The sequence below is a fragment of the Streptomyces sp. P17 genome, assembly GCF_032436805.1.
Classification (GTDB): domain Bacteria; phylum Actinomycetota; class Actinomycetes; order Streptomycetales; family Streptomycetaceae; genus Streptomyces.
The window spans coordinates 1-54,529 of record NZ_JAVRBF010000014.1 but is presented as its reverse complement, the minus strand read 5'-3'; the positions used below and the strand labels follow the sequence as shown (position 1 = coordinate 54,529).

The 54,529-nt window shown below is 70.6% G+C and carries 63 protein-coding genes; 25 read left to right on the top strand and 38 right to left on the bottom strand.

From position 1 onward, the window contains the following. Positions 1-109: 109 nt before the first annotated feature. Positions 110-760, bottom strand: coding sequence for a TetR/AcrR family transcriptional regulator (locus tag RMT89_RS11650; protein WP_007491788.1), 651 nt, complete (start codon positions 758-760; stop codon positions 110-112). A gap of 576 nt (positions 761-1,336) precedes the next feature. Between RMT89_RS11650 and RMT89_RS11645 the strand changes: the two genes are divergently transcribed. Next, complete coding sequence (locus RMT89_RS11645) at positions 1,337-1,603, top strand: hypothetical protein (RefSeq protein ID WP_007491787.1); 267 nt, start codon at positions 1,337-1,339, stop codon at positions 1,601-1,603. Positions 1,604-1,654: 51 nt separating this feature from the next. Here the strand turns inward: RMT89_RS11645 and RMT89_RS11640 are convergent, their stop codons facing one another. From RMT89_RS11640 to RMT89_RS11605, 8 genes are all read right to left on the bottom strand, one after another. After that, positions 1,655-2,260: a hypothetical protein gene (locus RMT89_RS11640; RefSeq protein WP_315883706.1), complete on the bottom strand. Its 606-nt coding sequence runs from the start codon at positions 2,258-2,260 to the stop codon at positions 1,655-1,657. Positions 2,261-2,385: 125 nt separating this feature from the next. Then, positions 2,386-2,661, bottom strand: a complete 276-nt coding sequence (locus RMT89_RS11635) for a hypothetical protein (protein ID WP_007491785.1) — start codon at positions 2,659-2,661, stop codon at positions 2,386-2,388. A 48-nt stretch (positions 2,662-2,709) separates the two neighbouring features. Next, complete coding sequence (locus RMT89_RS11630) at positions 2,710-2,841, bottom strand: hypothetical protein (RefSeq protein ID WP_007491784.1); 132 nt, start codon at positions 2,839-2,841, stop codon at positions 2,710-2,712. A gap of 54 nt (positions 2,842-2,895) precedes the next feature. Then, complete coding sequence (locus tag RMT89_RS11625) at positions 2,896-3,765, bottom strand: F510_1955 family glycosylhydrolase (RefSeq protein ID WP_007491783.1); 870 nt, start codon at positions 3,763-3,765, stop codon at positions 2,896-2,898. A gap of 32 nt (positions 3,766-3,797) precedes the next feature. Then, the gene (locus RMT89_RS11620) at positions 3,798-4,823 is read right to left on the bottom strand and encodes a C40 family peptidase (RefSeq protein ID WP_043728143.1); all 1,026 of its coding nucleotides are present in this window, start codon (positions 4,821-4,823) and stop codon (positions 3,798-3,800) included. A 180-nt stretch (positions 4,824-5,003) separates the two neighbouring features. Next, complete coding sequence (locus tag RMT89_RS11615) at positions 5,004-5,915, bottom strand: M56 family metallopeptidase (RefSeq protein WP_007491781.1); 912 nt, start codon at positions 5,913-5,915, stop codon at positions 5,004-5,006. Continuing rightward, positions 5,912-6,286 carry a BlaI/MecI/CopY family transcriptional regulator gene (locus RMT89_RS11610; RefSeq protein ID WP_043728141.1) on the bottom strand — a complete coding sequence of 125 codons (375 nt, stop codon included), beginning with the start codon at positions 6,284-6,286 and terminating at the stop codon, positions 5,912-5,914. The genes RMT89_RS11615 and RMT89_RS11610 overlap by 4 nt, the downstream gene beginning before the upstream one ends. Positions 6,287-6,369: 83 nt before the next feature. Beyond that, on the bottom strand, positions 6,370-6,591 hold the full coding sequence (locus tag RMT89_RS11605) for a heavy-metal-associated domain-containing protein (protein ID WP_007491779.1): 222 nt from the start codon (positions 6,589-6,591) through the stop codon (positions 6,370-6,372). Positions 6,592-6,719: 128 nt separating this feature from the next. On the opposite strand from RMT89_RS11605, the gene RMT89_RS11600 reads away from it, so the two are divergent. The 3 genes from RMT89_RS11600 (at position 6,720) to RMT89_RS45920 (ending at position 8,154) form a co-directional block, all read left to right on the top strand. Next, positions 6,720-7,136 carry a DUF6153 family protein gene (locus RMT89_RS11600; RefSeq protein WP_244313286.1) on the top strand — a complete coding sequence of 139 codons (417 nt, stop codon included), beginning with the start codon at positions 6,720-6,722 and terminating at the stop codon, positions 7,134-7,136. Positions 7,137-7,217: 81 nt separating this feature from the next. Continuing rightward, positions 7,218-7,838, top strand: coding sequence for a DUF305 domain-containing protein (locus RMT89_RS11595; RefSeq protein WP_007491776.1), 621 nt, complete (start codon positions 7,218-7,220; stop codon positions 7,836-7,838). A 67-nt stretch (positions 7,839-7,905) separates the two neighbouring features. Then, positions 7,906-8,154 (top strand): transposase family protein, encoded by a 249-nt coding sequence (locus RMT89_RS45920; protein WP_139063522.1) that lies wholly within the window; start codon positions 7,906-7,908, stop codon positions 8,152-8,154. A 103-nt stretch (positions 8,155-8,257) separates the two neighbouring features. Here RMT89_RS45920 and RMT89_RS11585 read toward each other — a convergent pair whose 3' ends face one another. Genes RMT89_RS11585 through RMT89_RS11570 form a run of 4 tightly spaced genes read right to left on the bottom strand, consistent with a single transcriptional unit; the run spans position 8,258 to position 10,536 of the window. After that, positions 8,258-8,530, bottom strand: coding sequence for a hypothetical protein (locus RMT89_RS11585; RefSeq protein WP_007491772.1), 273 nt, complete (start codon positions 8,528-8,530; stop codon positions 8,258-8,260). 59 nt (positions 8,531-8,589) lie between these two features. Continuing rightward, positions 8,590-8,847 carry a glutaredoxin family protein gene (locus RMT89_RS11580; RefSeq protein WP_007491770.1) on the bottom strand — a complete coding sequence of 86 codons (258 nt, stop codon included), beginning with the start codon at positions 8,845-8,847 and terminating at the stop codon, positions 8,590-8,592. Beyond that, the gene (locus RMT89_RS11575) at positions 8,844-9,530 is read right to left on the bottom strand and encodes a peroxiredoxin (RefSeq protein WP_007491768.1); all 687 of its coding nucleotides are present in this window, start codon (positions 9,528-9,530) and stop codon (positions 8,844-8,846) included. The genes RMT89_RS11580 and RMT89_RS11575 overlap by 4 nt, the downstream gene beginning before the upstream one ends. Continuing rightward, a complete protein-coding gene (locus tag RMT89_RS11570) occupies positions 9,520-10,536 on the bottom strand; it encodes a cytochrome c biogenesis CcdA family protein (protein ID WP_007491766.1) in 1,017 nt (338 codons plus the stop codon). Before RMT89_RS11570 ends, RMT89_RS11575 begins: the two co-directional genes overlap by 11 nt. A 416-nt stretch (positions 10,537-10,952) precedes the next feature. Here RMT89_RS11570 and RMT89_RS11565 point away from each other — a divergent pair, with 416 nt between their 5' ends. From RMT89_RS11565 to RMT89_RS11555, 3 genes are all read left to right on the top strand, one after another. Further along, positions 10,953-11,351 (top strand): hypothetical protein, encoded by a 399-nt coding sequence (locus RMT89_RS11565; RefSeq protein ID WP_315883705.1) that lies wholly within the window; start codon positions 10,953-10,955, stop codon positions 11,349-11,351. Positions 11,352-11,457: 106 nt separating this feature from the next. Beyond that, complete coding sequence (locus RMT89_RS11560) at positions 11,458-12,588, top strand: sulfite exporter TauE/SafE family protein (RefSeq protein ID WP_007491761.1); 1,131 nt, start codon at positions 11,458-11,460, stop codon at positions 12,586-12,588. 13 nt (positions 12,589-12,601) lie between these two features. Then, positions 12,602-12,865 carry a heavy-metal-associated domain-containing protein gene (locus RMT89_RS11555; RefSeq protein WP_007491758.1) on the top strand — a complete coding sequence of 88 codons (264 nt, stop codon included), beginning with the start codon at positions 12,602-12,604 and terminating at the stop codon, positions 12,863-12,865. Between the two features lie 112 nt (positions 12,866-12,977). On the opposite strand, the gene RMT89_RS11550 is transcribed toward RMT89_RS11555, so the two are convergent. From RMT89_RS11550 to RMT89_RS11530, 5 genes are all read right to left on the bottom strand, one after another. Then, positions 12,978-13,238: a hypothetical protein gene (locus RMT89_RS11550; RefSeq protein WP_007491756.1), complete on the bottom strand. Its 261-nt coding sequence runs from the start codon at positions 13,236-13,238 to the stop codon at positions 12,978-12,980. Between the two features lie 143 nt (positions 13,239-13,381). Continuing rightward, the gene (locus tag RMT89_RS11545; RefSeq protein ID WP_078508442.1) at positions 13,382-13,660 is read right to left on the bottom strand and encodes an isoprenylcysteine carboxylmethyltransferase family protein; all 279 of its coding nucleotides are present in this window, start codon (positions 13,658-13,660) and stop codon (positions 13,382-13,384) included. 107 nt (positions 13,661-13,767) lie between these two features. After that, positions 13,768-14,139, bottom strand: coding sequence for a DUF2933 domain-containing protein (locus RMT89_RS11540; RefSeq protein ID WP_007491752.1), 372 nt, complete (start codon positions 14,137-14,139; stop codon positions 13,768-13,770). Positions 14,140-14,404: 265 nt separating this feature from the next. After that, positions 14,405-15,337 carry a prolipoprotein diacylglyceryl transferase gene (lgt, locus tag RMT89_RS11535; protein ID WP_007491748.1) on the bottom strand — a complete coding sequence of 311 codons (933 nt, stop codon included), beginning with the start codon at positions 15,335-15,337 and terminating at the stop codon, positions 14,405-14,407. Between the two features lie 4 nt (positions 15,338-15,341). Continuing rightward, a complete protein-coding gene (locus RMT89_RS11530; protein WP_007491745.1) occupies positions 15,342-15,731 on the bottom strand; it encodes a hypothetical protein in 390 nt (129 codons plus the stop codon). Positions 15,732-16,040: 309 nt separating this feature from the next. Between RMT89_RS11530 and RMT89_RS11525 the strand changes: the two genes are divergently transcribed. From RMT89_RS11525 to RMT89_RS11505, 5 genes are all read left to right on the top strand, one after another. Further along, positions 16,041-16,337 (top strand): metal-sensitive transcriptional regulator, encoded by a 297-nt coding sequence (locus RMT89_RS11525; RefSeq protein ID WP_007491743.1) that lies wholly within the window; start codon positions 16,041-16,043, stop codon positions 16,335-16,337. Positions 16,338-16,375: 38 nt separating this feature from the next. Further along, positions 16,376-16,603, top strand: coding sequence for a heavy metal-associated domain-containing protein (locus RMT89_RS11520; RefSeq protein ID WP_315883704.1), 228 nt, complete (start codon positions 16,376-16,378; stop codon positions 16,601-16,603). Continuing rightward, the gene (locus RMT89_RS11515; RefSeq protein WP_007491740.1) at positions 16,600-19,110 is read left to right on the top strand and encodes a heavy metal translocating P-type ATPase; all 2,511 of its coding nucleotides are present in this window, start codon (positions 16,600-16,602) and stop codon (positions 19,108-19,110) included. The genes RMT89_RS11520 and RMT89_RS11515 overlap by 4 nt, the downstream gene beginning before the upstream one ends. Positions 19,111-19,365: 255 nt before the next feature. Continuing rightward, a complete protein-coding gene (locus RMT89_RS11510) occupies positions 19,366-20,076 on the top strand; it encodes a response regulator transcription factor (RefSeq protein ID WP_007491738.1) in 711 nt (236 codons plus the stop codon). After that, a complete protein-coding gene (locus RMT89_RS11505; protein WP_007491736.1) occupies positions 20,057-21,499 on the top strand; it encodes an ATP-binding protein in 1,443 nt (480 codons plus the stop codon). Before RMT89_RS11510 ends, RMT89_RS11505 begins: the two co-directional genes overlap by 20 nt. A gap of 172 nt (positions 21,500-21,671) precedes the next feature. Here RMT89_RS11505 and RMT89_RS11500 read toward each other — a convergent pair whose 3' ends face one another. Genes RMT89_RS11500 through RMT89_RS11485 form a run of 4 tightly spaced genes read right to left on the bottom strand, consistent with a single transcriptional unit; the run spans position 21,672 to position 24,814 of the window. Next, positions 21,672-21,938 carry a hypothetical protein gene (locus RMT89_RS11500; protein WP_007491735.1) on the bottom strand — a complete coding sequence of 89 codons (267 nt, stop codon included), beginning with the start codon at positions 21,936-21,938 and terminating at the stop codon, positions 21,672-21,674. A 16-nt stretch (positions 21,939-21,954) separates the two neighbouring features. Then, the gene (locus RMT89_RS11495) at positions 21,955-22,452 is read right to left on the bottom strand and encodes a signal peptidase II (RefSeq protein WP_007491734.1); all 498 of its coding nucleotides are present in this window, start codon (positions 22,450-22,452) and stop codon (positions 21,955-21,957) included. Positions 22,453-22,455: 3 nt separating this feature from the next. After that, positions 22,456-24,420, bottom strand: coding sequence for a cation-translocating P-type ATPase (locus tag RMT89_RS11490; RefSeq protein ID WP_007491733.1), 1,965 nt, complete (start codon positions 24,418-24,420; stop codon positions 22,456-22,458). Then, the gene (locus tag RMT89_RS11485) at positions 24,413-24,814 is read right to left on the bottom strand and encodes a helix-turn-helix transcriptional regulator (protein WP_050814997.1); all 402 of its coding nucleotides are present in this window, start codon (positions 24,812-24,814) and stop codon (positions 24,413-24,415) included. The genes RMT89_RS11490 and RMT89_RS11485 overlap by 8 nt, the downstream gene beginning before the upstream one ends. A 56-nt stretch (positions 24,815-24,870) precedes the next feature. Between RMT89_RS11485 and RMT89_RS11480 the strand changes: the two genes are divergently transcribed. Further along, a complete protein-coding gene (locus RMT89_RS11480) occupies positions 24,871-25,482 on the top strand; it encodes a trans-aconitate 2-methyltransferase (protein ID WP_007491731.1) in 612 nt (203 codons plus the stop codon). Here RMT89_RS11480 and RMT89_RS11475 read toward each other — a convergent pair. The 7 genes from RMT89_RS11475 to RMT89_RS11445 form a co-directional block, all read right to left on the bottom strand. Next, on the bottom strand, positions 25,430-26,095 hold the full coding sequence (locus RMT89_RS11475) for an SCO family protein (protein WP_244313285.1): 666 nt from the start codon (positions 26,093-26,095) through the stop codon (positions 25,430-25,432). The genes RMT89_RS11480 and RMT89_RS11475 overlap by 53 nt on opposite strands. Positions 26,096-26,480: 385 nt before the next feature. Beyond that, positions 26,481-27,581: a PDR/VanB family oxidoreductase gene (locus RMT89_RS11470; protein WP_399497988.1), complete on the bottom strand. Its 1,101-nt coding sequence runs from the start codon at positions 27,579-27,581 to the stop codon at positions 26,481-26,483. 398 nt (positions 27,582-27,979) lie between these two features. Further along, a complete protein-coding gene (locus tag RMT89_RS11465; RefSeq protein ID WP_007491725.1) occupies positions 27,980-28,900 on the bottom strand; it encodes an FAD:protein FMN transferase in 921 nt (306 codons plus the stop codon). Between the two features lie 16 nt (positions 28,901-28,916). Next, entirely contained in the window at positions 28,917-29,303 is a 387-nt protein-coding gene (locus RMT89_RS11460) for a hypothetical protein (protein WP_007491723.1), read from the bottom strand. A gap of 2 nt (positions 29,304-29,305) precedes the next feature. Further along, complete coding sequence (locus RMT89_RS11455) at positions 29,306-29,860, bottom strand: hypothetical protein (protein WP_007491721.1); 555 nt, start codon at positions 29,858-29,860, stop codon at positions 29,306-29,308. Positions 29,861-29,974: 114 nt separating this feature from the next. After that, on the bottom strand, positions 29,975-32,305 hold the full coding sequence (locus RMT89_RS11450) for a cation-translocating P-type ATPase (RefSeq protein ID WP_007491719.1): 2,331 nt from the start codon (positions 32,303-32,305) through the stop codon (positions 29,975-29,977). A gap of 343 nt (positions 32,306-32,648) precedes the next feature. Beyond that, positions 32,649-32,861, bottom strand: a complete 213-nt coding sequence (locus RMT89_RS11445) for a heavy-metal-associated domain-containing protein (RefSeq protein ID WP_007491717.1) — start codon at positions 32,859-32,861, stop codon at positions 32,649-32,651. 117 nt (positions 32,862-32,978) lie between these two features. Between RMT89_RS11445 and RMT89_RS11440 the strand changes: the two genes are divergently transcribed. From RMT89_RS11440 to RMT89_RS11420, 5 genes are all read left to right on the top strand, one after another. Beyond that, positions 32,979-33,431, top strand: a complete 453-nt coding sequence (locus tag RMT89_RS11440; RefSeq protein ID WP_043728172.1) for a heavy metal-responsive transcriptional regulator — start codon at positions 32,979-32,981, stop codon at positions 33,429-33,431. A 52-nt stretch (positions 33,432-33,483) separates the two neighbouring features. Continuing rightward, complete coding sequence (locus RMT89_RS11435) at positions 33,484-33,717, top strand: hypothetical protein (protein WP_315883703.1); 234 nt, start codon at positions 33,484-33,486, stop codon at positions 33,715-33,717. Positions 33,718-34,175: 458 nt separating this feature from the next. Further along, a complete protein-coding gene (locus tag RMT89_RS11430; protein WP_139063520.1) occupies positions 34,176-34,958 on the top strand; it encodes a hypothetical protein in 783 nt (260 codons plus the stop codon). A 36-nt stretch (positions 34,959-34,994) separates the two neighbouring features. Continuing rightward, entirely contained in the window at positions 34,995-35,678 is a 684-nt protein-coding gene (locus RMT89_RS11425) for a hypothetical protein (RefSeq protein WP_007491712.1), read from the top strand. Positions 35,679-35,716: 38 nt separating this feature from the next. Then, positions 35,717-36,274 carry a hypothetical protein gene (locus RMT89_RS11420; RefSeq protein WP_315883702.1) on the top strand — a complete coding sequence of 186 codons (558 nt, stop codon included), beginning with the start codon at positions 35,717-35,719 and terminating at the stop codon, positions 36,272-36,274. Positions 36,275-36,278: 4 nt separating this feature from the next. On the opposite strand, the gene RMT89_RS11415 is transcribed toward RMT89_RS11420, so the two are convergent. The 6 genes from RMT89_RS11415 to RMT89_RS11390 form a co-directional block, all read right to left on the bottom strand. Continuing rightward, on the bottom strand, positions 36,279-38,318 hold the full coding sequence (locus RMT89_RS11415) for a hypothetical protein (protein ID WP_315883701.1): 2,040 nt from the start codon (positions 38,316-38,318) through the stop codon (positions 36,279-36,281). 74 nt (positions 38,319-38,392) lie between these two features. Beyond that, on the bottom strand, positions 38,393-40,432 hold the full coding sequence (locus tag RMT89_RS11410; protein WP_007495379.1) for a hypothetical protein: 2,040 nt from the start codon (positions 40,430-40,432) through the stop codon (positions 38,393-38,395). Then, on the bottom strand, positions 40,429-40,983 hold the full coding sequence (locus RMT89_RS11405) for a hypothetical protein (RefSeq protein WP_139063549.1): 555 nt from the start codon (positions 40,981-40,983) through the stop codon (positions 40,429-40,431). Before RMT89_RS11405 ends, RMT89_RS11410 begins: the two co-directional genes overlap by 4 nt. 383 nt (positions 40,984-41,366) lie before the next feature. Then, positions 41,367-43,895 (bottom strand): DEAD/DEAH box helicase, encoded by a 2,529-nt coding sequence (locus RMT89_RS11400; protein WP_007495377.1) that lies wholly within the window; start codon positions 43,893-43,895, stop codon positions 41,367-41,369. A 119-nt stretch (positions 43,896-44,014) separates the two neighbouring features. After that, positions 44,015-44,479, bottom strand: coding sequence for a hypothetical protein (locus RMT89_RS11395; protein WP_007495376.1), 465 nt, complete (start codon positions 44,477-44,479; stop codon positions 44,015-44,017). A gap of 212 nt (positions 44,480-44,691) precedes the next feature. Further along, on the bottom strand, positions 44,692-45,057 hold the full coding sequence (locus RMT89_RS11390; protein ID WP_043730467.1) for a hypothetical protein: 366 nt from the start codon (positions 45,055-45,057) through the stop codon (positions 44,692-44,694). A gap of 241 nt (positions 45,058-45,298) precedes the next feature. On the opposite strand from RMT89_RS11390, the gene RMT89_RS11385 reads away from it, so the two are divergent. The 7 genes from RMT89_RS11385 to RMT89_RS11355 all read left to right on the top strand — a co-directional run bounded on the left by RMT89_RS11385 (position 45,299) and on the right by RMT89_RS11355 (position 51,668). After that, the gene (locus RMT89_RS11385) at positions 45,299-45,532 is read left to right on the top strand and encodes a hypothetical protein (protein WP_007495373.1); all 234 of its coding nucleotides are present in this window, start codon (positions 45,299-45,301) and stop codon (positions 45,530-45,532) included. A gap of 370 nt (positions 45,533-45,902) precedes the next feature. Continuing rightward, positions 45,903-46,505 (top strand): hypothetical protein, encoded by a 603-nt coding sequence (locus tag RMT89_RS11380; RefSeq protein ID WP_007495372.1) that lies wholly within the window; start codon positions 45,903-45,905, stop codon positions 46,503-46,505. A 65-nt stretch (positions 46,506-46,570) separates the two neighbouring features. Continuing rightward, the gene (locus tag RMT89_RS11375; protein ID WP_007495371.1) at positions 46,571-47,608 is read left to right on the top strand and encodes a hypothetical protein; all 1,038 of its coding nucleotides are present in this window, start codon (positions 46,571-46,573) and stop codon (positions 47,606-47,608) included. Positions 47,609-47,911: 303 nt separating this feature from the next. Continuing rightward, the gene (locus RMT89_RS11370) at positions 47,912-48,526 is read left to right on the top strand and encodes a hypothetical protein (RefSeq protein ID WP_007495370.1); all 615 of its coding nucleotides are present in this window, start codon (positions 47,912-47,914) and stop codon (positions 48,524-48,526) included. A 41-nt stretch (positions 48,527-48,567) separates the two neighbouring features. Further along, positions 48,568-49,494: a hypothetical protein gene (locus RMT89_RS11365; RefSeq protein ID WP_007495368.1), complete on the top strand. Its 927-nt coding sequence runs from the start codon at positions 48,568-48,570 to the stop codon at positions 49,492-49,494. A gap of 62 nt (positions 49,495-49,556) precedes the next feature. Continuing rightward, the gene (locus RMT89_RS11360) at positions 49,557-50,837 is read left to right on the top strand and encodes a hypothetical protein (protein WP_244313352.1); all 1,281 of its coding nucleotides are present in this window, start codon (positions 49,557-49,559) and stop codon (positions 50,835-50,837) included. A 39-nt stretch (positions 50,838-50,876) separates the two neighbouring features. Continuing rightward, positions 50,877-51,668, top strand: coding sequence for a hypothetical protein (locus RMT89_RS11355; protein ID WP_007495364.1), 792 nt, complete (start codon positions 50,877-50,879; stop codon positions 51,666-51,668). Here the strand turns inward: RMT89_RS11355 and RMT89_RS11350 are convergent. The 3 genes from RMT89_RS11350 to RMT89_RS11340 form a co-directional block, all read right to left on the bottom strand. Continuing rightward, positions 51,601-52,533 (bottom strand): alpha/beta fold hydrolase, encoded by a 933-nt coding sequence (locus tag RMT89_RS11350; RefSeq protein ID WP_007495362.1) that lies wholly within the window; start codon positions 52,531-52,533, stop codon positions 51,601-51,603. The genes RMT89_RS11355 and RMT89_RS11350 overlap by 68 nt on opposite strands. Before the next feature lie 4 nt (positions 52,534-52,537). Continuing rightward, a complete protein-coding gene (locus RMT89_RS11345; RefSeq protein WP_244313351.1) occupies positions 52,538-53,032 on the bottom strand; it encodes a GNAT family N-acetyltransferase in 495 nt (164 codons plus the stop codon). A gap of 386 nt (positions 53,033-53,418) precedes the next feature. Beyond that, positions 53,419-54,147: a 2'-5' RNA ligase family protein gene (locus RMT89_RS11340; protein ID WP_007495358.1), complete on the bottom strand. Its 729-nt coding sequence runs from the start codon at positions 54,145-54,147 to the stop codon at positions 53,419-53,421. Between the last annotated feature and the right edge of the window lie 382 nt (positions 54,148-54,529).

Genomic DNA, 54,529 nt, shown 5'->3' with positions numbered 1-54,529 from the left:
GTCGCAGCCCATTCTCTATGGAGATTAGTAGTTAGGTGCAAAAGGATTGCAATAACTTCAAGGCAGCTGTTGCCCTGCTGACGCGGAGTCGCGGGGGAAGTGGGCGAGCTCAGAGGGTTGAGCGCCCTGCGTGGTGGCCTTGGTGCTCGGGCCGGCTCGGCGGCCTCCGGTCGTCCGGCATGGAGTGACCGTCGCGCAGCCCGGACAGGGTCACCGTGACGAGACGGTCGGCCGCCGCCTCGGAGGGTAGGGCGGCAGCGGCGGTCAGGGCGTGGAGGCAGTAGGTCGCCAGCTCGTCGGGCGTGACATCGGCGCGGAAGGCGCCGGTCTGCGCGCCCTCGGCCAGCAGGTTCCGGACCATGTCGTGGAGCTGCCGCTGCGCTCGGACGACCCGCTCGTCCCGGTGGAGCAACGCCGCGAGTTCGGTGCCGTGGTGCCCGCGGGACTGGCGCGAGATGTGAGCGAACGCCCTCAGAACCGCCTCGAGTTGGTCGGCGGGCCCATCGGCCTGGTCCCGGACCTCCGCCAGCTGCCCCAGGTGCTCGGTGATCTGGCGGTCATGCCAGGCGATCAGGATCGCTTCGACGTCCGGGAAGTACTTGTACAGCGTGGCCCGGCCGATGCCGGCCTGTTCGGCGATCTGCGACATCGTCACCGACCGCACTCCGCGCTCGGCGGCCAGCTCCGCCGTGGTGCTCAAAATCGCGTCGCGCACCGCGCGGCGATGCGCCTCGATCGTCTCGTTCCACAGCTTGGGCACCGCATCAGTGTACGCGGCGGCGATGTCGATACATCGTGGATGACATCGTGGACAGAGTGTCTCGTAAAATACAGGTGTCGACCGTCCCGCACTCAAGCACCCAAGGAGGCATATATGGCTGACTCGCCCTCTAGCCCCGATGCCGCCGGCTATGGGGCAAGCCCCATGGCGCATCCGGGCAGCCCCGCTGGGTGAAGGCGTTCGGGATCGTCGCCGGAGCCGCGCTGCTGGTGGCGTTCGTACTCATGCACGCGATCGGCGGTGGGATGGGCGGCCACTGATCGCCATGGCCATGAACCCCCGCCTCCGCAAGCTCACCCTCGCCGCACACGTCACCTCCTCGGTCGGCCGGCTCGGCGCTGTCGTCGTGTTCGTCGTCCTCGCTGTCGCGGGTCTGGCCGTCCAGGATCCCCAGACCGTGCGCAGCGCGTACCTGGCGATGGAGCTGACCGGCTGGTTCGCACTGGTCCCTGTGAGCTTCGCCTCGCTGCTCACGGGACTCGTTCAAGGCTGTGGGGTCCGCATGGGGGCTGTTCCGTCACTATTGGGTTGTCATCAAACTGCTGATCAACGTGGGTGGCGACTGTTCTGCTGCTGGTGCAGATCCGGGTGGTCGGCCATGTCGCCGACGCTGCGGCCCGGGCGGCGCTTTCCAGCGGTGACGTCGTGGGGATGAGGGTCGAGTTGCTGGCCGACGCCGCCGCGGCCCTCTTTGTGCTGGTCGTGGCGGTGACCTTGTCGGTGTACAAGCCGAAGGGGGTGACCCGTTACGGCTGGTGCAGGCAGCACGGGTCACGGGCGCCGCAACGGCCGGCCGTCCGGGAGGACCCAGCGGCCGTCTGACGATACGCCGGCCCCCCGTGCACTGGCGGCCCCACGGCTGCACGACTCGTCTCAGCCCTGCATGCCCTCCATGCCCTCCATGCCCTCCATGCCCTCCATGGTGGACTTCTTGCCCGAGGGCGTGACGGCGAACCACTTGTCGTCCTTGGCCTGGCCGTTGATCTGTCCGACCTTTGTGTCGCCCATGTACCGGTACAGCGGCCAGCCGCCGAGGGTGAGCTGCTTCATGCCGTCCGAGCGGTCGACGGTGCCGAGCAGACTCTTCTCCACGCCCATCGTCTGTACGGAGTCCTGCGCCATGACCGGCATCCAGGTCTTTGTGCACCCGCCGGTGCACGTCGACATGGACGGGCTCGACCGGTCCATGTCGGAGCGGTAGAGCGTCATCCCCTTGTCGTCGGTGACCATGCTCCCCATGCCGTTCCCCATGTCCTTGGTCATCAGCATGGTGGTCGTGGCCATGTCCTCGCTGCCGGAGTCGCCGCTGTCCGCCGGTGCGGACGTCGCGGGATCCGACCCGGCCGACGCGGCGTTGCCGGGGCTATTCCTGGAGGCGTCGTCCGTCGAGGATCCGCAGGCCGTCAGCAGGAGTGTCGATGCGAGTGCTGCGGCCGTGGCGAGGACGATGCGTTGCCGGATCACGGAGTTTCCCTTCATCGGGAGTCACTGTCTACTTACTCCCTTAGTACGTCGGGTGGCTCCGGTCCGCTCAGCCCTGGTGTCACATGATGGAGTCTTGACCATCAGCGGCGCTCGCATGGGCGAGGCGCCCCCATGCCTGCTCAGCTCAGGTCGCGCGCCAGGGCCTCGATGGGATGCAGCCCCCTGCCGAACCGCATGATCGCCTCCCGGCTGGCCTGGAGCTCGCCGTAGGGCAGGTACCGCACCCTCAGGTCCGCGACCCGGCTGAAGGCGGGGCGCCGGATCTGGGCCCGGACCTCCTCCTCGCGCGCGTCCGGCGCGACCGGGTACATGCCGTGCGCGGCGTCCGGGTCGCCGCTGAGCGCCAGGTCGAGCATGCGCACGATGCCGGAGTGGATGGAGGTGGTGTGCTCCACCTCGAAGGCCGCGGCCGCCTTCCGGGTGGAGCGGAAGTTCTTCGTGCGCTACTCCCGCAGGAACCATGTGCGGTAGGTGCTTCCGGGGTCGTCCCGCCACCGGCGGATGAGGGCGCCGACGGCCTCGTGGCCGAGGCCGATCACGGCGGACGAAGCGGAGGAAGAGGGAGAGATCGTCACAACAGAGCGTTGTGGCACCGGACTTCGCGTTTCGTCGCGGAGTGGAGCAACGACTCAGGAAGCCAGGGGCGCGAGTCGGGTGAAGGTCTTGCCGCCGTCGCGTGACTCGTACACGCCGGTCTGTGTCGCGGCGAGGACGTGGTCGGAGTTGACGGCGGTCAGGGCCTGGGGCTGTCCGCCGGGCACGGTCGTGAGCTGCTTCCACGTCTTGCCGCTGTTCGCGCTGCTGCTCAGTATTCCGGACGTGTCGATGCCGAAGAGGGACTTCTCCGAAGGCCAGGACAGGAACGCCTGGACCTGCCCCGAGCCCTTGTCGAAGGTACGGCCGCCGTCGGTGCTGGTGACGACACCCTCGGCGGTGGTGGCCAGCAACGTGTCCCCCGCGGGGCTCACGGCGATGTCGAGGGCCTCCAGCGTCGCCCGGTCGTCCCAGCGCTTGAGGTCGTCGCTGACCCGGATCCGGCCGCCCTCGTATCCGTACACAGTGCCCTCGGCCGAGTCGAGGGAATGGAAGTCGGCCTCACCCGACAAGGACCGGGAGGTCCACGTCTGCCCCGCGTCCTTGGTGTCGATCAGGCCGACGTTGCCCGGGCGGTCGCTGCCCGGGGCGCCGTGTCCGCTGGCGATGAAGGTGTTCGTGCCGGTCACGGTGAAGCCCATGAAGTCGTCCTTGCGGTCGCCGACGAGCTTCGGCTTTTGTCCCTTGGCGACCGTGTGGACACCGTCGTGCGTCGCGACGTACACGCGGCCGTCGGCCGGGTCGATGCCGAGCCCGTGCACGTGGGAAAGGGCATCCGACGATCCCGACGTCTCGGACGACTCGTCCGTGTCGGACGTCCCGCCCGAGCAGGCGGCGAGGACCAGAGAAGCGAGTACGGCCCCCGCTGCGGCGAGCAGGGTGCGCCTGGCCGGGCGTGCGGTCACGGAACTTCCTCGGGTGGCGCGGATGGTGGTGCTCAGGGCCTGCTCGCGGCGAAGAACGGCATGCTGTCGAGGGGGGCGATCTCGACGTTCTTGCCGGTGCGCGGCGCGTGGATGGCCTTGCCGTTCCCGACGTACATGCCGTTGTGCTGGTTGTCGTTGTACCAGTAGATGATGTCGCCGGGCTGCAGATCGGACTTGGCGACCTTGCGGCCGGCGTCGTACTGCTGCTTGACGGTGCGTGGCAGCGAGACGCCCGCCGCGCGCCAGGCAGCGCCGGTCAGTCCCGAACAGTCGTAGGAGTCGGGCCCGGTGGAGCCCCACTCGTAGGGTTTGCCGAGCTGTGCGTACGCGAAATCGAGTGCGGCCTTGGCGCGGCCGCTTGCCGGGCCGTTGTACGTGGAGGCGGAGTCGCTGACGCCCGCGGTGGCGTCCTCGCGCTCCTGGTCGGCTTCCATCCTCGCGCGCTGGGCGGCGGTCATGCTGTTGAGGAGCTTGCGGGCCTTGGTGAGCTTGGCCTGGACCTCCTCCTTCTTCTCGGCGGCCTTGGCGCGCGTCTCCTCCAGGGCCTTCAGCTGCTGAGCGGCGGTCGCGCGTTCCTGCGCGATCTCGCGCTGCATGCTCTGCATGGCCCGCAGGGCCTCGGCCTGCCGGTCGCTCGTACGGCCGAGCATCTCGGCCCGGTCGAGGTAGTCGTCCGGGTCGCCGGACAGGAAGAGCTGCACGCTCGGGTCGATGCCGCCGCTGCGGTACTGCGCCGCCGCCAACGGGCCTATCTTCTCGCGCAGTTCGTTGATCTCCTGCTGCTTGCGAGCCAGCCGGTCCTGTGCGCTGTCCACCTCACCCTGGAGCTTCTTCTGCTCCTCGCGGACGGCGTTGTACTCCTCGGTCGGAGCCTCGGCCTCCTCGTAGAGCTGCTCCACCTGCTTGCGCACCTCGTCCACCGTGGGCTTGGGCGCCGCCTGGCTCTGCGTCGGCAGGAGGCTGACCGCGCCCGCCGCCATGCCGAGCGTGGCTATCCGGGCACGGCTGGGCGGCTTCGGCCGACGGTGCGTTCCCATCGTGGGCTGACTCCTCTGTGCGGTCTGTGTACGGAGCGACGGCCTGTGACCGTCGGACCGGCGCAGCGGCGTCGGTCAGTCAAGTGGTTTGAACTTAGTAGCTTCGTATTGGGTATCGCAAGCCAGTCCGAGTCACACAGGCCTCACCCGGAACAGCCGACAGGGATCGTCCGGGAACGGTCAGCCGAGGCCGGGCGGGCAGGCGACCAGCAGCGGCAGCAGCGGGACCGCCGCGGCCGCGGCGGCGACGGAACCCCACAGGGCGGGGTGAGGTGCCTTGCGCGGACCGAGGACCCGGTTCAGGCGGATCAGTACGCTCTGGCCGCCCGCCGCCAGCGCGCCCTTCGGGGTGCGGGCCGCGGCCATCTCGTACATCGCGGTGGCCAGCGCCTCGTGGGAGTGGCTGCGCAGGGCGCGGTCGTCCGCGATCATCTCCAGCAGCAGTGCCGTCTGCTCCCGGGCATGGCGGGCCAACGGCACCCACCGGAAGACCGAGTGGAAGGTCTCCGCGGCGGCCAGGACCAGGTGGTGGCGGCCCGCGATGTGGGCCTGCTCGTGCTCCAGTACGGAGCCGAGCTGCTCGGGCGTCAGCCGGCGCACGGCCGCGTCGCTGATCACGATCCGTGGACGGCGACCGGGCAGGCAGTAGGCGGCGGGAGTGTCGTACGGCAGGACGGTGGCGCACAGGTGGGCCGAGTGGCGGCCCACCAGATCGACCGCTTCCCGGTGCTGTGTCCTCGCGCGACGGGCTCGTACGACGTGGAAGGCGAAGCTCGCGACCAGGGCGATTCCGATGGCGGCGGGGACGCCGACGGCCAGACGGTCTGCCGTGTCGGGGTCGGGCTGTCCCGTGCCCACGTTCAGTCCGCAGGTGTGCAGCAGGCCCACCAGGCCCGCGTGCAGGTGCTCGGCGGGCACGGCCAGGCTGTACGCGGTGAGCGCGGCCGCGATCGAGAACGAGACCGCCAGGGCGTGCCACACCGCGGCCGCCAGGGCCGGGGCCCGGTGCGGCCAGGCGGCGCGCAGGAGCAGGCGTGGGGCCGCGAAGCCCACCACTGCCGTGTAGCCGGCCAGGGCGGGGGCCGCGTTCACTGCACTTCCTTCGCCTGCCGGCTCACGTTCCGCAGGGCTTTGCGCAAGGCGGCGATCTCTTCCTCGTCCATGTTCTCGACGAAGGCGACCAGCGCGGCCGGGCGGTCCTTGCTCTCTCCCAAGCCGTCCTCCATGAGTGCGGCGGCGTACGCCTCGCGGCTGCGCACCGGTGTGTACAGCCAGGCCCGGCCATGCTTGCCGCGCAGCAGCCAGCCCTTGGTGTACAGGATGTTGGTGACCGTCATCACCGTGGTGTACGCGACGGGGCGGGTCTTGTTGATGTCATCCACTATCTCGCGCACCGTCGCCGGACGGTTCCACGTCCAGAGACGATCCATGATTTCCGCTTCAAGATCCCCCAGCCGACGCATGGCCCTGACTTCCCTTCGCCACCGAATACGCAAGACCATAGTAGACGGCCGTTCGGGCAGGTTTTCGGGGCGAAGGCGGAACCTCATACTCGGCTGGTGAGTTCGTAGCCCGCCTCGTCGATCGCCTCTCGCGCCCGGGGATCGTCGAGCGGGGTGGTGCATGGCACGGTGCCGCGGCCCGTGCGGGCGTCGACCTGCATGTGGACGACGGCTTTCGGCGCCGAGACCTCCTGTTTCACGGCGTTCTCGCAGTGGCCGCATGTCATGCCGGACACGCGGTATTCGAGCGTCAGTACGTCGGGCACGGTTCCTCCTCTCAAGGGTGGTCATACCCTGGGCCGGTACCGCTTTGCCTTGTCTGCCTTGTCTGCCTTGTCTGCTTCGGCGGCGCCCGGGACGCGAGCGGCTGGTGATCCATGCCTACGATGAGGTCGTGACCCGCCTCGGACAGCTCACGCGACCGCACTCGACCGTGCGGTCCTGCGGGCTGCTCGTGTGCGCTCTGCTGCTGGGCCTGCTCGGCATGCACGGCCTCGGGCCGATGCCGGGGGTCGCCGCCGCGTCATCCGGGCGCGAGCGGATGGCGGTGGTCGCGCAGACGGACGTCATGGCGTCGATGCCGGGCGGATGCGATCACGGCGAAGGCGGATGTACGGGCCGGACGGACCACGCGGATCCGACCTGCGCCTCCGCGTCGGTCGCAGGGGCTCCGTCGCTGGTGCCGGTACTACTGCCCGACGCGGTGGCGTGTGCTGAGCCGGGGGAGATGCGTGCCTCCGCGGCCGACAGCGATCCCGACGGCGGTCGCGCCCCGCCCTCGCTCTCCGAACTCCAAATCCTGCGGATCTAGAGCGGCCCGCGCGTCACCGCATGCCCAGGCGGTGCCGTGCGTCGGTATGCCCTTCACAGATCCGCATTCAGGAGTTCATCCATGACCGCACACCGCAAGCTCGTCCGTCGTACCGCCATCGCCGTCACGGCGGGTGCAGCCGCTCTCGTACTCTCCGCCTGTGGCGGCGGCGGACACGACATGTCCTCCATGGGGTCCGACTCCAGCCCCTCCGCGACCGCGTCGGCCAAGGCCGGCGACCACAACGACCAGGACGTCTCCTTCGCCGAGGAGATGATCCAGCACCACCGTCAGGCCGTCGACATGGCCGAACTGGCCGCCGACCGCGCCTCCTCGCAGGAGGTGAAGGACCTCGCCACGAAGATCAAGGGGGCGCAGGACCCGGAGATCGAGACGATGTCCGGCTGGCTCACCTCGTGGGGCGAGGAAGTGCCGCAGGACATGTCCGGAATGGACATGTCGTCCTCCACGCCCGGCATGATGGGCATGGAGGACATGGACATGCTGGAGAAGGCCTCCGGCGCCGAGTTCGACAAGATGTTCCTCGAGATGATGGTCAAGCACCACGAGGGCGCCATCAAGATGGCCAAGACCCAGAAGGCCGACGGTAAGTACGGTCCCGCCGTGAAGCTCGCGGACGACGTGATCACGGCCCAGACCGCCGAGATCGAGCAGATGAAGAAGATGCTCGGCGAGAGCTGACGTATCGCCAAGTACGGTGGGCCGACAGGACGTGATCCCGTCGGCCCACCGTTCTTGTGCCGTCCGGATGCCTGGCGAACTGTTTGTGGCCGACGAAGTGCCCCGCCTTTCCGGGCGGTTGGTCCTACCGGGTGGCGGGCGGCTCACCATCATTGAGCCGGTCGGCGAGGGTGCCGCCGATGACGGCTTCCGCCACCCGGTCAAGAGGCCGCAAGGCGGCGAACTCGCCACCGGGCAGCAGACGTTCAACAGGGTGATCCGCGGCATCCACGGTGTCGCCGAGCGCGCCAACGCCCTGCTCAAGGTCACCTTCTAGGTCCTGCGCCGGGTCAGCCCCGACCCCGGCAGCATCACCGGGAACGCCCGAGCAGCCCTCGTCCCGCTCCAGATGGAGCACGGCCGCACCACCTGACCGAAGATCACGAACCGTCACGAGACGTTGCCGAGAAGGGCTCAGTGTGCGCCTGGTCGGGGGCCTTGGCATCGTCGCCCATGTGCTGCCTGAGGTCGTCGACCTGCTTGCGCAGCGCTGCCAGTTCCCGCTCGCGCGGATCGGCGCCGGAGGCTGCGGTGTTGGGATCGGTGGAAGGGGCGCCGGTGGTCTTGCGGCCGGACCGCGTCATGAACCACATCATGGCGCCCATACCCACCGGGCAGGCGAGGAGGGGCAGTAGTTTGACCAGTTCGCTCATTGTTCGGCTTCCTTGACTTCCTTGATGTTTCAGGGGCGCAGGGGAGGGGTGGACGGGCGTCAGGGCGCGGCTTTCAGGGCCCGGCGCAGGCGGCGTTCGGAGAGCCGTCCGTAGGAGAAGGGGCGGCCGTCGAGGAAAATGCCGGGGGCGAAGAGGACACCCGCCTCGGCGCCGAGCCGCCGGCCCTCCTCATCTGCCAGGTCGATCTCGGTGACGGCCAGCTCATGGTCGGCGCCGACCTTGGCCAGGACGGTCTTGGCGTGCTCGCACAGCGCGCAGTCGGCCTGGGTGAGGAGCGTGATGTGCCGGGCGCTCATGCCTGCCGCCCGGCCTCGAGGTCGGCGAGGATCTTGTCGACCTTGACGTACATCGTGTACTTGGGGGCGCCGCCGTAGTCCGCCCGCCACTGGATGGTGCCGTCGGGGCCGACGAGGACGAAGCTGTGGCCGTTGCGGGAGGTGCCCATCATGCCGTACTCGTTGGTCTGGTAGGCCTTGGAGACCTTCAGGTCCGGGTCGGAGAGTACCGGGGTCTTCAGGGCCTCGTCCTTGACCTTGCGGGCGACCAGGTTCGCCGGGTCGGTGGTGACCGAGACGATCTGGTCGATGCCGGCGTCCTTGACCTTGGCGGAGGACTTCTCCAGGTCGCGGATCTGGTCCCAGCACGGCTGGCAGGTCAGGCCCTCCTGGAAGTACAGGAGTACGGTCTTGCCCTTCAAGGCGGCCAGGCTGGCGTTCCCGCCGCCGCTGGAGGCCAGCGAGAACCCGGGCGCGGTCTGGCCGATCCCGGGGCTGCCGACCTCGTAGCCCGTGGCCGACGGCTGCTCGGACTTGTTGAACACCGCGTACAGGCCGGCGACGACGGCGATGAGGATCGCGGTGATGACCGCGCTGTTACGCAGGCGCCGACGGCGGTGCTGCCGCTGCCGCTCGCTCTCGCGTTCGGCCGCCAGGCGCGCGTGGCGCGCGGCCTTGGTTCCGGGTTTGGTGTCAGCGCCCATCGGCGGGGCCCTCCAAAGTCATGGTGCGGTCTGCGGGGGTGGTGACAGCCACGGGCTCGTCGGAAGCGGTCACCGCCGGCGCGGCGCAGTCCCCAGATGCGGATCCGCCGCACTCGGGCACCGCGGGCAAGGGTGCGGGATCCGGATCGGCCGACTCGGCGCGGGAGCGGCGGGCACGGCGGATCAGCAGGAACAGGGCCGCCGCGGCGACAGCGGCCACGGCCCAGCCGGGCAGCCAGCCCAAGGCACGGGTGGCCGCCGATGCGGCGTGCTGCAGGTCGGCGGCGAAGGTGACCCGCCAGCCGGAGTTGGGCATCGACGGTCCACTGAGCGCCAGGACGGCGGTCAGTACGCCCATGGCGATCAGCAGAATCCCAGCGAGCAGGTCACCCAGTGGCAGACTCCGCTGCCAGGAGCCGGCCCGCAGCCGTACCGTGCGGCCCTGCAGGACCCTGGCGGGACCGCGGTGGCCGCGCTCCCAGGCCAGGGCGATCACCACCAGGGGCGCGACCATGCCCAGCACGTAGACGAGCCCGACACCCAGGGCGGCGGGGAACGAGGCGGTGGCCCCGGACAGCACGGCGACCCCGGCGAGCACCGGCGCGCAGCAGGCGCTGGCGATGCCGGAGAACGCCCCGAGCCCGTAGGCGGCGCCGAAGCCGCCCCCCTGGGGGGAGCGTCCGGAGGGCATCGGCAGTTTCGGCTTCCATCCGGCGAGCACCGCCAGGCCGCCGGCCAGCATCAGCGTGCCGCCGGCCAGGTAGACCCACAGGTGGTACCGCTGGAGCGCGGCGGACAGCGCGGCGGCCCCGAGCCCGATCGGCACGATCACGGTGGCCACCCCGGCGCCGAACGTCAGCGTTCCCGCGACGACGCGGCCGCGGGAGCGGAATCCGGTGGCGAAGTAGGCCGGCAGCATCACCGAGATGCAGCACGGCGCGAGCAGCGCCACCACCCCGCCGAAGAAGGACGCCAGCAGCGTCGTACCGAAGAGCAGCTCGCTCATCCATCACCTTTCCGGAGGACCGCCAGGCTGCGCCCTCAGCGATCACCCATCTGTCTCAACCGTGCCTGTCCGCGCTTGTCCGCCGCACCGGCCGGGTCGCTGCCACGCTAGGCAGGCGGTGTGAAGGACCGATGAAGCCGTCATGTGCGCGCTCTGTGCCCGCCCGCCATCGCGTTCGCCCACAGGCACGATCACCGTCGTCTCGGCCTGCTGCCCGCCGCGTGCGCCGGATACCCGTCACACCGCCGACCTGACGGCGGCCGATACTCACAGGCCCGGTGCCCTCGTGACGCACATGCGGGACGCCAGGCGGTTTCGGGCCCGCCGTGTACGTACTCTGGGCACCGCTCGTCATCGGTGTGCCTGCCGCAGGGCGGCGTGATCTCCACTCGGTGGGTGCCGCTACGATGCCGTTCGTGATGTTGCGTGCGCCGTTCCCGCTCCGCCTGTGGGCGTGGTTTGTGCTGGTCGGCGCGCTCGCGTTCTGTGTGACCGGCGTCGCACGGCCGGCCATGGCGATGCCCGGCCAGACGCAGTCGATGCAGCAATCCGTCGGACCCGGGCAGTCGGCCGGGCGGACGACAGCGGCAACGGCAGCCGAAGCGACCAGCATGGACGGGAACTGCCCGTCGACGCAGACCGTCTGCACCCTGCCTTCGGTCGGCCCCTCCCACCATGCGGCTGCCGCCCCGGCCCATGCCGGTGAGGCGGAAGCGGACATGTTCCTGCGGCCGGGGGTGCCCCGTTCCGGAGTGCCGCCGCCTGCCGAGCCGCCCCCTCCTGACCTGCACCGCTTGTGCGTGTGCCGGACGTGACGGCACCCCGTCCGCGGACTCCCGTCCCGCGGACGCCCCGCCAGCCACGTCCGATTCGGCACGCCCGCGTGCGCGTGCCGTCGTATCTCTTCAGGAGTGTCGACGCATGCCGTCGTCTGTCGCGTTGCTCGTCACCGGTGTCTCCACCGGCCTGCTCGCCGGCGGTGCTTCCTGCGCCGCCGTCCAAGGGGGCCTGCTGGCCGGCGCGGTGACCCGCCGCAGCCCCGCCACCACCCCGGAACCCGCCTCACCCGTCCCCCTTCGCCGCGCACCCGACGCGGCGGTACAGCACCCCGGCGGCCGGGCGCACACCGCGCCGGCGGAGCCCAAGCCGCTGGTTCCCGTCGGGGCTTTCCTCGCCGGAAAGCTGCTCTCCCACACCCTGCTGGGCGCCCTGCTGGGCGTCTTCGGTGACGCGCTGCAGCCCAGCCCCCGCGCCCGGGCGGTCATGCTGCTGGCCGCCGCGGTCCTCATGCTGCTCTTCGCACTCGACCTGTTCGGCGTCAAGGCCGTGGCGCGGCTGGTGCCCCGGCCCCCGGCCTCCTTCGGCCGGCTGCTGCGCCGCAGCGCCAGGACCGACTCGGCCCTCACCCCGGCCCTGATCGGCTTCGCCACCGTACTGGTGCCGTGCGGGGTCACCCTTTCGGTGGAACTGATCGCGGTCACCTCCGGGTCCCCCGTCGCCGGGGCGGCGGTGATGGCCGGGTTCGTCATCGGCACCGCCCCGCTGTTCGCCGTCCTCGGCTACCTGTTCCGCCGCACCAGCCGGGCCCTGTCCGGCCGACTCGCGATCCTGACGGGCGTGGTCGTGCTCGGCGTCGCCGCCTGGACGGTCGTCTCCGCACTGCAGGCCGGCGGCTGGGCCACCTTCACCCGGCAGAATACGACCACCACGGCCGCCTCTTCCGGCATGAACATGACGGAAGGGTCGGGGAAGTCGGCAGCCGACGCGCCGGTACGCATGGACGGCGCCGGCAAGCAGATCATCACCTTGACGGTGACGGACTCCTACAGCCCCACGCAGTTCACGGCGAAGGCGGGCGTGCCCACCACGCTGGTGCTGCACGGCAAGGACTCCAGCGGCTGCGCCCAGGCCTTCACCATCCCCGCCCTCGGCGTCCAGGAGATCGTCAAGCGCAACGGTGACACCGAGGTCGACCTCGGCACCCGCAAGCCTGGCACGCTCCGCTTCACCTGCTCCGTGGGCATGAACACCGGCACCATCGACTTCAAGTAGAAAGCGCCCTTACATGAAGCTTTTCAGCCGCAAGGCCGAGACGGAGACCGAGACCGGCCAGCAGATGATCCTCCACATCGAGGGCATGCACTGCACCAGCTGTGGCCTGTCCATCGACGACGAGCTGGAGGACGTCCCCGGAGTCCGCTACGCCAGCACCAACTTCCGCGCCGGACTCACCACCGTCACTCTGGCGGAGGGCACGGAGGTGGACACCTCCGAACTCGTCGCGGCCGTCCGGCGGGCCGGTGACTACACGGCCCGGCCCGCCGGCTGACGCGGCTGTGGCCGCCCCGCAGCTCTGCGGGGCGGCCACGTCGGCAAGCGGCTCGCCCGGGCCGCATCGGCGATTCGGCGCGCCGCACAGCCGTGCCGTGCCGGATGCCAGGTCAGGCCTGGGGCGGGCGGTCTCCCGGAGACGCCGGCCTGCCGGCCGAGTCCCGTTGGGCGGCCTTGAGCTGGTCGATCTCTGCCTGCAGGTGGGTGACCTCGACTGCGTTGGTGTCGTGGCCGGTGGGGACGGTGGGCCGAGGCCGGGGCTGGGCCTGTCGCACGTTCTTACGCTGGTACCGCCCCATATACCACATCATCAGGGCCATCCCCACGGGGCAGGCCAGCAGCAACAGGATGAGCGGAAGATACTGGGGCATCGTCGGCTCCTTCGGAAGGGACGGCAGACCCGTCGGCCGGAAGGGACGGCAGACCCGACAGCCCGGGGAACCGGCCCCTGGTCCGGGACCGGGCCGTCAGGTCTGCCGCGGTGCGGGTGTCCTCCGCGTGAGGGCGGACCGTGTCACCTGCAGGCGGCACGGTGCGCGCCTACTGTCTTCCGGCGTCGCCGGGACGGCAGGAAGCGGGGTGTGCGGGCCGCATAACGCTCCCAAGCGGTGCCGAAACAGGCGGCGACCTCGGCTTCCTCACGCAGGGCGAGGCGCCGGTAGACCCAGACCAGTACCGGGAACATCACCAGTGTAGGCAGAGTGGGCCACATCAGGAGGAACCCGGTCATGATGGCCGGGAACCCGGTGTACTGCGGGTGTCGGATGCGCCGGTAGGGGCCCGAGCATGCCAGAGCAGGCCCAGGGCGTACTCCGGGAGCAGGTCGCGGACGACTGCACAGACAGGGGCTGGCGGACGCACGTCGGGATGCCCCCGTGTTCCGGGAGCGGGCCCGCGCCGTCAGGGGCGCGGACCGGGCTCGTCCGGCTTGCTGAAGTCCACCCTGGGCGCGGACGCCTGCTGTTGAGTGTTCGCGGCGCGGAGGATGCGCACCTCCTCCTGGAGGTCGGCGATCTGCTTGTCGAGATCGGTCCCCGTCGCCGTCGTGGCCGTCGTGGACTTGGCGGTCGCCCCGGACGTGCCGCACGCGGCGCCCTTGCCGCCCTTGCCGCTCTGGCTGCCCATGCCGCGCATCATGAAGATCATGCTGAGCGGGCAGAGCGCCAGGATCAGCAGCGGCAGGGCGGCCACCGCCCACGCGGGTTTGACCAGGAACAAGCCGCCGGCGACGACACCGGCACCGATGAGGACCTTCTTGTTCAGGCACATCATGGGGATCACTCCAGGGGCTTGTGCGGTGTGCCCGGCGCGGTGGGCCGGACCGGGGCTGTACGAAAGAAGTTAGGCATGTGCTGTGAAGGGACGATGAGCACACGATGGTCGGGCCATGTGCGTCGGGTCGGCCGCGGACTGCTTCCGGTGGCTCAGCCCGACGAAGGCCAGGATCAGACCGGCGGCCTGCCGATGCGGTGCGGGTCGAAGGGCAGCAGCGTGAGCCCCGTCCGGGAGCCGATACGGAGGCACGGCCGGCGGCCGGTCATGGCGCTCTCCCCGGGAGGGCCGTCCGTTTCCGGGCGGGCGCGGTGTCCGTGTCCGTGTCCGACGGCACCGGTGCGGGCGCGGCCTGCTCCTCAGCAGGAGGCGTGGCTTCGGTGCTTACCGTCGGGGCGGGTGCGGTCGGGGCGGGCCGACGGCGTACGACGAGGAAGGCGACGGCGGCGAGGAACAGCAGCAGGCTGGTCCACACGTTCAGCCGCAGGCCCAGGTGGTTGGCGGGGTCGACGCGCAGCATCTCGATCCAGCCGCGGCCCGCCGTGTAGGCGGCGACGTACAGGGCGAGGACGCGGCCCCGGTCGAGGCGGAAGCGTCGCTCGGCCCAGATCACGAGGGCGGCGGCGCCCAGGTTCCAGGCGGCCTCGTAGGCGAACGTGGGGTGGTAGGTGGCGGCGTCCGGGGTGGCGGCGGGGCGGTTGGCCGGGTCGATCTCCAGTCCCCAGGGCAGGGTGGTGGGCCTGCCGTACAGCTCCTGGTTGAACCAGCAGCCGATCCGGCCGATCGCCTGGCCGACCAGGACGGCCGGTGCGAGGGCGTCGGCGAAGGCGGTGAAGGCGATGCCACGACGCCGGGTTGCGATCCAGGCGCCGAGGGCGCCGCCGGCGATCGCGCCCCAGATGCCGAGGCCGCCCTGCCACACGTACAGCGCCTCGACCGGGTTGCGGCCTTGGCCGAAGTACAGCTGCCAGCTGGTGATCACGTGGTAGAGGCGGCCGCCGAGGATGCCGAACGGCACCGCGACCATGGCGATGTCGAGGACGGCGCCCGCGTCGCCGCCCCGGGCGTTCCAGCGGTGCCGGCCGATGGCGATCGCGGTGATGACGCCGAGGACCACCATGAGCGCGTACCCGTGGAGCATGAGCGGGCCGACCGTCAGGTACGGGCTGGGCGGACTCGGGAGGAAGGCGAGCTCCATCGGGTCAGGACCCGCCCTCGGCGCCGCCCATCATGCCGGACATCGACTCACCGGAGCCGCTGCCCATCATGCCGTTCATCGAGGTGCCGGAGCCGGAGCCCATCATGCCGTTCATCGACATGCCGGAGCCGCCGTCCATCATGGAGTGCTCGGACGTCATCTTGCGCATCTGCTTCTCCGCCGCACCGCGCTCGTTGGCGGGCATGTCCTTGAGGCAGCGCTGGATCATGGCTTCGGTGCTCTTGCCGCCGGCGCTCGGGGACGATGTCGCCGAGGGGGTCGGCTCGGGCGTCGTGTCCGAGGTCGCGGCGAACGCGGTGGCGGCTCCGTACGCGCCGAGGCCGCCGAGCAGGGCGGTGGCCGCGGCCACCGCGATGGTCCTGTGCCTGATCATGATCAGTGCTCCTCACCTGTGGCTTTTGCGGTACGAAGCCGAAATTAGGCGCGGGGTGTGAAGGGCCGATGAAGCGGCCGTGTGCGGGCGCTGTTGCCTGCCGGGGTCAGGGGCGGTCCCGAGGGCCTGTCGCGTCTCTGTCCGTACGGGCGCCGCCATCCGCCTCCCGGGCCTGTGGTGTGGGAATTCAGCCCTCGGGTGGCAGGGCAGGACTGACTCCCACTGCTCACGGTTGCCTGAAAATCACTAATGGATCGGTTTGCTACCCCTAGGGGGTAGGAGTAGCTTCGGTCGTGAAGGAGGCGCGTGATGACCGAATCCGAGACCGGGCAGCAGCGGCAGTTCATCGCTCCGGAGGCCGCCGACGATGCGCTGGTGCGCCTGGCCAAGATCGGCGGGCAGGTGCAGGGCGTGACCCGGATGATCCGGGAGGGCCGGTACTGCGTGGACGTGCTCGACCAGATCGCGTCCGTGCAGAAGGCCCTGGACGGGGTGTCCCGCACGGTGCTGCGCAACTACCTGGAGCGGTGCGTCACCGACGCCATCAAGGACGACGACCCGCTCATCCACGACGAGTTGATGAAGGTGCTGTTCCGGCACCGCTGACCCATGCGGAAAGCCCCCGAGAGACATAGGAGGTCGCCATGCTCAAAGCGCTCATACGAGCCTGCGGACAGTGCCAGGTAGCCATCGAGGGTGTCGTCGCCGCCCTGCCGGGCGTGACGGTCGCCGACGTCAGCAGCCGCGCCCGTGCCGTCGCCGTCCGGTACGACGCCCCGGCCGAACCGTCCGGGATCGAGGCGGCGATACGCGGCGCCGGCTACCGCATCGGCCCGTACAGGAACCCGTCCACGGAAGGGAGTACGTCATGAATGCGGCGGACATCGGGGTGCTGGCCGGAGCGGTCGCGCTGATCGCGTTCCTGGCCTGGTACTTCTTCGGCCCCAAGAAGTCCCGTCAGGCCGAACTCGTGGGCGGCGTCCAGGAGATCGGCATCACGGTGAAGGGCGGCTACGCCCCGGATCTGATCCAGGTCCGCCAAGGGGTGCCGGTGCGGCTGGTGTTCGACCGGCAGGAGGGTGGGGACTGCACGTCCCGTGTGGTCTTCCCGGACTTCGCGCTCGCCGCCTCGCTTCCGGCGTACGAGACGACCGCGGTGGAGTTCACCCCCGACCGGGCGGGCCGGTTCGGCTTCGCGTGCGGGATGAACATGGTGCACGGTACGCTGCTGGTCGAGCCCGGTGACGGCGAGAGCGCGGCATCCGCCGTGCCGACCGTCGAGACTGAGCAGGCCCCCGAGCAGAGCGGCCCGGAGCGTGAAGACGCCGAAGCGGCCGCGCGGCGCGAGGAGATCGCCGATCTGTCGCGACGGGTCCTCTTCGGCGCGCTGCTGTCCCTACCGGTCGTGGCGGCCGTGATGCTGCACGAGGTGTTCGGTGTGGACGTGCCGGGCCTGCTGCTCAACCGGTGGTTCCAGTTCGCGCTGATCACGCCGGTGATGTTCTACACGGGGTGGCCGATCCACCGTACCGGCTGGCTCGCCCTGCGCCACCGCGGCGCGGAGATGAACGCGCTGATCACGCTGGGCACTTCGGCGGCGTACGGCTACAGCCTGCTGGTCACCGTGGCGCCCGGGCTGCTGCCGGAGGGGGTGCGCGAGGTGTACTACGAGGCGGTGGGCGTCATTCTCACCCTCATCCTGCTGGGCCGCCTGTTCGAGGCAAAGGCCAAGGCGGGCACCGGGCAGGCCATCCGCGAGCTGCTGAACCTGCAGGCCCGGACCGCCCGCGTGGTGCGCGACGGTACGGAGGTGGAGGTGCCCGTCGAGCAGGTCGCCGCCGGGGACGTCGTGGTCGTGCGGCCAGGTGAGAAGGTCCCCGTGGACGGCGTCATCGTCGACGGCCGCTCCACGCTGGACGAGTCCATGGTCACCGGCGAGTCGATCCCGGTGACCAAGACGGTGGGCGACGAGGTCGTGGGCGCCACCATCAACCAGACCGGCGCCTTCCGGTTTACGGCGACCAAGGTCGGCGCGGACACCATGCTCGCCCAGATCGTCAAGCTGGTGCAGCAGGCACAGGCATCCCGGGCGCCCATCCAGCGCATCGCCGACCTCGTCGCGAGCTACTTCGTGCCCGCGGTGATGTTCATCGCGATCACCGCGTTCGCCGTGTGGTTCCTCGTCGGCCCGGACCCGGCGCTGACGCTGGGGCTGGTGGCCGCCGTGGCCGTACTGATCATCGCGTGCCCGTGCGCCCTGGGCCTGGCCACTCCCCTGTCCGTGATGGTGGGCACCGGCAAGGGCGCCCAGGCCGGCATCCTGATCCGCTCGGCCGAGGCGCTGGAGACCGCGCAGCGCCTCGACGTGGTCGTGCTGGACAAGACCGGCACCGTCACCCGGGGACGGCCCGAGCTGACCGACCTCGTGCCCGCGGACGGCTTCACCGAGGACGAGCTGCTGCGCCTGGTGGCCTCCGCCGAGCACTCCTCCGAACATCCCCTGGGCCAGGCGATCGTCTCCGGCGCAGCCGAACGCGGCATCATGCTCGCCGAGGTGAGTGAGTTCGACTCGGTCACCGGCCATGGCATCACCGCCACCGTCGACGGCCGCCGGGTCCTGGTGGGCAAGGCCGCGCTGCTGGCCGAGCACGGCATCGACCCGGCGTCCCTCGCGCCGGAGGCCGACCAGCTGTCCGCCCAGGGCAGGACGGCGATGTACGCAGCCGTCGACGATCGGCTGTTGGGGCTGGTCGCGGTCGCCGACACGGTCAAGGAGGACTCGGCCGCCGCCGTCGCCGCGCTGAAGCAGCTCGGCCTGAAGATCGTGATGATCACCGGGGACAACGCGCGGACCGCCGAGGCCATCGCGGCCCAGGTGGGCATCGAGAAGGTGCTGGCGGAGGTGCTGCCCGAGCACAAGGCGGACGAGATCCGCCGCCTGCAGGACGAGGGCCTACGGGCCGGCATGGTGGGCGACGGCATCAACGACGCCCCAGCCCTGGCCCAGGCCGATGTCGGCTTCGCGATCGGCACAGGCACCGACGTCGCCATCGAGGCTGCCGACATCACCCTGATCTCCGGCTCTCTGGGCGGCGTGGTCACCGCAGTGACGCTGAGCCGGGCCACCATGCGCAACATCCGCCAGAACCTGTTCCTGGCGTTCGTCTACAACACGGCGGGCATCCCGCTCGCGGCCGGCGTGCTCTACCCGGTCACCGGCTGGCTGCTCAGCCCGATCGTCGCCGCCGCGGCGATGGCGCTGTCCTCGCTGTCGGTGGTGGGCAACGCCAACCGGCTGCGCCGCTTCACCCCGCGACCGCTGCCCGGCTCCCCGGCATCGCCGGTGGACACCGCGGTCAGGGCCACCGTGGCCGCATGATGGAACCCGTACGAAGGAACGGGCGCCCGCGACTGCTTCATGCGGCCCCGGCCGGTGCCGGAAGCCAAGGTCTCTGTCGGGGGCGCCGCGTCATGACCCGCGCCGGCCGGGCGAGGGCACCCGGGCATACCAGCCGGGTGGTGTACGGCCTGCCGAGGCGGGCCTCGGCAGGCCGTGGCTCTCGTCGTATCCGGTACGGCCGGCGTCCTGGCTGCGGACGAGCCCCGTACTGTTGATGAGAAGGAAGGTAAACCGGTGAGTGCGACGGTGCTGGTCGTCGACGACGAGGTGAAGCTGCGCGGGCTGCTGCGTGACTACCTGGAGCGTGACGGCTACTCGGTGCTGGAGGCGGGCGACGGCCGCGGCGCCCTCGATCTGGCCGCCGCCTCCCACCCCGACCTGGTCGTCCTCGACCTGGGGCTGCCCGGCCTGCCCGGCGAGGAGGTGGCCCGGCTGCTGCGCAAGACCAGCGACGTGCCCATCGTGATGCTCACCGCCAAGGCGAGCGAGAACGACCGGGTGATGGGGCTGCGGCTGGGCGCCGACGACTACGTCGTCAAGCCGTTCAGCCCGCGCGAGCTGGTCGCCCGTATCGAGGCGGTGCTGCGCCGCGCGCGCGGCTCGAGCACCGAAACGGTGGCGCCGGACTCCTACGGCAAGGGGCGGCTGCGGATAGACACCGAGCGCCGCGAAGTGCGCTCGGACGGCCGGCCGGTGGAGCTGACCCGCATGGAGTTCGACCTGCTGGCCGCGCTCGCCTCCAGGCCCGGCCGGGCCTGGACCCGTATGGAGTTGGTGGGCCGCGTCCAGGGCCACACGTTCGAGGCGTACGAGCGGACCATCGACGTGCACGTGAAGAACCTGCGCCGCAAACTCGGCGACGCCCCGCCCTCCACGGTGATCGTCACCGTGACCGGGGTCGGCTACAAACTCGGAGTGGATCGTGATGTGGACCGCGATGCGTGAACTGCTGCGCGGCCGGTTCGCCCGCCGCCTGGCCCTGGCCTTCGCCGCGCTCGGCATCGGCACGGCCGTACTGACCGCCGTGCTCGTCAACACCGCCTTCACCGACCGCTTCGAGAACTACCTGAGCGAGCAGCAGCGCACCAGCCAGCAGCAGCTGGTCGCCCTGTTCGCCGCGGACTACGCCCGCGACGGCGCGTGGAATGCCCAGGCGCTCAACGAGCTCGCGCCGACCGTCACCATGACCGGTTCGGAGGCCGAACTGCTCGACCCGGCGGGCCGGAAGGTGTGGTCGTTGGCCGACGCCGACGTGACCGCCGCCACGCTGGCCATGCACCGGGAGATGATGGGCACCGGCGACCTCGGCGCGCCGCGCAGCCTGCCGATCACCGTGGACGGACAGCGGGTCGCCACCCTCCAAGTCCGCGTTCCCCAGGGTGTGGTCCCGGCCGTGGACAGGGACTTCCAGGCATCCGTCAACCGCCTCCTCGCCGCCGGAGCCCTCGGCGCGGCCCTGGTCGCCCTCGTCGTCGGCGTCTACACCGCCCGCCGGGCCACCGCACCCATCGCCGAACTCACCCGCGCCGCCGACGACCTCGCAGCCGGGCAACGCGACCGGCGCGCCGCCACCGTGCCCAGCAACGAGATCGGCCAACTGGCCACCGCCTTCAACACCATGGCCGACCGGGTAGAGAGGGAGGACGAGCTGCGGCGCGCTTTCGCCGCCGACGTCGCCCACGAACTGCGTACTCCTTTGGCCATACTGCGCAGCGAACTCGAAGCGGTCCAGGACGGCGTCCGCGATGCCACTCCGAAGGTGATCGACTCCCTGCACGACGAGACTCTCCGGCTGGGCCGCCTCATCGCCGACCTGGAGACCCTGGCCTCCGCCGACGCCGCCGCCTTCACCCTCGAACGCACATCCCTGTCACTGATCGCCCTCGTCCGCGACGCGACCGCCAGTCTGGCCGGCCGGTTCACCGAAGCCGGGCTCACCCTCCGCACCGACCTGGACGACGTCCGCGTCGACGGGGACGAGGTACGGCTGCGGCAGATCGTCACCAACCAGCTCACCAACGCCCTGAAGTTCGTCCCCGGCGGGGGCACCGTCACCGTCACCCTGCGCCAGGAGGACGGCTGGGCCGAGCTGCGCGTGGCCGACACCGGCCCCGGCATCCCCGCCGAGGACCTTCCCCGCGTCTTCGACCGCTTCTTCCGCAGCCGGGATGCCCGCGCCGACGGCTCCGGCATCGGCCTCGCCGTCGCCGCCGAACTCGCCGCCGCCCACGGCGGCACCCTCACCGCCGACAGCGAAGTCGGCCGCGGCACCACCTTCACCACCCGCCTGCCCGCCCTCGGACGCCGGCCAAAGGCGACAGGCGGAAGAGGGCCGCAACGCGCAGCCGCCCACGACGGCGGGGGCTGACGGGCCCGCGGACCGGGTCCCCGCGCCCGAAACGTACAAGTACAGCCGCATCCGGTCCCGCTCGGCGATACTTCGGCAGGCGCTCGAACAGCCGCCTCCTTCCTCGGCGCGGCCGGGGCTGGGTGATACCGAGTTGCAGAGTCCCGCCGCTTGCAGCAGCGTTATGGAGTTTCTACATACCGATGCGCCAGGAGGAGCCCATCGCCAGCTGGGCGGTAGAGGGTGCATCAGGTCGGTGAGCTCGGCGGCCGGGGCTGATGCCGGTGAGGAGGCTGCTCAGGCCGGGGGCGATGCTGCCCCACCACTGGGCCGTGCCGGGACGGCCGTGGCGGGCGCCGAAGTCCCCGGTGCGCCGGTACTGGATGAAGGCCCGCATCCCACCGGCGATGAGCAGGAACGCCGCGTACAGGGCGAGGGCGAGGACGGCCATCACGCTCACCTCCTCCTTTGGCTGGTCAGGCGGGGGCGTTGTCGGGTTCGTGGTCGGTGCGGCGCCAGGACAGGGCGGCGACGGCGATTCCTCCGCAGACGATGAAGGCGTCGGCGAGGTTGAAGGTGGGCCACCAGCCGGTGTGCAGGTAGTCGGTGACGACTCCGTCGGCCGTGCGGTCGATCAGGTTGGCAGCGGCGCCGGCGAGGATGGCGGCGAGCGCCGCGGCGGTGGCCTTCGACGTCGGGGCCGTGCGCCAGGCGAACACGCCCACACCGGCGGTGATCAGGGCGGTGAGGGCGATCACCACCCAGGAGGGCAGGGTGTCGCCCATGGAGAAGGCGACGCCGGGGTTGTAGGCCAGGCGCAGTTGGGCGAAGCCGGGACCGATCGGCGCGTCGGCGAGGCTGTCCTTGGCCCAGGTTTTCAGGGCGAGGTCGAGTCCGGCCAGGGCGGCGGCGCCGGCCGCGAGGGCCGTGCGCCGCCTGGCTGCCGAGGACCCGCGGGGGGTGTGCTCGGGCATGGTTCAGACTCCTGCCGTCGCCGGGACGGGCTGCTCTGCCGCGACGGGTACTGGTGCGGGGGGAAGGGGGCGGGTGCGTCCGGCGCGGACGCCGTTGCCGATGACGACGATCTCGAAGAGCTCGTGGACGGCGACGACGGCGGCCAGGCCCATGACGCCGAAGGCGGACAGCGGGATGAGCAGGGTGATCAGGCCGAGGGACATGCCGACGTTCTGCAGCATGATCGCGCGGGAGCGGCGGGCGTGGTCGAGGGCCTGGGGCAGGTGGCGCAGGTCCTCGCCCATCAGTGCGATGTCCGCGGTTTCGATGGCGACGTCGGTGCCCATGGCGCCCATGGCGATGCCGGTGTCGGCGCTGGCCAGGGCGGGGGCGTCGTTGATGCCGTCGCCGACCATGGCGACTGGGCGCTGCTCACGCAGGGCACGGATGAGGGTGGCCTTGTCCTCGGGGCGCAGGTCGGCGTGGACCTCGGTGATGCCGGCCTGGGCTGCCAGGGCGGTGGCGGTGCGCTGGTTGTCGCCGGTGAGCATGGCCACGGTGTAGCCGGAGCCGTGGAGGCGGGCGACGACCTCGGCGGCCTCCGGGCGCAGTTCGTCGCGTACGCCGATGGCACCGATGAGGTGTCCGTCGTACTCGACGAGGACGGCGGTGGCGCCCATGTTCTGCAGGGCGGTGACGTCCTCATCGAAGCTGCCGGGCTCGATCCAGCCAGGCCGTCCCAGGCGGGCGGGGCGGCCGTCGACGGTGCCGGTCAGTCCGGCGCCGGTGACCGCCTCCACCCCGTCCGCCTGCGGGTGTTCGGGGGCGGCGGCCAGGATCGCGCGGGCCAGGGGGTGTTCGCTGCGGGCCTCCAGCGCGGCAGCGATCTCAAGGACCCGCTTCTCGCTGCGGCCGTCGGCGGAGACGGTGCGGATGACGGTGGGCTCGTTGCGGGTCAGGGTGCCGGTCTTGTCGAGCGCGACGGCGCGGATGCGGCCGAGAGCTTCGAGGGCGGCGCCGCCCTTGACGAGGACGCCCAGGCGGCTGGCGGCGCCGATGGAGGCGACCACGGTGACCGGGACGGAGATCGCGAGCGCGCACGGGGAGGCGGCGACCAGGACGACCAGGGCCCGTTCGATCCAGGTCTGCGGGTCGCCGAGGATGCTGCCGGTGACGGCGATGATCGCGGCGAGGATCATGATGCCGGGCACCAGCGGTTTGGCGATCTTGTCGGCGAGGCGCTGGGCCTGGCCCTTGCGGGACTGCTCGGCCTCGACGATCTTCACGATGCGGGCCAGGGAGTTGTCCGCGGCGGCGGCGGTGACCTCGACCTCCAGCACGCCGGTGCCGTTGATCGACCCCGCGTACACCGCGCCGCCCTCGCCCGCCTCGACGGGGACGGACTCGCCGGTCAGCGCGGAGACGTCGAGTGCGCTGCGGCCGGAGCGGATGGTGCCGTCGGTGGCCACGCGCTCACCGGGCTTGACCAGGAGCACATCGCCGATCTTCAAGGTGGCCGGGTCGACGGTGACCTGGGCCCCCTCGCGCAGCACGGTGGCCTCGCTGGGCACCAGGTCCAGCAGGGCGCGCAGGCCGCGGCGGGTGCGGGCCAGGGAGTACTCCTCCAGACCCTCGCTGATGGAGTAGAGGAAGGCCAGCATGGCCGCTTCCTCGACCTGGCCCAGGACGACGGCTCCGACGGCGGCGATGGTCATCAGCGTGCCGACGCCGATCTTGCCCTTGGCCAGGCGGCGCAGGGTGCCGGGCACGAACGTCCAGGCGCCCGCGGCCAGGGCGATCGCGTTCAGGACGAGTTCGACCGTGTCCGGGCCGTCGGCCAGGCCGGTGACGAAGCCAACCAGCAGGAACACGCCAGCGACCGCCGCCCACTGCAGCTCGCTGACCTGCCAGATCTTTTCCGGTGCCGACTCCTCGGCGTCGTCACTGGTGCGCGGTTCGTCGCCGCCGCATCCGCACGCGTCACCCATGGGTCTTCTCCTTGCGCTGAGCAGCCACCAAGGTGCGGCCGTAGGTGGGGCACAGATCCACGGCCTCGCCCGTGGCGGCCAGCAGATCCTCGGCCGAAGCCAGCAGGTCCAGCAACTCCGGGCGGGCCAGGAAGTAGAACGACGAGCGGCCTTCGGCCCGGGAGTCGACCAGGGCGCAGTCACGCAGGCACGCCAGGTGTGCCGAGATCGTGGACTGGGCCAGGCCCAGTGCCTTGACCAGGTCGACCACCCGAGCCTCGCTTTCGGCCAGGCGCAGCAGGATCGCCAGGCGGGCCGGCTCACCCAGGGAACGGAACAGGGCCACGGCCGCCGACGGCGCCCCGCATGTCGTCATGGTGGCCGCCGGGGCCACTCCTGTGCTATTCATCGTCATGCGACGATGATAGCTGCCCGTGGCGATGCATTGGCGAGGGGGACCCGGACGTGCTGATGAACCGGATCGAGAAGGCCGCGATCAACAACCCGGCAAGGCGGGCGCTGCAACGTCTCTACGAGGTGCCGACCCTGCTGAAGCTGGCCGGCGGCCCGCTGCCGCCCGGGGCGAAGGCGGCCGAACTCGGCTGCGGACCCGGCTACGGCACCAAGCTGATCCTGGACCGCTTCCGCGCCGCGCACGTCGACGCCGTCGACCTCGACCCCTACATGATCACCAAGGCCCGGCGCCGCCTCGCCCGCGAAATGCACCGGGTGCGCCTGGCGGTCGGGGACGCCACCGACCTGCGTACGGCCTTCGGCGCCGCGGACAGCTCCTACGAAGCGGTCTTCGACTTCGCGATCATCCACCACATCCCCGACTGGCGCTCCGCCCTCACCGAGACCGCCCGCGCCCTCAAGCCGGGCGGGCTGTTCGTGTTCGAAGAGGTCACCGCGCACGCCCTGGCCCGGCCCTCCTACCGGCTGCTGTTCGACCACCCCACCGAAGACCGGTTCACCGCCGAGCAGTTCCTCGCCGAGCTGCCCCGCCACGGCCTGGCTGTGCGCGGCAGCCTCACCCGCATCCGGGGCGACTACCTCCTCGGCGCCGCTGTCCGCAGCCGCTGACAGCGCAGCGCAGCGGTTTCCCGGACGGGGCGCCGAGAGCGAGACCCCCTGCGTCGGCTACTCGGCGGTAGCTTTGGCCAGGAGCGGCAGATCGTGGGTGAAGTCCTCGACGGTGGTGCCGCTGTAGAGGACGTGGGCCTTGTCGTGGATGGGCCAGAACGCGGCGACCTGGGTGCCGTGGGGAGGTGGCGACGGTGCCGTCGGCGTGGCCCTTGGGGTCTTCGACGGAGGTGCCCAGGCCGAGGGCGGCCTTCTTCACCTTCTCCAGGTCTCCGGACAGGCCGGTGAACTGGGGGCCGAACGCGCGCAGCCAGCGGCCGGTGTCCTCGGGGGTGTCCCGCTCGCGGTCGGTGGTGACGAACACGACTGTGGTGTCGTCCCGTACGTCCTGGGGCTGCTTGGCCAGGGCTGTGGAGATGTCGCCCATGGTGGTGGGGCACACGTCGGGGCAGTTGGTATAGCCGAAGAAGACCAGCGTGGCCTTCCCGGCGGTCTGCTTGCGCAGGTCGAAGCTCTGGCCGCTGGTGTCGGTCAGCACCAGGTCGGGCTTGGGGAACGGGTTCGACAGCTGCGTGCCCCCGGGCGGGCCTTCGGCCCGGCTTGGGTGCACCACGGCTCAGTGCGCTCGCCTACCGCAGGGCACCGGGCGTCGGCGGGCCGCCTGCGCCGCTGTCAGGGTTCGTGGACGGGGCGGGCGACGAACTCGTGGAGGGGCTGCTCGGGGCCGGTGCGCCCGGGTCGCCCCCGGCGAGAGCGGTGCCCCAGCCTCTGTCGTAGTCAACTGACCTTGCTCATGTGAGACATCCTTCTCCGTGCGTGGCTTTGCTTCCGGTTCGGTGAAAGGGAACTGACGTGCCGGTGGCGGGCCCTTGCCCGCCGTCTGATTCGGTCACCGACCGACGCCCGGCGGCGAGTTCGCAGCTCGGTGTCGGCGAGGGGCGGCGTCCGCGTCGGTTCGCGCGGAGGGCCTCTCGGCTGGGCGGAGGGGGCGGAGCCGGTCACAGGTCCACGACCAGCCGGGGGCTGCGGGAGCGCGAGACGCAGGGGTAGACGACGTCGCGGCGGTCCCGCTCGCCTGGCGGCAGTACGGTGTCGCGGTGGTCGGGGGTGCCGGCCAGGACACGCAGTTCGCAGCTGCCGCAGAAGCCCTCCTCGCAGGAGGAAGGGGCGTCGGGGACGGCCTGGCGGATCACGTCCAGCAGGGTGCGCTCGGCCGGGACCGGAAGCGTGCGCCCCGTGCGGCGCAGCTCGACGTGGAACGGCCGGGCCGGGGCTGGGGAACCGGTCGCCTGTGAACTGGCTCCGGGGGCGGCGAAGCGTTCGATGTGCAGGTGCCTGTCGGGGAAGCCCGCGGCCACGGTCTTCTCGGCGGCGCTGATGAGGGGTTCGGGTCCGCAGGCATAGACGGCGGCTCCCGGTGGGGTGCCGGCCAGCGCGGTGGTGAGGTCGGGCAGGCCGTCGGTGTCCTGGGGCACCAGGCGGACGCGGTCGCCGCCGAGGGCGGTCAGTTCGTCGGTGAAGGCCATGGTGGCGCGGGAGCGGCCGCCGTAGAGCAGGTGCCATTCCCGCCCTGCCGCTGCTACCGCGCGGATCATGGGCAGGATGGGGGTGATGCCGATGCCGCCGGCGATGAACAGGTAGTGGTCGGCCAGGACCAGCGGGAACCTGTTGCGGGGTCCCTTGATGGCGAGTGGCTGGTCCTCCTCCAGCGCGTGGGCCTCCGCCGAGCCGCCGCGCCCGTCGGGCTGGTGCAGGACGCCGATGCGGTAGGTGGTCCGGTCGGCGGGGTCGCCGCACAGCGAGTACTGGCGGATCCTCCCGGACGGCAGGACGAGGTCGACATGAGCGCCGGGCTGCCACGCGGGCAGCGGTGTGCCGTCCGGGGCAGCGAGGTCGAGGGTCACGACGCCGTCGGCGGCGCGCCGGGTGTCCGTCACGACCACGGGCCGGGATCCGGGCGGGTCGCGGTGTACGGGCGGTTCTACGGCCGTAGCTGCGGGTGCGGGGGTGTCGCTGCCGGCGCTGCGGCGTCCGGCCAGCAGCCGGTAGAGGGACAGGAAGCCGACCGCCGCGCCCAGGACGAGACCGGTCCACGACACCGCTGTGCTGTCGGTGCCGGCGGTGAGGGCGTGCACGGTGGTCAGCACGAACAGGGCGAAGGTGCCGGTGTGGACGTAGCGCCACCACCGGTGCGGGATGCGGTGCTTGAGCAGGGAGGTGGTCTGGATGGCGGCCAGGAGGTACAGGGCGATGACGCCCCAGGCCACCGCCGCGGGCCGGTAGTCGGAGGTGAAGGGGATCAGTAGCTGCAGCAGGCCGATGTCCACCCAGGAGTCGGCGACCAGCCCCACCAGATGCACCGTCAGGAAGACCAGGGACAGTCCGGACAGGAAGCGGTGCAGGTCGTACAGGCGTGCGGGGACCGTGCGAGGGCCCAGCACGCGGGTGGACATCAGCAGCCCCCATACGGCGGTGGCCGACAGCAGCCACCAGGACATCAGCCCGCCGGCGCGGGCGAGGTGCCACCACAGTTGGGGGTCCACGTCACGTACCTTTCCCAGGGCCCGGCGCGGTGCACCGTGCCGTCTTCGGTCACGAGGAGGCCGGCGACGCCGTGACTCTCCAGCAAGGCTGTCCCTGCAGACAGTCCGGCGATCAGGGCCGCTTTGGCCAAAACCTCCGCCCAGTGCGTCTGGCCTGCCACCACGGTGACGGTGGCCACCTCGTTGGTGGCCGGTGCGCCGCTGGCCGGGTCGATGAGGTGGTGGAGCTGCTGTCCCTGCCGCTGCCACCGGCGGCGCAGCCGGGTTGAGGTGGCGACCGCGCCGTCTGCCAGGGCCAGCCACGCCATGTCCATACCAGGGTTGGCCTCGTCCTCTACCGCGACGGACCACGCCTGGGCGCCGGGAGCCGAGCCCACGACCCGTACGTCCCCGCCGAGGTTGACGCAGGCCCCCTCGGCCCCGGAGGCCAGCAGCGCCTGGGCGACGAGATCGGCCGCGTATCCCTTGCCGATGCCGCCGAGATCGAGCCGTACGCCAGGGGGCAGGCGCACCCGGTCATCGTCGATCTCGATGCCCGCGCAACCGGGGGCTGGGGCGGGTGTGACGCCGGGCGCCGGCTCGCGTGGCAGCGTCGGGAAGGTGTGGGTGTAGCCGGCGGCTTCCAGCGCGGGCAGGACGGTGGGGTCGAACAGGCCGCCGGTCACCTCCCATGCCCGTACGGTCTGGCGTACGAGGGCGACGGTCGGCTCCGAGAGCTTGACCCAGCGGTCGGGCGAGGCGTTGAGGCGGCACAGTTCGCTGTCGGCGCGGAAGCGGGACCACAGCGACTCCAGCTCTTCCAGCTGGGAGCGGGCTCGGGCGAGAAGCTCCGGTTCACAGCCGCCGGCCACCAGGAGGTGGCCGGCGGACCCCATCACGGGAAACCGCGCCTCAGCTGCCACGGCTGGTCGTCATCGGCGGGGACGGCATGGGCGCGGAAGGCATCGCGGCCGACGGCGTCGCCTGGCCCTGCCGGCCCTGGGACGGTGCGGGGGCCGCCGCCGGCGGTGAGGTCTGCCCGCCGGAGCCACAGCCGCTGCCGCTGCTCCGCGTCACCGGGGCGGACGGAGTCGCCTGCTCGGGTGCGGGAGTCGCGGCAGCAGGGGCGGAGGAGGCGGCGACGGCCGCCGCGGGCACCGCCTCGGCCGTCGACGGCTGGGCGGCGCCCACCAGTACGCCGGTGAGCAGTGTGGCGCCGGCCAGGCTGGCCGTGGCCACGCCCACCCGCACGGCCAGACGGCGATCCTGTTCGTCGGCGGCGTTGTTCGGGTCGGCCACCGTTACATCCCGCCCATGCCCATGCCCATGCCCATGTCGCCCATGCCCATACCGCCGGAGCTGCCGCCGCTCATGCCACTGCCGTTCATCCCGTTCATGCCGTTCTGGGGCGTGGCGCCGGGCGAGGGGGTGGTGGAGGGAGCGGGGGTGCCGGAGTCGTTCATGGAGCCGGACATCCCCGACCCCATCTCCATCCCCGCCTCCATGCCCTTGTCCATGCCCATCTCCATGCCCATGCGCATGGCTTCGAGCTGCATCCGCATCCGCATCTCCTCCATGCTCATGTCGCCCATGCCGGGGTTGGACGGGGCGACGCTGGGGGCCGGGCCGGCAGTGCCGGGGTCCGTGGGCGACGGCGTGGGGGAGGCCGACGGCATCGAGGATCCGGGAGCCATCGACATGGAAGGGCTCGCGGACGCCGTGGGGCTCGTGCTGGAGTCGTCGGAGGGGCCTCCGCCGGCGGCCGCCGCGGTGGCGACGGCGACGGTGACGCCGACGGTCACGACCGCGGCGGCGATGGCGAGGGCGGTACGGTGCCCGATCTGTCCTGCAGCCATGGTTTCGTCCTTATCTCTGGTCCAGTAGCGGGTGTTGAACGGGTGGTCAGGTCAGGTCTGGGCCCAGGGGCCCGGCAGCGCGCCGGAGGCACCGCCGCGTCGGCTGAGCGGGGCTCAATTGCGGTTCGTCGGCTGGAAGCGGCGCAGCCGCAGGCTGTTGCTGACGACGAACACCGAGGAGGAGGCCATCGCGGCGCCGGCGATGAGCGGGTTGAGCAGGCCGAACGCGGCCAGCGGCAGGGCGGCGACGTTGTAGACGAAGGCCCAGAACAGGTTGCCCTTGATCGTGGACAGGGTCTTGCGGGCGAGGCGTATCGCGTCGGCCGCGCCGCGCAGGTCGCCCTTGACCAGAGTGAGATCGGCAGCGGCGATCGCCGCGTCGGTCCCGGTGCCCATCGCAAGTCCCAGGTCGGCCTGGGCCAGTGCGGCCGCGTCGTTGACGCCGTCGCCGACCATCGCGACGACCTTGCCCTCGCCCTGGAGCCGCTTGATCTCGGCGACCTTGTCCTCGGGGTGGACCTCGGCGATGACCTGCTCGATGCCGACCTCGGCGGCGACGTGCTGGGCCGCGGCGGTGTTGTCACCGGTCAGCAGCACCGGGGTCAGTCCGAGCGCCTTGAACTGGGCGATGGCCTCGGCGCTGGTTGCCTTGACGGTGTCGGCGACCACCAGGGCAGCCCGCACCTTCTCCTCCCAGGCGGCGAAGACCACGGTGCACCCGGTGCGCTCGGCCTTCTGCTGGGCCCGGACCATCGCGGACGGGATCTCCAGACCGCGCTCGGACAGCCAGCTCGCCCGGCCCGCGATCACCTCGCGTCCCTCGACTGTGCCGACCACACCGCGACCGGCATGGTTCGCGAAGTCCGCGACAAGAGCGAGAGGGCCGTGCTCTTCGGCGGACGCGTCGGCGATCGCCCTGGCGATCGGGTGCTCGCTGGCATGCTCCAGCGCGCCCGCCAGCCGCAGGACCTCCTTGCGGTCCTCGCCGTCGGCGAGAACCACATCCGCCAGCCGCATCCGCCCCTCGGTGACGGTGCCGGTCTTGTCCAGCACGATCGTGTCGATGCGCCGGGTGGACTCAAGCACCTCAGGCCCCCGGATCAGCAGTCCGAGCTGGGCGCCGCGGCCGGTGCCCACCATCAGCGCGGTCGGCGTGGCGAGCCCCAGCGAGCACGGGCAGGCGATGATGAGCACCGCCACCGCCGCGGTCAGCGCGGTCTGGGCGGGGTAGCCCAGGATCAGCCAGGCGACCATGGTCTCTACGGCCAGCAGGATGACGACGGGGACGAATATCGCCGAAATCCGGTCGGCCAGCCGCTGCACCTCGGCCTTGCCGGTCTGGGCCTCCTCCACCAGCCGGGCGATCTGCGCCAGCTTGGTGTCCGAGCCCACCCGGGAGGCCCGCACGACGAGCCGGCCTCCGGCGTTGACCGTCGCTCCGGTGACCGCGTCACCGGGGCCGACCTCCACCGGCAGCGACTCACCCGTCAGCAGCGACTCGTCCACCGCCGAGGTTCCCTCGGTCACCACACCGTCGGTGGCGATCTTCTCCCCGGGCCGCACCACGAACTCGTCGCCGACCGCCAGCTGGTCGATCGGCACCCGGACCTCGCGGCCGTCGCGCAGCACGGTGACGTCCTTGGCGCCCAGGTCCATCAGCGCCCGGATCGCCTCCCCGGCCCGCCGCCGGGCACGCGCCTCGAAGTAGCGCCCGGCCAGGATGAACGCGGTCAGCGCCGCGGCCACCTCCAGGTACACCTCGGCCATCCCCGCGTGCCCGGTGTTGGGCAGCAGCGAGAACTCCATCCGCAGCCCCGGCTCCCCCGCACCGCCGAGGAACAGCGCGTAGATGCTCCAGACCCAGGCCGCCAGCACGCCGACCGACACGAGGGTGTCCATGGTCGCCGCCCTGTGACGCAGGTTCAGCAGCGCGGCGCGATGGAACGGCCACGCCCCCCACAGCGCCACCGGGGACGCCAGCGCGAACGCCAGCCACTGCCAGAACCGGAACTGCGTGGCCGGCACCATCGACAGCACCACCACCGGCACCGTCAGCACCGCCGAGACCAGCAGCCGGTCCCGCAGCGCCCGCACATGCCGCTCCTCCTCGCCGACAGGCCCGGCACCGCCATCGGCCGAACCCCCGCTCTCGGCCGCCGTGGACGGGGGCGCGGGAAGGCTCGCCCCGTACCCGGTCGCCTTCACCACCTCGACGAGCTTCTGCGGCGTCAGCTCATCCGGGTAGGAGACCCGGGCGTTGGCGGTCGCGAAGTTCACCGACGCACTCACGCCGGGCACCTTGTTCAGCTTCCGCTCGATCCGCGCCGCACACGAGGCACAGGTCATCCCGGTAATGGACAGATCGACCGTGTTCTCCGGCTCGGCCTGACCCGGCGGTCCGACCGTGGGCAGGCGGCCGGTCGTGTCTGCTTCGGTGGTCGTCATGTGAGGCTGCTTGTCCTTCTGTGCCTGGACCGGGGACAGGTCGGATCGGGGACGGTTCAGCCGCCGGCACACACCGGCGGTCCGGCGGAGCCGGCCGAGTCAGGACCCGCCGGACCGCGGGTGTCGGCGAACTCCCGGCCCTCAAAAAGAAGGAGGAGCGGAGCCGCGAGACCCGGCGCCGTACGGCTGGTGCCACATCAGGCATTCCGTACTCACGGCGACCGAGGTCCGACGCCGCGGATCACGCGTTCGCGGCACACGCGGCACCATTGGGGAGCGTCGCGATCTCGGAGCCGTCGGCCGGACCGGGCCGCCGACGACGCCGGGGCTCCCTGGACGAGCGTCAGGAGGTGACGAGTTCGTACTCGCCAGCCTCGACAATGGCGGCCCGCACGTCCTCCGTCGCCAACGGGCTGTCACTGGCCACCGTGACACGGCCGGTCTCGACATCGACCTCGACCTTGCTCACACCGGGAACGTCGCCGAGTTCCTTGGTGATCGCATCGGCGCAGTGGCTGCAGGTCATGCCGGTGACCGTGTACGTGGTCTCGCTCATGTAACGCTCCTCGCTACAGATACGACCGCCTGGATCGGCGGTCGCGGGTACCAGGGGCTCCTGGAACACGCACAGCGTTACACTTCCACCGCACTGGAAGTTCAAGTGGAGGGCGCGATGAGAATCGGCGAAGTGGCCAAGCTCACAGGAATGAGCACCAAAACCATCCGCTTCTACGAGGACACCGGCCTCGTGCCTCCCCCCACCCGCACCCCCGGCGGCCACCGCGACTACGCCCCCGAGACCGCCGACCGGCTCCGCTTCATCCGCCGCTGCCAGGCCGCGGGAATGTCCCTGCAGGAAGTACGGCAGATCCTGACCGTGCACGACCGCGGCGAGAGCCCCTGCGGCCACGTCAGCCGACTGCTGGGCGAGCGGCTGGACAACGTACGTGCCCAGATCGCCGAACTCGTCACCCTCGAAGCCCACCTCCAATCCCTGCTCTCCCACGCCGAGCAGGGCCAGCCCACCGACCACGACGGCGCAAGCGTCTGCTGGATCCTCGAATCCGAACCATCCGGAATCCGTGACGACCGCAAGGGGACAGCTGTCCCGACCCCCGCCGGCTGACCGCTGTCTTCGGGAGCCGAAATCCGGGGTGCCCCGCAGGCAAGCCGGGATCTTGCCCAGCCGACCCTCCCCGGGCGCCGCACCGTCACCGCCTGGGGCGGCCGTACCCAGCCCGTTCCGGTTCAAGGGCAAGGCCATCCAACAAGTCGGCCGCATCATGCGCGAGGTGGAGGCAGGCGCGACCAGCGTCGAGGCCCGGGCCCGTGCCCACGCATCCTCCGCCCCCGACCGGGGGCGCCTCCACGCCGACGCCCGGGACGCCCAAGCACACATTCACCTCAGCTGACGGCACCGCGGCTCGTACAGGACGGGACGGGACAATCCGAGATGCCCTCACGCCACAGGGGAGATCCGATTCGAGCAGACGCAGCTGGCTGTCGGCAAGCGGGTCACTCCAGGCGACCTACCTGACCTGCAAAGACACCCCATACGTTCCCAAAACCGAGGAGGGGCGTTCCCGAGGTCGACTGGGGCAAGCCCCTGACCTGTGCCTTCGTGATTTTCCGCAAGGCCCGCGCAGAACGCCGTCGCCCTGTTCCACGGAGTCGCCCCGCAGGACGTAGTCGTCCTCGCAGCGGCCTCCTGAACGAACCGCCCTTATGCCCCGGCCCCCAGGCCGCGCGCGCCGGAGATGCACCCCGGGCACGCCCCATCACCCCATCACGAGGAGCGAACCTGCCTCTTTTCCTGGAAGAGCCCAAGTACCCGGCCGGCCCGGATGGAAAGGGCTGGAGCAGACTGACCGTGAACGCTCATATGGAGGACCGCCCCCAGTGCGGACTCCTCCCCCTGGCCTTCTCCTACCTGTTCGAGTCGCGTACAGGACGCCAGCAGTGGGGCGGCTACGACCGATGCAGCAACGCCGGCCGCTGCAAGAGCTGCCCCGTTCAGCTTCGGCACATGGAGCGTGACGGCGTCGACTGGCCTGGTAACACGCCGCTGCTCCTCGCCCGGGCGCGGCCGCTGCCGCTGTCGGATGACGCGATGTGGGCCGATCCGGCCGCCGGCCGCAGCCTCTTGCACTTGTTCACCTTGCAGGGGCAGGACACGGGGGTCGTGGAGAGCTGGTGGAAGCTGCGCAACACCATGTCGGTCCGTATCTCCTGGCACTTCGTGGACGCCGAGGGCGAGGCGGCCTGGCTCGTACGAGACAACCCGGCCGCCGACGCCGCGGTCGTCCGAACCAAGAGGTACAAGACGCACACCCGTCACGCTCTCTGCTCCAGCGACGGGGCCCGGCGGCTTGCCCTGCTGACCTGCCACAACGGCTGTGCCCACAGCGACGGCGACCTCCAGCACCTCGCGGCCGACCTCGCCGACGCCGACGCATCGCCCGCGTCCCTGCCGGCGCCCGACCTGCCCGAGCACCTTCCCGGCGTCCCAGAGATCAAGCTCGGACGGGAGGACGGCCGCACCCTGATCCGGCGCAACGACGCCACCACCCACATCAACGTCGGCATCCCGGCCGACGGCGCCGTCGTGACCGCCCTGGCCGCACACGTGGTGCGCCTCACCCACACGCACTGAACCGCACTCATCTCCTCCCTTACGATCGGAGCCCGTATGGCGCCCGCAGACCTGAGCAACATCCCGGCCCCGGACCCGGCGAACTACGACGCCTTCCGCCAGTGCATGGACAGCATCGTCCATACCGGCAACAGCGCCTCGCTGGCCGACCTCGTTCGTCGCGCTGCCGCGCTCTTCACCCGCCTCGATGGACACCCGGCGGTTTTCGCCGCGCCGGAAGCCCTCGCCGTGACGCTCACCGCGGCGAGCACCACTACGCATCTCCCCACCCTGACCGCGCTCGCGTGGCGGGCCGGTCAGCTGTGGACCGAGCCGGCCTCCGTGGACGACGACCGGCGGGCGGGGTTCGTCGGGTGCCTGCCCGAGTTCGCCCATCAGCCGACGGTCACGGCGGCATCGTCGGCCCTGCGGCGGGCGAGCATTCCCCTCGCGGTGTTCCTGCACGATTGGCGCAACCTCTACGGCGAGCACGGCGCTCAGGGTGTGTACCTGTCGCCCAACGGTGAGCGCACCGTCGAGGCCTCCTGGTTCATCGACGGCCGCGACAACGAGAGGGCGCTCCGGCGTCCGCGCGTCGTCCGCGTCCGCGAGGCCCGCAACGAAGCCCTCGAGCGCGTGCGCGTCGCGCTCTCCTCCGCCGGGTGGAACACGTACTCCAAGACGAGTACGAACACCCAGACGCGCCGGGACCTGAGCATCGTGGCCAGCCTCCCTCTGTGATGCACCGACCTTTCGCTCGGACCCAGACGCCGCCACCCGTGACCATGGCCGGTGCCGGTCTGCGGTCGCCCGTGGTGGTCGTACGTGCGCCGAAGACCGGTGAGCTGCACGGCATCGCGCCGACGGAGGTGCCGCCCGCTGGACTGGCCGCCGGCGTGCAACTCCTGTGCAGCGGCCACGGGAACGACGTCCCGGTGGTCCGACCGTACGCCGGGGATTTCGATGAACGTCGAGCCTGCCGTACGTGCCTCGCTGTCGCCCGGGGCGAACCGCCCCAGACTCCTGCCGCGGCCGAGGCGTTGCCCGGCAGCGAGCCGGTGCTGCCTGGGCGCCCCGCTGCTGTCCATCTGCCGCAGGAGCATCGGGGCCGGGCGGTGAGCTGGGGTGAGTGGGAGGACCTGCCGTGGATGAGCCATGTTCCTCGGCACTGCGAAGTGTGTGGTGACGCGGGACCGGTGCAGTGGGCGGAGGGCGTCGGCAGCGAGCCGCCTGCGCGGTACTTCGCTGTCTGCTGTGCCGCGTGCGGCGACGCCCGGGCTTTCACTCACGGCCCCGACGGCGCTCCGGTGGTGATCTGGGCGTGCCGGGGGCGGTGACCGGCTAGACCCCGCTGGGGTCACGCTTGTTGCCCTGAACGCGGACCATGATGAGGGTGCGGGGGCGGGGGTCACCGGCGGGGCCGGGCAGGGTGCGGACCTCGATACACGCCGGGATGGCCGCGAGGCCCTGTGGTTTCGGGGTCAGGTCCAGGACCACGAGGAAGTTCACGGGCGGGCCGGCGACCTGATACGAGATCGCCTGGGGCCCGTAGGCGGCGGCGTAGGCGTCGAAGGAGGAGTCGGCCCAGTCCCGCTTGAGCTCAAGGGTGATGAGTTCGGTGTTCGGCTGCCAGGCGATGTCGACGCGCCCGCCGCCGACATTGGTTTCTTCCATACGTACACGCAGGCCCTGGCCTCGTAGGAAGTCCCGCAGGTCGCGGCCGAGTTCGGCTTCCCGCGGTTTGTCTTCGTCCTTTTTGAGCTGGCGGAGGTAGGCCCGCGCCTCTCCGCCGTATTTCTGTGTCTCGGACAGCCTCAGGTCGACGAAGCGGAGCAGACGCAGGAGCATGCGGTCCACGTCGGCGGCGAACTGGCCGACATACCCGTCCGGGCATTGTGCCTTCAGCTGCTGATGGGTGTTGCGGAACACGGTGGCGATGATCGGCACCTCGTCGACTGGCAGAGCGGCCTTCCGGGCGGCGAGCATCGCGTCGATCCGGTCTCTCAGTTCCGGGGTGTCCGCCAGCAGGTTCTGCAGGTGCTCGGTGTCCGCGGTGGAGAGCCCGAGCCCGGCGAGCGATGTCGCCGGGCAGTCAGGTTTTGGGGGCGGAGAACCACCGCCTGTGTCCAGCGCCTCCCGAAGCCGAGCTGCCTGCTCCCGGACGAGGGTTGTGGTCGGGTCCTGATCGCGGCCGGGGTCTTCGGCGAGCTCCTCAAGCCATTCGTCCAGGAGGGCCAGTCCACCCTCGTGAGCGAGGAGAGTGGCCTCGACTCGGGGGGCGAGGAGGGCGTGCAGGCCGTGCGTGGCCGCTGATGTCGCGGGGCCCGGCTGGGCGGTGTGCGGGCAGGCCGGGGAGGGGGCGAACAGGTCGAGCGTGCGGTGGGCGGTGTAGACGTCCACGAGGTCGCTGATCACACCGGCTGCGTGCAGCCAGGCTCCCGGGCGGTCCGAATCCGTTGCGCGGGTGAGGGTGTCGAGGAGGTGTTGCCAGGCAGTGAGGGTGTCCAGGCGCGGGGTGCGCCATCCGGGCGGCAGGCCCAAGAGGTTGAGGCGCAGCTCCAGGACGGCTTCGTCGAGTTGGGTCCTGGCGGCCTCGGGGAGGGGAGCACCGGCGGAGTAGGCGAGGATCGCGTCAATTGCCGCACCGAAGGCGGCCGCGTCGGGGCGCTCTTCATCCTGGTGGGCGTCGCCGAGGTGTTGGCGGGCTTCCAGGAGGAGGGGGCGGGCGCGGGCGGGGTCGTCGGTGTGCAGTGCTTGGCGCAGGGCGAGCATGCCGAGTTCGAAGGCGGCGTCCTCCGCGACGTCGTCGCGTTCGACCAGCTGGTTCAGGAGGCGGGCGGGGTCGGGTGAGTCGAAGTGCTCGGCGACGGCGCCGGCGACTCTGACGGTGCGCAGGGCGTAGTCGTCGTCGATCTGGGCGAGTTCCTGTTGTCGGTTCAGGCGGCGTAGCCGGTCCAGGAGTCCGTACTCGGCGGCGCCGCCGGACAGGACGATGCGGGCGGTGCCTTCCAGGGCGATGCCGCCGAGGAGGTCGGTGTGGCTGCGGCTGGCGTCCAGCCAGATGTCGGCTAGGTCGTCGCCCAGTTCGTGGACGGCTTCGGGGCATCCGAGGAGGGAGGTGATGACGCCCTCCAGGCGGAGCGGGTCCTGCGGGGACTCGGCGGCGGTGAGGAGGAAGGCGCGGGCCTGGTCGTCCTGGATGGCTGTCTGGTCGGTGCACATCAGGGCGACGAGCATGGGCAGTTCGTCGTGGTCGAGCAGGGTGTCGGTGTCCTGCAGGAGGTGGCCGAGCCCGCCGAGGTCGGCGAGGGACGGCGTGGGCGCGCCGGTGCGGTAGGCGTCTACCAGCGGTTGGAGCGGATCGGGAGCGCCAGGGGACACCGGTCAACATCTCCTCACTGCGCTCAGCGACCTGTGGAGCATAGAGGGCCGGGCTGGCGCCCGGAACGGGATGGTCACCACAATCGTTCCCCGGCCGGGGCCAGGCGCAGCTGGTCCGCCGGAATGACCGTGGCCACCTCCTGGCCGCGGGCGGTAGCGATCACGACCTGGAGCTGTGGCGCCGTCTCGGTGAGTTGGACGAGCCCTTGCAGCATCAGTTCCAGGTCTCCGCGGTCGACTTCTTCGGCCCCGGGCGAGTCGATGATGAGCAGTCCCGGGTGCCGGCCGACGCCAGTGCGGATGCCGTGCCGCAGGAGGGCGGTGGTGGTGACGATCTTCAGGCGGAGCTGCTCGCCCTCAGTGAGAGATCCGTAGGGCTGGTGCTGGCCACCCTTCCAGACCTTCAGGGTGGCGCTGGTGCCGAGTTCGACGGCTTCGAGCATCTCCAGTCCGAGCTGGCGCCCCATCGTGACGATGTCGGTCTGAACGGCTTGGAGGACCTCTTTGAGGGCCTGCGTGCGGCGGGCGTGGGCGGCCTTCTCGGCGGCCTTGAGGATGTCCTGATCCCGTTGGAGGGGGGCGAGGCCAGCTGGGTCGCCGAGGTCGTCGAAACGCCCTCGGCGTTCGTCGAGGGCGCCGCGCAGCCGGGCGACCTCGAGCTCGGCTGCGCGGCGGTCGCCCGCTGCCGGGCGGGCGAGCGCGTCCTGGAGCGCGCTCTGGGCCTGGCTGAGCGCGGCTGTGGTTTCGGTGGCTCTGCCCTGCTTGTCGGCCAGTGCTGCGGCCGCCGTCTCGACGGCCTGCTGGACCTGGGCGAGTGTCTGACGCAGTTCCTGGTCGTCGTCGACGTCGTCGAGGCCGTCGTCGTCAGCCGGGGTGCCGTCGTACTGCGCTGTGGCCGGGTGGAGCGTGGAGGTGCACAGGGAGCAGTGGCCTTCGTCCTCTCGGGCCCATTGGGCCTGGGTGACCTGGGCGTCGCAGCGGGGGCACACGGTCGGTTTCAGGGTGTGGAAGAAGGCCTTGGCGAGGGCGGCTTCGTGCGCGGCGTGGACCAGCGCGGCAAGGGACTGGCGCTGTTGTTCGAGTTCGTCGTGCTGCGTGCGGGCTTCGGCGAGTTCGCGCTGCGCGTTGCCGGCCGCTTCGGTCGCCTCGGTGAGGGCCTGGTACGAGGCGTTCAGGTCGACGGCGTTCTGGCCGAGGTCGGGCAGGGTGTCCAAGCGGTCCTGGGCCTGTTGGAGGCTGTGGTCGAGTTCGTCGATCTTGCTCTGGCGTTCGTCGGCCTCGGCTTGGGCGCGGGCCTTGGCGGCGGACAGTTGCGCCGCGACGAGTTTCTGCGCGACCGCGGCGGAGACCATCGTGGCGGCCCAGGGCGCTCCCAGGAAGAGTTCGAGGAGCCGGGTCGGCAGGGCGTTGCGGGCTTCGTTGCCCAGCAGGTGGCCCAGGCCGGAGCGGTTGATGTGGAGTGCGCTGGCGTACGCCGGCCAGGACAACTCGCCGGTCAGCGGCGGTCCGTCGACTCCTTCGGGCCGCTTCTGCTGGGTGCGCAGCGGCTCCAGGCCGAGGCGCTCCAGCATGAAGGCGTCCATCAGCTCTTCGAACGTCGCGGCGTTGTCGAAGGAGAACAGCGCCAGTCCGCTTTCCTTCGAGATCACGGTCCCCGCCGGCTTGCTGTTGCTGACGGTCATCTCGACGACAAGGGTCTCGTCGTCGAGGACGAACTCGGTGCGGACTCGGCGCAGCCAGCTCTGCACGTCGCGCTGGAGCCCGCTGCGGCCGCGCAGGCACCACAGGACGATCTCCAAGACGCTGGACTTGCCGGCCTCGTTCTTGCCCGACGAGGCCAGGCACCAGACGCCCGGTCCCAGCTTCCACTGGAAGTGGAAGGGCTCGCCCTCCTCGCCGGCGTCGCTGCCGTGGTCCCCGGCTGGCGCTGGGCGCACGCCCTCGAACTCCACTTCGGTCACCCGCAGCGAGTGCGGCCGCGGCAGTGCGGTCTGCGGGCGCACGCCGTGCTCGGCGAGGACCGCCTTGACCACGTCCAGCTCTTGGCCGGCCGCCTTCGCAATCTCCTCCAGCCACGCCTCGACCGGGCCCAGGGCGTCGCCCTCCGTGCTCATGCCAGTCCCTCCTGGGCCAGTGCCGCGTCCAGTCGTTCCCGGACCCGCTCGCTGATGCCGCCGATCACCTGGTGCACGAGGGTGGCGGCGTACTCGGGCTGCCCGTACTGCTGTGCCTTCAGCTGGGCTCCGGTCATCCCCTCGACCGCGGCCGCCACGTAGGCGGTCTGCTGGTCGTACCAGGCGAGGACCTCTTCACTCTCCCGGAGCCGCTGGGCCTGCTCCGCGCCTGCATGGAGGAGGAAGTAGTCCCTGCGGCGTACGCGTTCGTCGGACACGCGCCCTGCACGCCGTACGGCGATGAGTCCCAGGTGGCGCAGCACGCTCAGAGCGTTGTCGAGCACCTCGTAGGCTCCATGATCGTTGCGGAGCATCCGGTAGGTATGCAGCTCCGGCTCGCGTTCCTTGAACACGGCTCGGGCGTCGAGCAGCCGCTCCGCCGGCAGGCTGCCGTCCTGCCACCTCGAGATGATCAGGTCCGCGAGGTAGTCGGGGTTGCGTACGAGGAAGTCCAGCTTCTGCAGCTTGCGCTGGGACAGAATCGCCCGCACGGCCGTGTCCGGCACCTGCGGCCAGTCGGCGCACGGTTCACCCAGTCGGTCAAGGATGAACAGGACTCGCACCGCCGTCTGACCCGGGGTCGGTGAAGGACTGACCGCGACCACCCCCTTGGACCTGCCGGAAAGCCCGGCCCCCTCACTGATTGCTGATCATCGGTCACTCACCATACAAGCGAACATCACCGAATTACCCCAGCGTGTCGCGATCGCCACGGAAATCTCGCTCGGCCGGAGGAGTGAAACCCCAGGGTGTTGCCTGCGGTGTCGCGTGCACGTCGGGAACAGGGCACCCCGGGAGCAGGGGCCGGCCTCATCGTGACTCTGACGGCAGTCTGCCGAGCGATCCCGTAAGGCCGAGCGCTCGGGTGGGCCCGTCACCCGTTCGGGGAGGCCGGGACCTGGGCGTACGTGGTGAAGATCAGGCCGGCGGTCAGCTTGTGCTGGGCCAGCTGCTCGGCGACGGCGTGCGGATCCCTCCAGCGGTGCTGCCCGTGGGTGAGCGCTTCGGCCCAGTTGCGTACGGCCGCGGCGAGCTCCTCCCACTTCTGCTGCGTGACCACGCGCATCCCGTCGATGGTGATCGCCTGCCGGTGCGGGGTACGGCTCGGGTGGACGATCACCGCGATCTGCTGAGTGACGTCGGGGTAGGTCTGCTGGTCCCAGCGGACGCTTCCGCCGAGCTGGTCCAGGTCGTGCTTGACGATCGTGTCCGTGGTACGTCCGGTCTTCAGCTCGATGACCGCGTGCCGCCCAGGCCCGAGGACCCACAGGTTGTCCGGGCCCTTGTCGTACTGCTTCTCGGGACGCGTGCTGACGAACCCGAGGTGCTCGCCGAGCCGCTCCCACGCGCGCTCGGCGTCGTCGCTGCGTTCCTCGTCGCCCCAGATGACGTCCTCGGTGAGGGCGTTGACGGCCAGGCCGAGCGAGGTGCCGTCGGAGTAGGCGCCGTCGAGGAAGGCGGCCGCGGCCTGCGCCTGGACGGCGGCGGGACGCAGCTGAGAAGGGGTGACGCCGCTCGCCGGTCGCAGGACGAACGGGTTGTCGTCCAGCGCCTTGGCCAGCAGGCGCTGGGCGGCCGCGTGGTCCACGTGGTGAAGGTAGGCGGCTCGCTGTTCGGTCAGCCAGCCTCGTACGGCTCGGTCGGTCACCGCGCCGATGGCCTTCTGGAGCCGGTCCGAGGCGTCGTTGTATCGGGCTGTGGCGGCCAGGTTGAAGGCTTCACGGACGCCGATGGCCTCGGGGCGCATGGTGCCGCCGGCGGCGTAGTGGACGCCGGCGAGGGCTTGGCGGCTCAGTGCCCGCCACTGCGGGTCCTTGTCCAGGCAGAGGCCGACCGCCTCACGGATGGCGTCGAGTCCCTTGCCGGCGAGTTGGTCGGCGAGGCTGCTGCTGAGGTCGATCTGCACGCGGGTGGCCGGCGAGAACAGCTCCCGCTGCTTGCGGTCATGGAGCGCGACAGCCAGCTGGCTGCCGAGCAGCAGCACGGCGCAGTGGTCCTCGCTGTCGCGGACTCCGCGTCCCATGCCCTGCTCGATGCGTTGGATCTGGCGGGCGAGGAGCGTCGGACTGCCGGAGAGGACCGCGGCCTCGCGACGCTCGGTGGCGTCCATGGGGCGCGGGACCCCGTCCAGGATGAGCAACTCGCAAGCCGTGCGGGGCAAGTCGATGCCGTCGTACTTGTTGACCATGACAACGAGACCGACGTGTCCGCTCTTCAAGGCGCCCACCCCGTCGTGTAGGTCGGGGGCGTGCAGGACCCGGTCGGCGTACGGTCGCCACGGTGCGGCTGCGGGCGTGCTCGGCACCAGGACGACGACGTTGACCGGTCGTGCCTCGGGCGTACCGTCGCCGTCCCGGTCTCCGTCGGCGAACTGGCGGGCCATCTGCCGGATGGCCTCCGGGTCGAGGTGGGAGTTGAGGGCGAGGGGAGCGAGGATCATCCGGTCGCCGAGGTCGGCGGCGCTTCCCGGGGTGACGGGTTGCTGAACGTCCTGGGGGCCAGCGTCGAGGTCGGTGACGAGAACGCTGTCGTCGGCGAGCGTGGCGGTGAGGTAGACGCGACGGCGTGCGTTGGCGAAGGCGGGGATCATCGAGACCGGCGGGCACGGCGGGCTGATCTGGATGTCCCGGCTGGAGACGGTGACTGAACAGAGTTCGAGAACGCCGGCGATGAGGGGCCAGGTGAACTTGAAGCCGTCGGTGCCGGCGTGCGGGTGCAGGAGGGCCATGACGTCGTCCTGCCGACCGATCCAGGCCCAGAAGGGGACCGGCACCGTAGCGGTGTAGTCGGACGCCTGGATGTCCGCCCACGCCTTGGGAGACTGGGCCTTGAGGTCGGAGGCGAACAGGTCGGTCAGGGCATCGTAGGCGGCATGGCCGGCGGGGATGGTGAGCCGGAACTGTGCCTCGGTCGTGGCAAGCGCGGCGTGCGCGTCGTCGACGATGACGATTCCGGTGTCAAGCTTGTCCCGGCTGTCGCCGACCACGCCGAACACCGACTGGCCGTTGATCAGTTTCTGGAAAGTGGTCACGAGGATGGCACGGCCTCCGCGGAAGGCCAGGTTGTCCACCGAGTCGGTCACGGCGAGCCCCATTCTGTGGGCCTCTGCGCGGACCTGGGCGGCCAGGTACCGGTCGGGGGCGAGGTAGACCGCGGCGCCAATTCCCTCGTTCAAGGTGCTCTGTCCGATCAGCAGGCCCACGGCAGTCTTCCCGCCGCCGGTGTTCTGCTTGATCACCACGTCCCGGCGGTCGCGGTGCTTGTCGAACCACGCTTCAAGAACTTCGCCCTGTTCGTGCCGAAGGTAGGGCCAGGGCCGGTTCGCCAGAGCGGCATAGATCTCGCGGGGCCTCAGGAGCGGTTCCCTGGGGCCGGTCCCTACGAGGCTCAGGTCGAGCGGCACAACGGTGTCCTTCCTCCTGGCGGGGCCGACGGACCGGTGTGCGGCCGTCGGCCTCGCCATCATCCCGTGGAAGCGGACGGACCGTCAGCGTTCTCAACGACTGCAGTCGCGGGAGCCGTTCAGGAGAGGTGCATGAGGATTCCGGTGACGGCCCAGATCGCCCAGAAGGCCGGCACGAGCGCGGCCAGTGAGCTGCGTCGGCGCAGCACAGGTGTTCCCGGGGCCCAGACCGGCTGCCGGGGAACGGGGGTCGGTTCGGGCTCGGTCAGTTTGTTCACGCGAGCGAGCGCGAAGCGGTTGCTGATGAGGACGATGGGGTTGATGACGAGGGAGAACGGCGACCACCAGCCCTGCCAGAGGGTTCGGCTGGTGAACTCGCGGAATGCCGCGGTGCCACAAGTGCGGCAGAACGGGCCGGTCAGGCTGGAGAAGCCCAGCCAGATCAACAGGCCTTGGTGCCGGCGGAAGGTGACCGGGGCGGCCGGGGACGCCGCGCAGACTCTGCACGTCGGCTGCCCGGTGAGAAGAGGCGGGGCGGTCGCCGCGTAGGAGGCCGCAGACTGCTGCGGAGGTGGGGTGGTCATGGTGGTGGATCCTCATGTCGCGGGCGGACGGACAAGTGGCCTGCGGCGCCGTGGCGGCGCCGCAGGCCATGGGGGTTGCCGAGCCGGGGCGGATCACGCGTCGCTGAAGGCGGGGATGCGCCGATCACGAGGAAGTCGAGGCCTACCATCTCAGCGCGTGGGCGAGCCCGTGGTGACCGATCGACGAGTGCGGCCTCGGCTCCCGCCGGCGGCTACTTGGGGATCGGCGGTTTGGGCGCGGGATTCGTCTTGTAGGGGTTCGCACAGTCGTACAGCATGTAACCGCGGATCTTGACGCCGTCGGACTTCCTGGTGACGGTTCCCCGCGTGAACCACGTCTTCTGGCTCTTCTTATAGGCCCACTGGTCGTAGACGACCTTGTCCTTCCGGTAGGCGATGCCCACCGTGGCGGAGCTCTTGGAGGGGGCCTTGTGCACCTTCACGGCGCTACAGGAGATGGTCGTGGTGCCCGACGTCGCCGCCTGCGCTGCGGGCGCAAGGGCAACTGCTGAGCCGGCCACGGAGAGGCCGAGCGCGCCGACGGCGGCTGCACGGCCCAGTCGCGTGCGTATGAGCATGGTGCTCCCTATCGATAGGGATGGGTGGTTGCGTCGCGGGGGCGACACCAGGGGACGCTAGGTCGAATTGCCTGTGGATAGATTTCGGCGTAGCGGCGCGGCTCGCTGGCGTCCTGGTTGTCAGCTCCCGAAAGCCCGACCACCTCACCATGTCGACTCTTAAGGCTTGCATCAGTGTGAAGTGGACTGTATAGTCTTAAGAGTCAATAGGTGATGCAGTTTCCTTGCGGAAGGAGTCGGCGTGACGACCACGCTCCCCCTCAGGGCCCATGTGGCCGACGGTCGCTACACCGTCTCCACCATCGAGTTGGTCGATCCCATGCCGGATGGCATGGCGTTCGAGACGATGGTCTTCGACACCATCGTGGACGACGAGGTCGATTCCCGCCGCTACAGGACCTCAACCGAGGCCGTCTCCGGTCACGCCGCCTTCCTGCGCGAGATCCAGCTCATCGAGGACGCCCTGGCGCCCTGACTGCCGAGCCAGCCGCCCCCTCACCCCCAAGGGTGCGGCGCTCCAGCCAGCCCCTCCCTCTCCCTTCAGGGCTGGCCGATGCCCGCCGGCGCTACCCCCTCTGCCCCAGGCAGCGCGGACCGGGTCGACGGGCCTCCGACTTGCCGCCTCCATCCCGCGTGAACCGGCAAGCCGTCAGCGGAAGAGCAGATCAACGCTCGACGATCACCGCCGGCGGCCGGAGGGCCGCCGTGCGAAATCTATCCACAGGCAGGCAGTCCTACGGTCGTTCAACGGGTCACGCCTGGCTGCGCCAGTCCAGGCACACCGTCCCATCTCCCGTTCGCCGCTCAGCCGTTGAACCCGGTCCCCCGAGGAGGGGTGCAGCACCATGCGATACGCCACCCGCAGTTCCCGCGGCCGGCAGCTGGCCCGCCCGTCCGCAGTCGCCCTGAGCGCGATTGCGGCCCTGGCTCTCTCGGCCTGCGGGGCTGCCGACGCCAACTCCACGACCGGCGAGGGCTCCCCAGCCCGCGACGGTCAGATACGCCACACCCCGCCGGCGGCCTCAGACATGGCCTCGACCGCCTCCTTCCTCAACCAGCACACGACCTGCCTGAACCTGACACCGGGCCCCGAGTACGACGCATCCGGCAAGAGTCCCGCATGGGGCGAGACAGAGTCGCGGGACCCGTCATGGGGCATCTCCGAGCGCGCCGTGTGCGAGGACAAGTTCGCCGACACCGTCGCACTGCTCACCGTGCCCGACATGAGGAGCTTCCAGGCCGCCGTGAAGCAGGACGGAAACGCCGACTTCCTCGTCGGCCAGGACTTCGCCGTCGTGCCGGTCAATGGGCGCACGGTACGTGAGCTGGCGGGGTCCGGTCTCCGGTTCCTGACCTGCGACACCGATTTCAGCGTGCCGAGCGGCTACAGCACCGATCGCGCCTCCGTCGACGGATGCGTGCTGAGCAACTACGTCCCCGCGGCCTAGATGCCGCACCACTTCCACGACACCTCGGTCTCCACCCATCACAGAAGCAGGAGAGCAGCAGCATCATGCGATCCACCACGAAGCGCCGGCGCCATCTGGCCGTGCTCGCCCTCAGCCTGACCACGGCCATCACCGTCGCGGGCTGCGCGTCCAGCTCGGGATCCGACGCCTCGGAACCCCGGACCTCGAAGGCGGCGTCCCCGCCTGCTCCGAAGGGGGTGGTGACGAAGGAGTTCGCCGAGTCGGCGCTGTCTGCGTACGAGAAGACCAACAACAAGGCCAACGACCTGGCCAGCAAGGCTCGCACGGTGGAGGCCAGGGAACTGCTCAGCAAGGTCGAGGGCGGTCAGCTCAACGAACAGAGCCAGGCCGACTACGCGCAGTGGAAGACGTGGTCCGCCAAGGAGCAGAAGGATTACGGCACCCCGTTCTTCTACACCGATCGTCAGTACCTGCTCCCCCGCGAGGGCACGGCCACCTGGTTCGCGGTCGTCGGCAAGCCTTCGAGCAGCGACGAGGACGAAGCGCTGATGATCTTCGACCGGGTGGACGGCACCTACAAGATGGTGGCCTCGGTCTACGCCGAGTCGACGCCGCTTCCCGAGGTCGCCGTGGACCGCAACGGTCTCGCCACGGCGGTCGACCCGTCCCGGCGGGTGGGCGCCCTCGCACCCGACGACCTGGCTGTCGCCTTCGAGGACCTCTTCGAAACCGGTGGGAAGCACTCCGGCGCCCAGTTGGCGCCCACGCGGCCGGCGAAGGAGAGCGTCCGGTTCTACAAGGACCGCAACGACAACAACGGCGGGAAGGCGACCACCGAGTTCACGTACGCCGCCCCGGCGCACCCGAAGGTGTACGCCCTCAAGCTGAAGAACGGGGGCGCGCTGACCGTGTTCCCCACCGCGCACACCATCACCCGGTCGTTGAAGGGCGCGTACGCCTCGACGTATGAGATCGACCCGTCCAAGGCCGAAGCCATCTATAACCCGCTCAGCCGGGACACGATCACCGACGAGCAGCAGGGCCAGGCCCTCGCAGTGCTGACCCCCTCAGGCAAGCCGCAGGTCATCGCACGCGAATACCGACTCGTCGACTCCCGCTAGAAGTCCTCGCCGCAGCCCGCGGCGGACGCCCGCTCAAAGGACGTCCCCCTCGGTCTGCAGAACCGCCGCCTTCGTCATGCGGAGACGGTGCAGCTAGAGCCGGCCGGTCCGTGATCTCAACGGGCCGAGCCGGCTGTTCTGCGTCTGCGAGCACCTCACACACTCACCGTCTCTTAAAGCTTGCATCCCCCACACGATCAATGTAGAGTCATAAGAGTCAATGGGACTGTTTCGGCGGCTCTCCTGCGACCGGCGGCGCCTCGCGCTGCTGCCTCCCCAACGACTCGACAGCGAAGGCTCACATTGGACCACCGCTACACCCAGCTCGAACTCGGCGACTTCGGCACGCTCCGGATGACCTTTCTGGCCGACCCGACCACCGGTGCAGTGCGCTACTGGCTCACCGCCCCGCACGTGCGCGGCAGCGTCGTCCTGGTCCCCGCTCTGTTCTTCGCGGACCCGAGCGTCCCGCAGACGCCTGCCCAGGGAGCCGACCTGTACATCTTCGCGCGGCTCGACAACGTCCCCACCGGAATAGGTCGCAACGAACGTCCGCTGACCGTCCACGGAATCGAGCTCGCCGGCCGCAGCGCCGTCGACACGCAGAACCTCGGTTCGATCGAGGCCTACCGCATGGCCCGGTCCGGTGGCACCGAACTCCTGCCCAGCCGCTCGGGACAGCTCGCGCGCGCCGTACTCAGGGCCGCTGCGGAGCACTGGAGCCACCGCGACGACCGGCCCGTGCTCGACGACCTCGCACGGCGAGCCTCCGCGCAGCACTTCCTGAGCGAGTACGAGAACGAACTCGCCAAGCGCGAAGAGGCTGTTCGTCGCGCCCAAGCCGCACGGGACGAGACGCAGCAGCGGATCAGCACCCTGCGCGACCTCGTCAACCCCGCCGTCCCGGCCTGCGCATAACCCGCCCGGCGCCTTCATCCCGCCCGCTCACGGAAAGAGACATGCGAACCAACTTCCAGCACTACGCCATCCAGCACGGCGACGGCCGCTGGCTGTACTACCTGCCGCACCCGCCCGGGCTCCCGGCCTCCCTGCGCACGTCGGTTCTCGCCGACGGCGAGCCGATGCAGCCGCTGGGTGACGACACGGGTGGCTGGTGGGTGACCGGCCATCAGGCCGAGCGCCTCACCGCGGCCTACCAGCCTCGCCCGACGGTCACCGGCTACCGGCTCACCGACCTCTCGGCCCGCTCGGAGCGCTTCCCCGAGTACCTCAGCGTTCAGGACTGGCACCAGGCCCTGGGAGACAGCGGCCACAGCGAGGCTTACTACTCCCTGTACGAGCAGGTGACCCAGGACAGGGACGTGCAGGAGTACGTGTACGAGGGCCGGACCGTCGTCCTGACGGGCGGGGAGCCGCCGGCGCCCGGAGGTCCGCCGTGGGTTGCGTCCATGCCGGAGTCCCTGGTGCAGCGCCCGGAGTACCACCACTGCTTTCCGGGCTACATCCCGGGTCTGCGTGACCACCTGCGCGATCTCATCCGGCGCCTGGGGCATGTCGAGCACTGCTTCAACGGCCGCTCGGGCAAGCCGAACGGGCTGTACGTCACGGTGGCCGTCCCGTTCGAGGAGCCGGTCTCCCGCTGGGTGCCGTACATCGGCGCCAACGGCCGGCCGCTGAAGTCGGGGCGTAACGAGCCGGTGCTGGTGCGGCGGGAGATGTACCTCCCGGTCGCCGACCACGTCAGCGGTCCCGATTACCGCACGGCGCTCGCCGAGTGGGAGCAGCAGGTTTCCTTCTGGCTGGACCTCGTCCGAAACGCCGCTGTCCGGGCCTGCAACGCCTGCGAAGGGACCGGCCACGTGATGGATGTCCCGGAAGGCGTCCACGCCCCTGGCCCGATCAGCGCTCTCGCGCCGTCGCGCTGACCTCCTGTCCCGACGTCGGGCGAGATCACCCGGCGAACCCACCTGCGAGCCCTTGGAGTTTCTTGTCCCCCACCGCATTGACGACGCGCGCGGAGCTGCCGCTGGCCGACGGCGGCACGCTGATCGCCCACGTGACAGCGCTACCGCACGGTCGCCTCCGCTACGTCGTACGCGCTCCCCACGTCCGGGGCACCTTCATCGTCGTACCCGAGCACCTCCAGGACGGCACCGTCGTTCCCTCCACGGTCCGCGTGCAGTACGGCGACGGTGCCGAGCCTGTCGGCTACTACGAACACCGGCCCGACGAGCCGGTCGTCTACGGCGTCCGGGTACACGGCTGGACCGGCGACCTCGACCCGGCCTCCGTGCCCGACGGGTATTTCCTCGGCCAGTACGCCACCAACCTCCGTGACAACCACGTGCACCGGCAGCTCACCTCCGCTGTCCGTCGCCGTACCGAGGCCGTGATCCGGGCGATCGTCGGGCACTGGTACACGCTGCCCCAGCGTGAAGCCCTGCTCAGGTCCGCAGCCAAGGTCAAGGCGCCGGCGCTCGCCGAGCACGAGGCCGAGAAGGCCGCAAAGGCGGAGGCCGAGGCGGCCGACCTCCAGCAGCAGCGGGCCCTTGCCCGGCGCAAACTCAACGCCGTCCTCGGCATCGCCCGCCGCATCCCGCGCCCGGTCCTGCGCCCCAACCCCGTGCCCGTACGGCTCCCGCTCGTCGACGACCGCGGCCAGCCCATGGGATCAGTCCGCGTAACCGAGGTCACCGTGGACGAGTCCGTCCGCGGAAGCGTGGTGTACGAGGTCACAGGCGCACGGGTGCACGGCCGGTTCACCGTCGGGCGGGACATCTACCGGCCGCTTCCCCTGCCCGAGGGCATCTGGGTCGCCTACGGGCACGCCCGTCAGGCTCACTTCGAGGACGAGCGAGAGCACGAGCCGACCGTCAACGGCGTCCGGCTTAACGGGGCATGGAACCGGGACACCATCGATGACCTCACGGCAACCGCACCGAAGGAACTGCCGGCCCGAGTGCGCACCAGCAGGACGACCGGTCATTCGGCCCCGTCCGCCACCGCCCGCCGCGCCTCAGCCGTCCTGCGTGCCCTGGCACTTCACTACCTCGCCCGCCCCGACGTCGAGGCGCTGCAGCTGGCCGCCGCCCAGGACAACGTGCTCGGCCAGCGTGCGGATGCCCGCCGGGAACTGCGCAAACTGCGCGAGCGCCACCGCGCCGCCGAGCAGCGAGCCCGGGCCCACCGCACCCGGGAGCGGCAGTACCGGTCGCTCACCGTCTCCGTCGCCGATTCGCGGGACGCCCTGCCTGCCCTCGTCGCTTGAAGCCCGCCCCCCGCCTCTCCCCCGTTCAGTAAGGAGAACATGCTCCCTTCCGAAGAGATGCAGCTGGTCAGCGACCACTACGACGCCCTCGGCCGCGCCCTGGTCGATACGCTCAACCACCGGGACATCCAGGGCGGTGGCTGGACCCACGAGCCCGGCTGGAACGTGCACGGCTCGTTGCTCCTTCGCCATCCCGCCAACCTCGGCGTCAGCCTCGTCCGCATGAACACCCACCGCAAGGGCGACGCCGGGCGGCGCCTGACGATCGACGGGATCTACCCGAGTTGCTGGGGCGGTGCCCGGGTGGCTCCGATCACCGTCGGCATGAACCGCCCTGCCTTGCGCATCGCGGACGAGATCGTGCGCCGGCTTATGCCCGACTACCTGGAAACCCTCGCAGAGGCGCTCAAGGAGACGCGTGTCGCGGAGGAGAACCGCCGCGCCAGGGTCGTGATGAACCGGCGCCTGGAGGGTGTCCTTCCCGGGCTGTCGGCCGCCGGCAGCCCTCGCCACCCGGAGCCGGCACGTTCCCGCTCCTACTGGTACGGCGGCCAGTACAGCCAAGGTCCGACACCGGTACTGGCGTCCGGCAATGTGACTCTCCGGGCCGACGCCACCCACATGGACCTCAAGCTCACCGACGTCCCCGCCGAACTGGGCCTGAGGATTTTGGAGATGCTGCGCCCCTCCCCTGTACTCGAGGGCGTCGTCACCGGACGGGCCATCGAACCAGCGCGTGCCGCGCTGCCACAGGCCGAACGGCTCATCCCTGGTGAGCTCGTTGACCGGACTCGGTCGACTGACGCCGAGGCGCTCCCGGCCGGACCGTGACGCGGTCCAGGGCCTCCGTGCAGGCCCGGACGAGGACGGCCTGGACTTCTCTGGGGTGCTGGGTAGGCAGACGATGGCCGCCCCGGGGAACGAGGTGGACCACGGCTCCGGGGATCTGAGCTGCCAGCCGTACGGCGTGGACGGGCGGGATGTGGCGGTCGGCCTCGCCGACGACAAGGTGAACCCTCACTCGTCTCAGTGCCTCCAGCCGGGTGGTGACGTCGTGCGTCATCAAGGCCCGGTACCAGCGGGCCGCGATGTCGATCGGCGGCTGCGGGTAGGGTCGGGGCCGCACAAGGTCGCGCACGCGCTCGGCTGGCCGGGGAGCACGCAGGCATAGTGCGGCCATTGCGTGCCGGGTTAGTCCGAGCAGCCGCCGGTGGACCGGGTTGAGCGGGGCTGCCAGGTCGAGGGCTCCGCTGGTCGTGGCGGCGAGAACGACTGCGACCACCTGATCGTCGAAGAGCTGCGGATGGTCGGCGGCGAGCGCGAGTACGGCCATGCCGCCCATCGAGTGGCCGACGAGGATCACGGGGAGCCCGTCGGGGGCCTGGTCCTGGACGATCGCCCGTAGGTCGTCGGCGAGCAGGGAGATGGACGGCTCCTCGCTACCGGGGGTGGATGCGCCGTGTCCTCGCTGGTCGTACCGGACGACGCGGATGCCCGGGTGCCGGCGCATGAGCTCGTCGGCGTGCCGCTCCCAGATGGATGCTGCGGCCTGCCAGCCGTGCGCGAAGACGACGACGAGGTCAGGCGTGTCGGGTCCGTCGATATAGAGCGCCAAACGGGCGCCGTCCGGCCGCGTCAGATGAACGGACGGCGCCCTCGCCGGGCGGGAGACGGGCGGGATCTGCTGGGCGGTCACGGGCTCATGTCCCCACGTGAACGGTGATGTTGACGGTTGTCCCGTGCGCCGCGGGCAGTGCGGCTCCGAGCCGCCGGAGGATCGACTGCATCCTCCGGTTGCCCGACCCCACCAGGAGCGTGAGCTCCCGGACCGACTCGGCGCGGGCGACTGCGAGGGCGTGACGGGCCAGGGCCGTCCCCAGGCCCTCGCTCTGCCACGAGTCCTCGACGAGCAGGGCGAGTTCGCGGACGCCTTCGTCATCGGTGTGCATCAGGTGGGTCAGTGCCACAACGTCGGCTTCAGCGGGATCGCGGTCCTGGCGCGTGATCCAGGTGATCCCACGCTCCGGGTTGATCAGGTGCGCCCACTCAGTCCGCGACAGGGTGCGGCGTGCGGATCCGTAGCGAGCGAACCGGGTTTCCAGCGAGCATCGGGCGTGCAGGGCGTTCGCGTCCTGGAGGTCGTTCGCGGTCGCCGGGGAAGTCAGCGTTGGCAGACCGCTGTGGGTCTCTATCACCCACGGGGACACCGGGGCCTGTGGTGGCCTGGCTTGGGTGGCGGGGGAAGGCGAGAGCATGGTGAACCGAACCTTCTGACAGGGGAGTTGGTTAGGCCGCAACCGGGACTGACGACCCTGCCACTGGTTGCCTGTGGACAGATTTTTCGCGGTGCCGGCCGTTACCTCGCCGTCTTCGGTTGCTGTTCGGGGGCATGCGGCCGAGGGTGCTGGTGCTTCGTGAGGAGCGGCCACAGCTGCTCCTCGCCCCAGGTAATCAAGTCGTCAAAGCAGGTGCCGCACCCGGAGACGCTGTCACCCGCAAGCCGGGGCTGACGGCGGCGGGCAAGGCTGCAGCATGAGCGATGAGCGTGCTGGACGGCCCCGGCGTCTCGCGCCTTGGGTGGTCAGTTCGCAGACGCGCTGCTGATCGGGAGCTGGACGGGGTGGATGACGCGCCATTTGTAGGCGGCAGGCTCACGCCTCAACTCGACGAGATCGACTCTGTCGACCAGGAGGTGCACGCGAGGAAGCGCGCGGAGCGGCTCGACCGCCTCTCGGACGGGCCCGGTCGGCAGCAGCTGGTTGCAGTAGCCGATGCCGATGTGCGGCCGGAGGCGGTCGCTGGGCTTCATCGTGGGCAGGCCGGCCGCGGCGGATGCGGCGACGAGTCGTCGGTGAAGGTCGAGTACAGGCGTCCAGGGCGCCACGCTGTACCGCAAGGCACCGCGGGACCCAGTGAGCGGCATCGCCGTGAGAGGGAATGCGTGCGGAGGATCGTCGCGCACCAGGCGAACGAGGCGATCCAGCTGGTGTTCGTGTACGTCGTCGACCAGACCGACCCGGCCGAGGGTGGCGTGGAAGTCGCCCGGACTGATCAGGTCGAATGCGCCCAGGCCACTGACGGCCTCTTGGCAGAGGGCCGCCTGTTCAGTGAAGGCCGGGTCCGTGATCGACAGCAGCCAGTAGTACGCGCGCGTGCCAGGTGACCACCCGGGTCGCTGCCAGTGATCGCGCATCGCGGAGACGTCTTCGAACGCCGCCCAGTCGTGGGCGGCGATGACGTCGGCGTCTTCAAGATCGAAGGGAGGGCTCGCCGGGAACGCGTCCGGATGTGTGGTCGGTGGAGGAGCCATCCCGTGATGTGCTGTCCTTCCTGAGGCGTGCACCATCACAGACATCGTGGCAGAGCTGACCAGATCACGGGCACGGAGGTTTCAGACTACGCACGCAACGCCTCAGAGACGCAGGCAGCCATGGTGTTCTTCCAATGCTCAGCTGTTTTGCAAAGTTCGCGGGCGCGCAGGACGACAGAAAGGATCAAGAGGGGGTGACCTGCATCCCGCAGGGCCTGGCGGCCGCGGAGCGTCGCGTACTCGAGGTCCGGCCGACCACTTCAGGCGGACCTGGGACCGGATCAGACAGATTCGACGGTCGTGACTGTGAGCGATCACGAAATTCCCCAGGTGAGGCGGGTTCCGCGTCACGTAATTCCCCACCCTCGCGGTCACGTAATTC

What these genes read in the sequence shown, in the direction of transcription:
- RMT89_RS11495 (WP_007491734.1), bottom strand. Translation starts at nt 22,452, where the DNA reads ATGCCCGAGCACACCCCCCGCGGGTCCTCGGCAGCCAGGCGGCGCACG.
- RMT89_RS11380 (WP_007495372.1), top strand. Translation starts at nt 45,903, where the DNA reads ATGCGATACGCCACCCGCAGTTCCCGCGGCCGGCAGCTGGCCCGCCCG.
- RMT89_RS11515 (WP_007491740.1), top strand. Translation starts at nt 16,600, where the DNA reads ATGAATGCGGCGGACATCGGGGTGCTGGCCGGAGCGGTCGCGCTGATC.
- RMT89_RS11505 (WP_007491736.1), top strand. Translation starts at nt 20,057, where the DNA reads ATGTGGACCGCGATGCGTGAACTGCTGCGCGGCCGGTTCGCCCGCCGC.
- RMT89_RS11620 (WP_043728143.1), bottom strand. Translation starts at nt 4,823, where the DNA reads ATGGGAACGCACCGTCGGCCGAAGCCGCCCAGCCGTGCCCGGATAGCC.
- RMT89_RS11410 (WP_007495379.1), bottom strand. Translation starts at nt 40,432, where the DNA reads ATGAGCACGGAGGGCGACGCCCTGGGCCCGGTCGAGGCGTGGCTGGAG.
- RMT89_RS45920 (WP_139063522.1), top strand. Translation starts at nt 7,906, where the DNA reads ATGCCTGGCGAACTGTTTGTGGCCGACGAAGTGCCCCGCCTTTCCGGG.
- RMT89_RS11340 (WP_007495358.1), bottom strand. Translation starts at nt 54,147, where the DNA reads ATGGCTCCTCCACCGACCACACATCCGGACGCGTTCCCGGCGAGCCCT.
- RMT89_RS11450 (WP_007491719.1), bottom strand. Translation starts at nt 32,305, where the DNA reads ATGACGACCACCGAAGCAGACACGACCGGCCGCCTGCCCACGGTCGGA.
- RMT89_RS11425 (WP_007491712.1), top strand. Translation starts at nt 34,995, where the DNA reads ATGGCGCCCGCAGACCTGAGCAACATCCCGGCCCCGGACCCGGCGAAC.
- RMT89_RS11440 (WP_043728172.1), top strand. Translation starts at nt 32,979, where the DNA reads ATGAGAATCGGCGAAGTGGCCAAGCTCACAGGAATGAGCACCAAAACC.
- RMT89_RS11585 (WP_007491772.1), bottom strand. Translation starts at nt 8,530, where the DNA reads ATGAGCGAACTGGTCAAACTACTGCCCCTCCTCGCCTGCCCGGTGGGT.
- RMT89_RS11595 (WP_007491776.1), top strand. Translation starts at nt 7,218, where the DNA reads ATGACCGCACACCGCAAGCTCGTCCGTCGTACCGCCATCGCCGTCACG.
- RMT89_RS11550 (WP_007491756.1), bottom strand. Translation starts at nt 13,238, where the DNA reads ATGCCCCAGTATCTTCCGCTCATCCTGTTGCTGCTGGCCTGCCCCGTG.
- RMT89_RS11455 (WP_007491721.1), bottom strand. Translation starts at nt 29,860, where the DNA reads ATGGCTGCAGGACAGATCGGGCACCGTACCGCCCTCGCCATCGCCGCC.
- RMT89_RS11480 (WP_007491731.1), top strand. Translation starts at nt 24,871, where the DNA reads ATGAACCGGATCGAGAAGGCCGCGATCAACAACCCGGCAAGGCGGGCG.
- RMT89_RS11365 (WP_007495368.1), top strand. Translation starts at nt 48,568, where the DNA reads ATGCGAACCAACTTCCAGCACTACGCCATCCAGCACGGCGACGGCCGC.
- lgt (WP_007491748.1), bottom strand. Translation starts at nt 15,337, where the DNA reads ATGGAGCTCGCCTTCCTCCCGAGTCCGCCCAGCCCGTACCTGACGGTC.
- RMT89_RS11530 (WP_007491745.1), bottom strand. Translation starts at nt 15,731, where the DNA reads ATGATCAGGCACAGGACCATCGCGGTGGCCGCGGCCACCGCCCTGCTC.
- RMT89_RS11520 (WP_315883704.1), top strand. Translation starts at nt 16,376, where the DNA reads ATGCTCAAAGCGCTCATACGAGCCTGCGGACAGTGCCAGGTAGCCATC.
- RMT89_RS11610 (WP_043728141.1), bottom strand. Translation starts at nt 6,286, where the DNA reads ATGCGTCGGCTGGGGGATCTTGAAGCGGAAATCATGGATCGTCTCTGG.
- RMT89_RS11395 (WP_007495376.1), bottom strand. Translation starts at nt 44,479, where the DNA reads ATGACCACCCCACCTCCGCAGCAGTCTGCGGCCTCCTACGCGGCGACC.
- RMT89_RS11390 (WP_043730467.1), bottom strand. Translation starts at nt 45,057, where the DNA reads ATGCTCATACGCACGCGACTGGGCCGTGCAGCCGCCGTCGGCGCGCTC.
- RMT89_RS11525 (WP_007491743.1), top strand. Translation starts at nt 16,041, where the DNA reads ATGACCGAATCCGAGACCGGGCAGCAGCGGCAGTTCATCGCTCCGGAG.
- RMT89_RS11490 (WP_007491733.1), bottom strand. Translation starts at nt 24,420, where the DNA reads ATGGGTGACGCGTGCGGATGCGGCGGCGACGAACCGCGCACCAGTGAC.
- RMT89_RS11575 (WP_007491768.1), bottom strand. Translation starts at nt 9,530, where the DNA reads ATGGGCGCTGACACCAAACCCGGAACCAAGGCCGCGCGCCACGCGCGC.
- RMT89_RS11570 (WP_007491766.1), bottom strand. Translation starts at nt 10,536, where the DNA reads ATGAGCGAGCTGCTCTTCGGTACGACGCTGCTGGCGTCCTTCTTCGGC.
- RMT89_RS11540 (WP_007491752.1), bottom strand. Translation starts at nt 14,139, where the DNA reads ATGATGTGCCTGAACAAGAAGGTCCTCATCGGTGCCGGTGTCGTCGCC.
- RMT89_RS11485 (WP_050814997.1), bottom strand. Translation starts at nt 24,814, where the DNA reads ATGACGATGAATAGCACAGGAGTGGCCCCGGCGGCCACCATGACGACA.
- RMT89_RS11640 (WP_315883706.1), bottom strand. Translation starts at nt 2,260, where the DNA reads ATGAAGGGAAACTCCGTGATCCGGCAACGCATCGTCCTCGCCACGGCC.
- RMT89_RS11580 (WP_007491770.1), bottom strand. Translation starts at nt 8,847, where the DNA reads ATGAGCGCCCGGCACATCACGCTCCTCACCCAGGCCGACTGCGCGCTG.
- RMT89_RS11555 (WP_007491758.1), top strand. Translation starts at nt 12,602, where the DNA reads ATGAAGCTTTTCAGCCGCAAGGCCGAGACGGAGACCGAGACCGGCCAG.
- RMT89_RS11445 (WP_007491717.1), bottom strand. Translation starts at nt 32,861, where the DNA reads ATGAGCGAGACCACGTACACGGTCACCGGCATGACCTGCAGCCACTGC.
- RMT89_RS11355 (WP_007495364.1), top strand. Translation starts at nt 50,877, where the DNA reads ATGCTCCCTTCCGAAGAGATGCAGCTGGTCAGCGACCACTACGACGCC.
- RMT89_RS11375 (WP_007495371.1), top strand. Translation starts at nt 46,571, where the DNA reads ATGCGATCCACCACGAAGCGCCGGCGCCATCTGGCCGTGCTCGCCCTC.
- RMT89_RS11560 (WP_007491761.1), top strand. Translation starts at nt 11,458, where the DNA reads ATGCCGTCGTCTGTCGCGTTGCTCGTCACCGGTGTCTCCACCGGCCTG.
- RMT89_RS11465 (WP_007491725.1), bottom strand. Translation starts at nt 28,900, where the DNA reads ATGGGGTCCGCCGGCCACCTCCTGGTGGCCGGCGGCTGTGAACCGGAG.